This window comes from Brevundimonas sp. NIBR11, assembly GCF_027912535.1.
Classification (GTDB): Bacteria; Pseudomonadota; Alphaproteobacteria; order Caulobacterales; family Caulobacteraceae; genus Brevundimonas.
In genome coordinates, this window is sequence record NZ_CP115465.1 from 1,659,542 (window position 1) to 1,711,076 (window position 51,535).

The following is a 51,535-nucleotide window of genomic DNA, read 5'->3' on the forward strand; positions in this document are numbered from 1 at the left end:
GGCCGGGACGTCGGTCGGCTTGCCGATGACGGGGTTGGGGTCGAGCTTCCAGTCGCCGGTGTGGAAGACCGTGCCCAGGGGCGTGGTGATCTTGATGCCGTTCGGCTCGGCGATCGAGTGGGTCATGGTCACGAAGTCGACCTGGAACGGGCCGAGGTCGACGTGTCCGCCCAGCGGCACCTCGATGATCTTCACGTCCTGCACGCCGTTGTCGCGCAGCTTCTCGCGGATCAGGAAGGCGGTGAAGGGCGTGGCGTAGAGCGGCGCCTTCAGGCGGCTCCACAGCCACGGCAGGGCGCCGATGTGGTCCTCGTGCGCGTGGGTCAGGACGATGCCGCGGATGGTCTCGCCCTCGAGGAAGGCGGGATCGGGCACGATGATGTCCACGCCCGGGGTCGACAGATCGCCGAAGGTCACGCCGACATCGACCAGCATCCACTGGCGGTCCTCTTCCGGCCCGTAGCCGTAGCAGTTCAGGTTCATACCGACCTCGCCCGAGCCGCCCAGCGGCAGGAAGACGAGTTCGTCGCCAGAGTTGGCGTTTGCGTTGTTCTTTTTCATGTATCCGTCAGATGGGTATTGCGGCGCCAGATTTCGAGCAGGCCGCGGATGGTCAGGTCCGGATCGAACCGGTCGATGGCTGGGGTCGCCCCCTCGAACAGGGAGGCGACGCCTCCGGTTCCGACGACGGTCATGGGTGCGCCCCACTCCGCCTTGATGCGCGAGACCATGCCCTCGATAAGGCCGACATAGCCCCAGAAGACGCCCGACTGCATGTTGGACACGGTGTCCTTGCCGATCACCTTGTCCGGCTTCTGGATAGCGATACGCGGCAGCATGGCCGCCGCCTCGTGCAGGGCCTGAAGGCTCAGGTTGATGCCCGGCGCGATGGCCCCGCCCTCGAAGGCGCCGTCGGCGGCCACGATGTCGAAGGTGGTCGCGGTGCCGCTGTCGATGATGATCAGGTCGCCCGGATAGACCAGATGCGCCCCGATGGCGTTGACCAGCCGGTCGGCGCCGGCCTCCGAGGGCTTGGTGATGCGGACGGGGATGCCCAGCTCGACATTGTCGCCGATGACCAGGGGCTCCACAGCCAGATAGCGGCGCGACAGGTTGCGCAGGTTGAAGATCGATTGCGGGACGACGCTGGAGATGATGCAGCCGGTCAGGCTGGCCAGATCGATCTTTCGCATCGACAGAAGCTGGGTCAGCCAGACGGCGTATTCGTCGGCAGTGCGACTGGCCTCAGTGGCCGTGCGCCACTGGGCGATCCAGCTCTCGCCGTCATGGACGGCGAAGAGGGTGTTGGTGTTGCCCTGTTCGATGGCGAGAAGCATCAGGCGGCCCTTCCGTGCGCGTCGGAACCGAAGAAGACGTCGCCCGCCGAGATGAGGCGCAGGGCGCCGTCGGCGGTGCGCAGACGAAGCGCCCCGTCCGGGGCCACGCCCTCGGCCGTTCCCTCGACCGTCTCATGTCCCAGCCGGGCGACGCAGGGGCCGTCGAGGCCATTGGTGCGGGCGGTCCAGGCGTCGAGAATGGGCTGGAAGCCCAGGCTCTCCCACCGGTCCATCCAGACGGCGAAGGCCTCGGCCAGCCCGGTCGCGGCGGCGTCGATGGAGGGCGGATAGGCGATGTCGGAGCGCAGATGGGCGGCGAGGCTGGTCGCCGGACGCTCGGTTCCCTCCGGTGCATGGGCGAGATTCACGCCGATGCCGACGGCCAGCCAGAGCGCCCCGTTCGAATGGACGCCGGACTCGATCAGGATGCCCGAGGCCTTCTCGCCCGCCAGCATCACGTCGTTGGGCCATTTGATGCTGACCGCCCCCGGCGCGGCGAAGGCGGCCAGCAGGTCGGCGACGGCGAGCGCGGCGACGAAGGTCACCTGCGCCGCCTCGACCGGAGATTTTTGGGTCAGATGGAGCAGGGTGGAAAACAGATTTCCCCCTTCACTTTCCCAATTTCGCCCGCGCCGACCGCGCCCTGCGGACTGGCGGCGCGCGACGATCCACTGGCTCGCGACATCGCCGCCCTCGGCCCGGCGACGGGCTTCGGCATTGGTGGAATCGGTCTCGTCGAGAAGGTGGATGGGCGGGACCACCGCCCTACCCCGCTCCGAAACCGGTCGCGGCGATACGGGTCAGGGGCTCCAGCCAGGTCAGGCCGACGATCACCAGCGGGAAGCTGAAGGCCGCGCAGGCCCAGCCGATCCACTGGGCTTCCACCGGCGCCTTGTCGGTCTTGGCCGTGCCTTCGGGCGCGGGATCGAACCACATCAGCTTGATGATGCGCAGGTAGTAGAAGGCGGCCACGACCGAGGCGACCAGACCGGCGGCGCCGACCACCCAGTAGCCCGACGAGGCGGCGGCGCCGAACACATAGTACTTGCCCCAGAAGCCCGAGAACGGCGGCATGCCCAGGACCGACAGAGACAGGATGGTGATCGCCACGGTCGTCAGCGGACGGTCGGTCTTCAGGCCCGCCAGATCGGCGATCGTGCGGATCGGACGACCGTTCCGGCTCAGCGACAGCAGGATGGCGAAGAAGCCGAAGGTGTCGATCATGTACAGGGTCATGAAGGTGATCATGGCCTGCAGGCCCTGCTCGGTGCCGGCGGCGATGCCCAGTAGCGCGTAGCCGATGTTGGCGATCGAGGAGTAGGCCAGCAGGCGCTGGATGTCCTTCTGGGCCAGACCGCCCCAGGCGCCGACCACGAAGCTGGCCAGACAGATCAGGATCAGGACCTGGGCCCACTGGTCGTGGGCGCCGAGGAAGCCTTCCGACAGGGCGCGGGCGAACAGGACCATTGCGGCCATCTTCGGCGCGGTCGCGAACAGGGCCACGACCGGCGTCGGCGCGCCCTCGTAGACGTCGGGCGTCCACATGTGGAACGGCGCGGCCGAGACCTTGAACGCCAGGCCGCAGATCAGGAAGACCAGACCGAAGATCAGGCCTGGACCCGGATTGGCGGTCGCATAGGCGGCGATGTCCTCGAACCGCATGGAGCCGGCGAAGCCGTAGATCAGGCTGGAGCCGTACAGCAGCAGGCCCGACGACAGGGCGCCGAGGACGAAATACTTCAGGCCCGCTTCCGACGCCTTCAGGTCGTCGCGGTGGTAGGCGGCCAGGACGTAGAGGGCCAGCGAGTGCAGCTCGACCCCGACGTAGAGCGAGATCAGGTCGCCCGACGACACCATCATCCCCATGCCGACGGCGGCCAGGACGATCAGGATCGGGAACTCGAAGCGGGCGATATGGGTGCGCTGCATCCAGCCGCCGCCCAGCACCACGGCCACGGCCGAGGCGAGGTAGATGGCGACCTTGGCGTAGATGGCCAGGGGGTCGGCGACGTAGGCGCCGTTGAACGCCTGACCCAGGGGGCCGGTGGCGGCGACGGCGCTCGCGGCGACCAGCAAGGCCACCGACAGGATGGAGATCAGTCGTGCCGACTTCTCGCCGATGAAGGCGCCGAGCAGCAGCAGCACAAGGGCGCCGATCGCGAGCGTCAGCTCCGAGGCGGCGAGGTTCAGGGCGTAGGACAGGTCAGGCATATCTCTCTCACCCGCCGGTCGCGAGCTGCCAGCCGTTGACGACGGCGTCGACGGAGGCGGCGGTGTAGTTCAGGACCAGGTCCGGCTGCACGCCCAGCCAGAGGGTTCCGACGATCAGGGGAACGAACAGGAGCAGCTCGCGCAGGTCGATGTCCTTGATCTTGGCCAGGGCCGGGTTGGTGATCTCGCCGAACATGACGTTGCGGTACAGGGTCAGGGCGTAGACGGCAGACAGGATGACGCCGGTCGCGGCCACGAAGGCGGCCCAGGTCGAGGCCTGGTAGACGCCGGTCATGGTCAGGATTTCGCCGATGAAGCCCGAGGTCCCGGGCAGGCCGACGTTGGCCATGGTGAACATCAGGAAGATGGCGGCGTACCAGGGCATCCGGTTCGTCAGGCCGCCATAGAAGGCGATCTCACGCGTGTGCATCCGGTCGTAGACGACGCCGACGCAGAGGAAGAGCGCGCCCGAGATCAGGCCGTGGCTCAGCATCTGGAAGACGGCGCCCTGCAGGCCCTGGGCGTTGCCGGCGAAGATGCCCATGGTCACGAAGCCCATGTGGGCGACCGACGAATAGGCGATCAGCTTCTTGATGTCCGTCTGACGGAAGGCGACCAGCGAGGTGTAGGCGATGGCGATCACCGACAGGGTGAAGACCAGCGGCTGGTACTGGATCGACGCATCCGGGAACATCGGCACGTTGAACAGGATGAAGCCGTATCCGCCGAGCTTCAGCAGGATGCCGGCCAGGATGACCGAACCCGCCGTGGGCGCCTGGACGTGGGCGTCGGGCAGCCAGGTGTGCACCGGCCACATCGGCATCTTGACCGCGAAGGAGGCGAAGAAGGCCAGCCACAGGATCGACTGGGCCCAAGGACTGAAGGCGTATTGCTTGAGTTCCGGGATCGAGGTCGTGCCCGCGGTGTTGGCCATCCACAGCATGGCCAGCAGCATCAGGACGGAACCGAGCAGGGTGTAGAGGAAGAATTTGTAGGCCGCGTAGATGCGGTTCTGACCGCCCCACACCCCGATGATGATGAACATCGGAACCAGGGTGCCCTCGAAGAAGATGTAGAAGAGGAACAGGTCCAGCGAGGTGAAGACGCCGATGACCAGGGTCTCCAGCACCAGGAAGGCGATCATGTAGTCGCCGACGCGCTCCTCCACCGACTTCCAGCTCGACAGGATGCAGATCGGCATCAGGAAGGCAGTCAGGAGGACGAACAGGATCGAGATCCCGTCGACGCCCAGATGATAGCTCGCGCCCGCGAACCAGACGTAGTTCTCGACGAACTGATAGGCCGGGTTCGAGCTGTCGAACGACAGCACCAGCACCGCCGATACGGCCAGCACGATCAGGGTCGTGATCAGGGCCACCCAGCGGGCGATGCCGTCTTCGTTGGACTTGGCTGTCAGCTTGGCCAGCACGATCAGCAGGGCGCCGACCAGCGGGAGGAAGGTGACGACGCTCAGGATATTGGGGATCGCACCCATCTTATGCGCCCCAGGCGTAGATGGCGAAGGCGAGCAGACCGGCCACGCCGAGCAGCATCACGAACGCATAGTGATAGACATAGCCGGACTGGATCTTGGCCAGTCGCGCGGCGGATTTCAGCGACGCCCAGGCGGCGCCGTTCGGCCCCAGCCCGTCGATGATCTTCACGTCGCCGATCTTCCAGAACAGATCGCCAAGACCCTTGGCGCCACGCACGAAGATGAAATCGTAGATCTCGTCGAAATACCACTTGTTGTAGAGGAAGCTCCACAGCGGCCCTTGCTTGGCCGCCATTCGCTTCGCCAGGCCCTCGCGCAGGACATAGTAGTAGAAGGCGATCGCCGCGCCAAGCAGGGTCACGACCAGCGGCGACCACTTCACCCAGTTGGGCACCTCGTGGCTGGCGTGCAGGACGTGGTTGTCCGCGCCCGAGAAGATGGCGCCGCGCCAGAACTCGGCCTCGTGGTGGCCGATGAAGCTCGGGGCGAAGACGAAACCGGCCGCGACGGCGCCGACCGATAGAAGGATCAGCGGAACCAACATCACCAGCGGGCTCTCGTGCGGATGCAGCGGGCCATGGTGGTGATCGTCGTGGGCGTGGTCGTCGTGCGCGTCAGGCTCGGAGTGGGTCTCGATCTGGGCGTGCGAGGCGTGATCGTCGGCATGGTCGTGCGCGTGCGCGGCCATCGCCTCTTCCGTCCACTGCGGCTTGTTGTGGAAGGTCATGAAGATCAGACGCCACGAGTAGTAGCTGGTCAGGGCCGCCGCGAAGATGCCGACGACGAAGGCGAAATAGCCCGCCGCGGAGTGGCCGGTCGTGGCCGCCGCATAGGCGCTCTCGATGATCGAGTCCTTGGAGTAGAAGCCGGCGAAGCCCCCGATCTCGGGGATGCCCAGGCCGGTGATGGCGATCGTGCCGATCATCATCACGGCGTAGGTGACGGGCAGCAGCCTCCACAGACCGCCCATCTTCCGCATGTCCTGCTCGTGGTGCATGCCGTGGATCACGGAGCCCGCGCCGAGGAACAGCAGCGCCTTGAAGAAGGCGTGGGTGAACAGGTGGAACATGGCCGACTCGTACACACCGACGCCGGCGGCGAAGAACATGTAGCCGAGTTGCGAACAGGTCGAATAGGCGATGACCCGCTTGATGTCGTTCTGCATCAGACCGACCGTCGCGGCGAACAGGGCCGTGACCGCGCCGACAATGGCGATGATCAACGACGCCGTCGGCGCGTACTCGTAGATCGGGCTGAGCAGGCAGACCATGTAGACGCCGGCGGTGACCATAGTCGCCGCGTGGATGAGGGCCGAGACCGGGGTCGGTCCTTCCATCGCGTCCGGAAGCCAGGTGTGCAGGAAGAACTGCGCCGACTTGCCCATGGCGCCGATGAACAAAAGGAAGCCCGCCAGATCCAGCGCCGACCAGGTATGGCCCAGGAACTCCCAGCCCGTGCCCGCCTTGGACGCGATCATCGGGAACAGTTCGGCGAACTGGATCGTGCCGAACATCCAGAAGACGGTGATAATGCCGAGGGCGAAGCCGAAGTCGCCGACGCGGTTGACCACGAAGGCCTTGATGGCGGCGGCCGAGGCGGTCGGCTTCTTGAACCAGAATCCGATCAACAGATAGGAGGCCAGACCCACCCCCTCCCAGCCGAAGAACAGCTGCATGAAGTCGGCGGCGGTCACCAGGGCCAGCATGGCGAAGGTGAAGAGCGACAGATAGGCGAAGAAGCGCGGCCTGGAGTCGTCCTCGGCCATGTAGCCCCAGGAATAGAGGTGCACGAGCGACGAGACGCTGGTGACCACGACCAGCATGGTCGCCGACAGGGCGTCGATGCGGATCGACCAGTTCGACTGGAAATCACCGACGTTGATGAAAGGCGAGACCGTAACCGTGAAGGCCTCCAGGTGACCCCAGGTCCACTGGCTGAACACCGTCCAGGCGACGAAGCACGAGAAGAACAACAGGCCGGTCGTGACCGCCTGCGAAGGGATGTCGCCGATGCGGCTGCCGAAGAAGCCGGCGATCGCGGCGCCGAGGAGAGGGGCGAAGACGCCGAGTGTAACGAGCAGTTCGAGAGACACGATCAGCCCTTCATCACGCTGGCGTCGTCAACCGCGATGTCGCCGCGGTTACGGAAGAAGGTCACCAGAATGGCCAGACCGACGGCGGCCTCGGCGGCGGCCACGGTCAGGACGAACATGGCCATGATCTGCCCCTGAACGTCGTTGAGGTAGGCCGAGAAGGCGACGAAATTGATATTCACGGCCAAAAGGATCAGCTCGACCGACATCAGGATGATGATGATGTTCTTGCGGTTCACGAAGATGCCGAAGACCCCGATGGTGAACAGCATGGCCGCCACCGCGAGATAGTGCTGCAGGGTGACTTCCATCAGCGCAGCTCCTCGCCGGTGACGCCGACGCCGGTGACGACGCCCTTGATCTCGACCGAGGTCTTGCGGTCGCGGTTGGTCTGGGCGCCCGGATCCTGACGACGGACGGAGGTCCGCTTGCGCAGGGTCAGCACGATGGCGCCGATCATGGCGATCAGCAGCACGATGCCGGCCGCCTGGAAGAAGTAGATGTAGTCCGTGTAGAGCACCCGGCCGATGACCTCGACGTTCGAGGCGTCGGCGGTCGCGACGACCGGAGCCACGGCGTCAGCCGCCGCACCGCCCTGGACCACCACGATCGAGATCATGATCATCTCCGCCAGGAGGATGCCCGCCACGATCGCGGCCAGCGGCAGATAGGTCGCATACCCCTCTCGCAGCCGGATGAAGTCGACATCCAGCATCATCACGACGAACAGGAACAGCACCGCGACGGCGCCGACGTAGACGACCACCAGCAGCATCGCCAGGAACTCCGCGCCCAGCAGGACGAACAGACCCGCCGACGAGAAGAAGGCCAGGATCAACCACAGAACCGAGTGCACGGGGTTGCGCGCCGTCACGACCAGAAGGCCGGACAGAACGGCGGTCGTCGCCAGCAGATAGAAGGCTATGCCTTGCAGCATGGGAGGGACGATGCCCCTTTCAGACGGTTGGGCGGCGAACCCGTCGGGATTCGCGCGCTTCGTTTAGCGATAGGGGGCGTCGAGTTCCAGATTCTTCGCGATCTGCCGTTCCCAGCGGTCGCCGTTATCCAGAAGCCGTTGCTTGTCGTAGAGCAGTTCTTCGCGGGTCTCGGTCGTGAAGGTCGAGTTCGGACCCTCGACGATGGCGTCGACCGGGCAGGCCTCCTGGCACAGGCCGCAGTAGATGCATTTGACCATGTCGATGTCGTAACGGGTCGTGCGGCGGCTGCCGTCCGAGCGGGGCTCGGACTCGATCGTGATGGCCTGGGCCGGGCAGATGGCCTCGCAGAGCTTGCAGGCGATGCAGCGTTCCTCGCCGTTCGCATAGCGCCGCAGCGCGTGCTCGCCCCGAAAGCGCGGCGATTGCGGGTTACGCTCGAACGGGAAGTTCACGGTCATCTTGGGCTTGGCCATGTACTTCAACGACAGGCCGATGGCGCCGAACAGGTCCAGCATCATCGCGCCCTTGGCGGCCTGAACGATACGGGTGATCATCGGACGGGGTCTCCCGGACGCGTGCAGTCGCGGCGATAGCGCTCCGTGTCCTTGTTCATGATGGCGCACAGGCGGACACGCTCCGCTTCACGGCGCTCGATGCCGTCCTGGCGACGCTGCCACTGATAGACGGACGCCGGCTCGGCCTCGTAGGGCGGCGGCAGGCAACCGGTCAGGGTTATGGCGGTGATGGCGAGGGCGGTCATGCGGATCACGCTCCCACCGCGAAGACGCGCCAAGCCGAAGTGACGACGACGGCCACAAGAGAGGTCGGCAGGAAGATCTTCCAACCCAGGCGCATCAGCTGGTCATAGCGGTAGCGGGGCACGAAGGCCTTCACGATCGAAATCATGAAGAACCAGAAGACGATCTTGGCGAAGAAGACAAAGAACAACAGCAGGTTGACGATCCACTGCGGCCAGTCGGCGGCGAAGTCGATCGGGAACCCGGGGTTCCAGCCGCCGAAGAACAGGATCGACATCATCGCGCACATGAAGATGATGTTGACGTACTCACCCATCATGAAGAGCAGGTAGGGCGTCGACGAATACTCGACCTGATAGCCGGCGACGAGTTCGGATTCGGCCTCAGGCAGGTCGAACGGCGGACGGTTGGTCTCGGCGAGGGCCGAAACGAAGAACATGATCGACATCGGGACCATGACGACGAACAGCGGCCAGGTGTCGAGGCCGCCGCCGAAGACGTACCAGTTCCAGATCCAGCCTTCCTGGGACGCCACGATGGACGACAGGTTCATCGTTCCCGCCAGCAGGATGACGTTGATGATGATGAGACCGATGGAGACCTCATACGACACCATCTGGGCCGCAGACCGCAGAGAGCCGAGGAACGGGTACTTCGAGTTCGAAGCCCAGCCGCCCATGATGATGCCGTAGACGCCCATCGAGGAGATGGCGAAGACGTAGAGGATGCCGACGTTGAGGTCCGAGATGACCCAGCCCGGGGCAAAGGGAATGACGGCCCAGACGATGAAGGCCGTGATCACGGTGATCACCGGGGCCAGAAGGAAGACGAACTTGTCCGCGCCGGCGGGGACGACGATCTCCTTCAGCACGAACTTGATCATGTCGGCGAAGGACTGAAGCAGGCCGAACGGACCGACGACGTTGGGGCCTTTGCGCATTTGCACGCCCGCCCAGATCTTGCGGTCGGCCAGCAGCAGGAAGGCGACGGCGATCAGGACGCCAACGGTGACCAAGAGCACGGCGCCCGTGGTGGCGAGGGTCCAGCCGAGCGGCGTGGTCCAGAAGTTGGTTTCCATGCGTCTACTCCGCCGCCAGCAGGGCCGGAGCCATGCGCTGGGCGCTGAGCTCGACCATCGTCGCGCTGGCGCGCGCGATCGGGTTGTTCAGATAGGGGTCGACCACGGCCGAGGTGAAACCGGCGTCGACCGGTTCGCCCTTCTGGCCCAGGCTGGCGACATCGAACGAACCGGCCGGCGCCAAGTAGTCGATGCGGCCGAAGGTCGGATGGTCCGACATCAGCTTCGCGCGCAGCTGATCCAGGGTGTCGTACGGCAGTGTGTGGCCGACGCGTTCCGAGAGGGCGCGGATGATGGCCCAGTCTTCCTTGGCCTCGCCCTTGGGGAAGACGGCGCGTTCGCCCATCTGAACTCGACCCTCGGTGTTGACGTAGAGGCCCGACTTCTCGGTCCAGGCGGCGCCCGGCAGGATGACGTCGGCGGTGTGGGCGCCGCGGTCGCCGTGGCTGCCCAGATAGACCTTGAAGGCCTGGGAGGGGCCGGTCTCGATCTCGTCGGCGCCGAGCAGGAACAGAACGTCGAGCGCGCCCGGCTGGACCATCTCGTGGGCCGTCAGGCCGCCCGAGGCCGGCACGAAGCCCATATCCAGACCGCCGACGCGGGCGGCGGCATGGTGCAGGACGTTGAAGCCGTTCCAGCCGTCCTTCACGACCCCGACCTTGGCGGCCAGCTTGCCGAGCTGTTGCAGCACCCTGGCGCCGTCCGAGCCCGACAGGGCGCCGGCGCCGACCACGATAGCGGGACGTTCGGCCTGGGTCAGGGCGTCAACGGCGGCCTTCGGCATCTTGGCCAGGGTCTTCGTCCCGGCGCCGACCACGTCGACGTCATAGGTCAGGTCGGCGGCGTCGCCGATGACGCCCACGCGAGTATTGCCGGCCAGCCAGCTCTTTCTGATCCGCTGGTTCAGCAGCGGCGCCTCAGTGCGCGGGTTGACGCCCACCAGCAGGATGGAGTCCGCGTTTTCAAGGCCTTGCAGGCCGGTGTTGAACAACCAGCCCTCGCGCGGGCCATAGCCGAGGGCCGATCCGTCCTGGCGGCAGTCGGTGTTGGGCGAGCCCAGGGCACGGAACAGGTCCAGCGCCGCCTTCATCGATTCCGCGTCCTGCAGATCGCCGGCGATGACACCGATCTTGTCCGCCGAAGCGGCCTTCAGCTTTGCGGCGACGACGTTCAGCGCCTCTTCCCACGAGGCGGCGCGCAGCTTGCCGTTCTCACGGACGTAGGGACGGTCCAGGCGACGCGCCTGCAGGCCGTCGACGATGTAACGGCTCTTGTCCGACAGCCACTCCTCGTTGATGCCCTCGTGCACGCGCGGGAGGATGCGCATGACCTCGGCGCCCTTGGACTGGACCGAGATGTTGGAGCCCAGGGCGTCCATGACGTCGATGGTCTCGGTCCGCTTCAGCTCCCATGGGCGATAGTGGAACTGCCAGGGCCGGTGGGTCAGGGCGCCCACCGGGCACAGGTCGTTGACATTGCCCGACAGCTCGGAGTTCACCGCCTGTTCGAGGTAGGTGGTGATCTCGGCGTCTTCGCCGCGCGAGATCATGCCGATGTCCGGCACGCCGGCGACCTCCGAGATGAACCTCACGCAACGGGTGCACTGGATGCACCGCGTCATGAAGGTCTTGATGGTGGGACCCATGTATTTTTCTTCGACCGCGCGCTTGTTCTCGGCGTAGCGAGAGCCGTCGCGGCCGTAGCCCATGGCCTGGTCCTGCAGGTCGCACTCGCCGCCCTGGTCGCAGATCGGGCAGTCCAGCGGGTGGTTGATGAGCAGGAACTCCATCACCCCTTCGCGGGCCTTCTTCACCATCGGCGTGTCGGTGAAGATTTCCTGGTTCTCGGCGGCCGGCAGGGCGCACGAGGCCTGGGGCTTCGGCGGTCCAGGCTTCACCTCGACCAGGCACATGCGGCAGTTGCCGGCGATCGAAAGCCGCTCGTGGTAGCAGAAACGCGGGATCTCATGGCCGGCCTTCTCGGCGACCTGCAGCACGGTCATGCCGGGCTCGAACTCGGTTTCGACGCCGTTGACCTTGGCGACGGGCATCAGCGGACCTCTTCTTCAGCGCGGACGACCTCTTTGGCCGTCTGCGTCGTGCCGTCAGGCAACGTCTGGGTGATCTCGATCTCGTCGCCACGGATGGCGTAGCGCACGACCGGATCGCCGGATTCATTCATCCACCGCACGGAGGCGGGGTCGGGCAGGTCGAGCGGCTTCCACGCCACCAGACCGTCGGCGGCACGGCACTGGGCCTTCATCAGGCCGCCGTCGACCGGGGCGCGCCATTGGGCGTTCACGACCTGACCCTCGATCCCGGTCAGCTCGATCGCGCCGACCTCCTGGCCGTGGATGGCGGCGAGGCCGGCCTTGCACACGCGGCGCAGGTCGACGGCCGTTAGTACGGCCGGCGTCTGGGCCACGGCGTCGGACACCGGCGCATCGGCGGCGACGATCTCCGTCGGCGTCGGCTCGGCCTTCTCCGGCGCCTGGCTACAGGCTCCCAGAGCGACGACCGCGACAGTCAGGATGAGCGCAGTCCGCATCCCCTACTCCGCCGCGATGGCGTGGCCGGCGAAGTTCGCGCGGCGGGAACGGTACTGCGAGATGCGATCCTCGATCTCGTGGCGGAAGTGACGGATCAGACCCTGGACCGGCCAGGCGGCGGCGTCGCCTAGGGCGCAGATGGTGTGACCCTCGACCTGACCGGCGACGTCGAGCAGCAGGTCGATCTCGGACGGATCGGCCTCCCCCACGGCCATACGCTCCAGCACGCGCCACATCCAGCCGGTGCCTTCGCGGCACGGCGTGCACTGGCCGCAGCTCTCGTGCTTGTAGAAATAGCTGATGCGGGCGATCGCCTTCACCAGATCGGTCGACTCGTCCATGACGATGACGGCCGCGGTGCCCAGGCCCGACTTCATGTCGCGCAAGGAATCGAAGTCCATCAGGGCGACTTCGGACATCTCGCGCGTGATCAGCGGCACGGACACGCCGCCCGGGATCACGGCCTTCAGGTTGCCCCAGCCGCCGCGCACGCCGCCGCAGTGCTCTTCCAGCAGCTGACGCAGCGGGATCGACATGGCTTCTTCGACATTGCACGGGCGGTTCACGTGGCCCGAGATCGACATCAGCTTGGTGCCGGTGTTGTTGGGACGGCCGAAGCCGGCGAACCATTCGGCCCCGCGACGCAGGATCGTGCCGACGACGGCGATCGACTCCACGTTGTTCACGGTCGTCGGGCAGCCATAGAGGCCGGCGCCGGCCGGGAACGGCGGCTTCAGGCGCGGCTGGCCCTTCTTGCCTTCGAGGCTTTCCAGCAGGGCGGTCTCTTCGCCGCAGATGTAGGCGCCCGCGCCGTGGTGGATGTAGACGTCGAAGTCCCAGCCGTGGACGTTGTTCTTGCCGATCAACCGGGCCTCGTAGGCCTGCTTGACGGCGGCTTCCATCCGCTCGCGCTCGAGCACGTATTCGCCGCGCAGATAGATGTAGCAGGCGTGGGCCTGCATCGCGAAGGAGGCGATCAGGCAGCCTTCGATCAACAGGTGGGGATCATGACGCATGATCTCCCGGTCCTTGCAGGTGCCGGGCTCGGATTCGTCGGCGTTGACGACGAGGTAGTGCGGACGATCCTTCAGTTCCTTCGGCATGAAGGACCACTTCAGGCCCGTCGAGAAGCCGGCGCCGCCGCGCCCGCGCAGGCCGGAGTTCTTGACGTTGGTGATGAGCCAGTCGCGGCCCATGTCCAGCATGTCCTTGGTCGCGTTCCAGCAGCCGCGATTCTTCGCACCCTCCAGACCCCAGTCCTGGAGCCCGTAGAGGTTGGTGAAGATGCGATCCTTGTCTTGCAGCAGTCCGACCATGGCTCAGTTCAACTCCCGCAGACGACGGCGGTGATAGCGGGTTCTCAGGAATATGGCGGCGATCATCAGCGCCCAGCCGCCGCCCAGAGCGACATAGCCGGCCAGTTGGACCGTGGGGCCGAAATCGCCCGCGCGACCGGCCGCCCACACGAGGATGGCGCCCAGCAGCACCAGTCCGAAGCCTGCAAGGCGGGGCGTGCGGCCCACGGCGCGCAGCTCGGCGCGATAGGCCTCGACCTGGGCCGAGGTTGGAGCGTCGGTCCGGGTCATGCCGTCACGGGCTCGGAGTTCGGCAACTTGTTGATCGGCTTGGCGGCCGAGCCGTCATAAAGCCTGGGGTCGGTCAGGGTCAGGGCCCCGCCCTCCGGCGCGGAGTTCACGCGATCGACGCGCGGGCCGCGCTCCGGCGTCTTTCCGGCGGCGAAGTCGTCGATGATCTGGTTCATGTCCGAGGCGGTCAGGTCCTCGAAATAGTAGTCGTTGATCATGGCCATCGGCGCATTGACGCAGGCGCCCAGGCACTCGACCTCTTCCCAGTAGAATTTGCCGTCGGCCGATAGGGTCTGTTTCGGGCCGATCCGGTCCTTGCAGACCTTCATCAGGTCGCCGGCGCCGCGCAGCATGCAGGGCGTCGTGCCGCAGACCTGGATCAGGGCGGCCGAGCCGACCGGCTCCAGCATGAACATGGTGTAGAAGGTCGCGACCTCCAGCACCCGGATGTAGGCCATGTCCAGCTTGTCGGCGATGGCGCGGATGGCGGGTTCGGAAACCCAGCCCTCCTGCTTCTGGACCAGCCACAGCATCGGGATCACCGCCGAGCGGGCGCGGTCCGCCGGGTATTTGGCGATCCACCAGTCGACCTTCTTCATCGTCTCCTTCGAGAAGGCGAACGACGCGGGTTGATCCTTGGCGAGACGACGAACGCTCATGCTCTACCCATCCAACGGTTCAGGCGCGCGCCCCAGACCGCCTTGCCGGCGTTCGAAAGGTCGCGGGAAAGCCAGGACATCGGCGGCAGGAACCGCACAGCCAGCTGGCTGAGGAAGATGAAGCCGCTCATCCAGACAATCGAGCGCAGGTTGGCCTCGAGGAAGCCCCTGCCCTCGGCCAGATAGCCGGCGCGATACGCCCCGCGCACCAGGGTCACCCCGGCGAAGCCCGGGGTCGAAACGACCGCCGTGGCCAGGGCGAACTTCGCCACGCCCATCAGCTCGCGCCGACGCGGCGAGAAGGCGACCTGGGCGATGACGCCGAAGGCCATCAGGCTCGCGAAGGCGATGACCTGCAACTGGTTGAAGACGGGATCGACGATGAAGGCGCTCATTGCGGCGGATACCGATGAGCGGTGGTCAGGCGTGCACGCGCCCGGCGTTGAGCCGGCGCGAAGGACCAGACCAGGATACCGACTAGGACGGCGCCCCACATCCAGAGCCATGCCGCGCCGTTGTCCAGCGTCGTCAGCTCGCCGAGAGCCAGCATGGTCAGCGGGGCGATCATCGGGGCGATCAGAAGTAGATTGTCCTTCACCAGACCCATGCGACCCTGAGGGTGGCGCACGGCCTTGGCATCCGTCGAGAAGCCGACGACCAGCAGGGTCAGCAGCATCAAGCCGCCGCCCATGGCGCACAGCCCGACCAGGATGGCGGTGAAGATCTGGTCTGTCACCGGTCGACCTCGCCGAAGACGATGTCGAGCGAGCCCAGGATGGCGGAAACGTCGGCCAGCATGTGGCCGCGGTTCATCCAGTCCATCGCCTGCAGGTGACGGAAACCGGGGGCCGAAATCTTCACGCGGTACGGCTTGTTGGTGCCGTCGGACACGAGATAGATGCCGAACTCGCCCTTGGGCGCCTCGACGGCGGCGTAGACCTCGCCGGCCGGGGTGTGGAAGCCTTCGGTGTAGAGCTTGAAGTGATGGATCAGGGCTTCCATCGACCGCTTCATCTCGCCGCGCTTGGGCGGGACGATCTTGTTGTCCTCGACCATGACCGAGTCGCCGGGGCAGTTCCGGAGCTTGTGGATGCACTGCTCCATGATGTGCACCGACTGCTTCATCTCCTCGATGCGAACGAGGTAGCGGTCCCAGCAGTCGCCGTTCTTGCCGACGACGATATCGAACTCCAGCTCGGCGTAGCACTCGTAGGGCTGCGACTTGCGCAGGTCCCAGGCGATGTCGGAGCCGCGCAGCATGACGCCGGTGAAGCCCCACTGCAGGGCCTGTTCCTTGGACACGATGCCGATGTCGACGTTGCGCTGCTTGTAGATACGGTTCTCGGTGACGAGGCTTTCGATGTCCTTCAGCGCCGCCGGGAACTCGGCGCACCAGCGGCCAATGTCGTCGATCAGCGCCATCGGCAGGTCCTGATGGACGCCGCCGGGACGGAAGTAGTTGGCGTGCAGGCGCGCGCCGCAGGCCCGCTCATAGAAGACCATGAGCTTCTCGCGCTCCTCGAAGCCCCACAGCGGGGGCGTCAGGGCGCCGACGTCCAGAGCCTGGGTCGTCACGTTCAGCATGTGCGACAGGATGCGGCCGATTTCCGAGTACAGGACCCGGATCAGCTGCGCGCGATACGGCACCTCGATGCCCAGCAGGCGTTCGATGGCCAGGCAGAAGGCGTGCTCCTGGTTCATCGGGGCGACGTAGTCGAGCCGGTCCAGATAGGGCACGTTCTGGAGGTAGGTGCGGGCCTCCATCAGCTTTTCGGTGCCGCGGTGCAGCAAGCCGATGTGCGGATCGACGCGTTCGACCACCTCGCCGTCCAGTTCCAGCACCAGACGCAGCACGCCGTGCGCGGCCGGGTGTTGCGGGCCGAAGTTGATGGTGAACTTGCGGTCGTCCATCTCCTTCGCATGTTCGGTGCGATGGTCGTCGAAGGCGATGTGGCCCAGGTCGTCGGCGACGACGTCGAGGTCGGCGCGGTCCGGCGAAGCGTTCGCGATGGGGTGTCCGTCAGCCATCAGGCCTTGCCTCCCGAAGGCGCGACGCCGGCGACAGCGGCGGCCTGAGCGGCCTTCTCGTCGCCCGGCAGGACGGGAGCCGGATATTCGGCGCCCTCCCACGGAGACAGGAAGTCGAAGTTGCGGAATTCCTGGGTCAGCTTGACGGGCTCGTAGACCACCCGCTTCTGTTCCTCGTCGTAGCGGACTTCGACATAGCCCGTCATCGGGAAGTCCTTGCGCAGCGGATGCCCCTGGAAGCCGTAGTCGGTCAGGAGGCGGCGCAGGTCCGGGTGGTTCGAGAACAGCATGCCGTACATGTCGAACGCCTCGCGCTCGAACCAGCCGGCCGAAGGATAGACCTCGATCACGCTGGGGACGGGCTGGACCTCGTCGGTCGTGACCTTGACCCGCAGGCGGGCGTTCCGCGTCAGGCTGAGCAGGTGATAGACGACGTCGAACCGCTCGGCGCGGTCCGGATAATCCACGCCGCAGACGTCCAGCAGTTGCTGGAAGCCGAAGCGGTCGCGCAGGCTGGTCAGGACTGCGACGATACGGTCGCGATGGCAGGCGATCGTCAGTTCGCCATAGGCCACGGCCGCATCGACCTGCAGCTCGGCGACCATTTCCTGACCCAGCGGGGTCAGGGTTTCGGTGTTGCGCGCGACTGTCGCGAGGTGACCGTTCATCGTTCGATCGTCCCGGTGCGACGGATCTTCTTTTGCAACTGCAGCAGGCCGTAGACCAGCGCCTCCGCCGTCGGCGGGCAGCCCGGAACGTAAGCATCGACAGGTACAACGCGGTCGCAACCGCGAACGACACTGTAGCTGTAGTGGTAATAGCCGCCGCCGTTGGCGCAGGAACCCATCGACAACACGTAACGCGGATCCGGCATCTGGTCGTAGACCTTGCGGAGCGCCGGAGCCATCTTGTTGGTCAGGGTGCCGGCGACGATCATCAGGTCCGACTGACGCGGGCTGGCGCGCGGGGCCATGCCGAAGCGTTCGAGGTCATAGCGCGGCATCGAGGCCTGGATCATCTCCACGGCGCAGCAGGCCAGGCCGAAGGTCATCCACATAAGCGACCCCGTGCGGGCCCAGTTGATGACGTCGTCCAGCGAGGCTGTCAGAAAGCCCTGCTCGGTGACCTCGGCGTTGACCGCCTCGAAGAATTTGTCGTGCAGCTTGGGGTCGTAGCCTTCGACCGTCGAACGCGCGCCCTGGCCATACGCCGTGGGCAGGGTCGAGGTCGCGCCGATCAGGCCGCCAGCCGGGGGAGAGATCACTGCCACTCGAGCGCGCCCTTCTTCCATTCGTAGATGAATCCGACCGTCAGAACGCCCAGGAAAGCCATCATCGACCAGAAGGCGAAGACCATGCCGCCCTTGGACAGGTCGAAGATCGACACGGCCCAGGGGAAGAGGAAGGCCACTTCCAGGTCGAAGATGATGAAGAGGATCGACACGAGGTAGAACCGCACGTCGAACTTCATCCGTGCATCGTCGAAGGCGTTGAAGCCGCACTCATAGGCGGACAGCTTTTCCGCGTCGGGGTTGCTCGGGGCCATGGCCCACGAGGCGACCATAAAGCCGACGCCGATCACGAGGGCGATGCCTACGAAGATCACCACCGGCAGATACTGAAGGAGAAATGCGTTCATAGAATTGGGTCCAGGCCGCGTGGGAGGGCGGCGGATTCGGCGCTTTCTAGACCCAACCTCCGCCGGGTTCAAACCCAAGCGGTGAAAGGATTTTTCTTGCGAACGGTTCGCAGGAATTGGCCGTTTTCGCGCGTTCACGGACGGGATTTGGGGCAACGCGAAAATCTGTCGAAATCGTCGGAATGGTCGTTGACACGGAACAGCCCCCCCGCCTAAACGACGCCCCTCGCCGCAGCGCACAGCGCTTCGGAGGGGAAACGCGGGTGTAGCTCAGTTGGTTAGAGTGCCGGCCTGTCACGCCGGAGGTCGCGGGTTCGAGCCCCGTCACTCGCGCCACTTTCTGTGATTGCAGAAAGTGGCGCGTCCGCCCTCTTAAACTTCAGATATTCGCAGCCAATGCGGTACGGCTCCGATGCGGACATCCGCTCGGCACGACTGCAATCTCATTCAGTCTTGAACTGCGAATGCGGCAAAGCAGTTCGCCTAAGTCCGCAGAGCCGGCCATCAGCCTTCAGTGAACCGCCAGCGCCTCACCGGGCGTCACGAATTCCGCCTTCCCGCTGACCTCGCCGTAGGTCATGCACAGGTCTTCGAAGACCCGGTTCCACGCGAAGGTTTCGACCGTGTGGACGCGGGCGGCCGCGCCGATGGCCTCGATGTCGCGTTCGAACAGGGCCTCGATGGCCGCAGCATAGTCCGATGGGTCGGCGCTCTTCGAGAGCTGGCCCACGCTGTCGTTGACGGTCTCGGCCACCCCGCCGGCGTTGACGCCGACGACCGGGCGGCCACAGGCCATGGCCTCCAGCACGATCAGGCCGAACGGCTCCTTGTCGTTGGCGTGTACGAAGGCGTCGCAGCTGGCGATGATCCGGGCCACGGCCTTGGGATCGCGCTCGTACGGCAGGGCGATCACACGATCCTCGGCGGGCATCCCCTGCCCCGCCCCGACCAGAACCAGATGATAGGGGGCGCCCAGTTTCTGGACCGCCTCGATCAGGACGTCGATGTTCTTCTCGCGCGCCGGACGACCGGCGAAGCACAACAGACGCGCGCTGGCGGGCAGGCCCAGCTTCTTAAGAAGCCAGCTCCGGTCGCCCCGATCCGGGCGGAAGGTGTCGATCTCGACCCCCAGGGGGCGGATGACGATGTCCTTGATGCCGGCCTCTTCCAGGCGCCGCGCGATAAAGCGGCTGGGAGAGATGACGCGGTCGAACTGGCCGAAGAGCCGGGCCCAGCGCTTCTCGACCGGCTTCTTGGCCCATTCGCCGAAGTGGAGCGCGGCCAGACCCGCCGGATCGGAGTGGCAGAAGCCGACGACCGGGCAGCCGGCGCGCTGACCGGCCTCCAGGGCGCCCTGCCCCGGCGTATAGGGATCGCCCGCTTCGATCAGGTCGGGCTTCATCGACGCGACCCAGGCGGCCCAGCGGCGCACCGACGACGGCCACCGATAGCCGTCGCCGAACGGCAGCTTGGTGGCGTGGAGCTGGATGATCCCGTCAGGTCCGGCCTGGTGCTTGGCGCCCGGCACGACGAGGGAGTGAGCCACGCCGGGACGGTTCTCTTCCAGCCAGGCCTTCTTGGACAGAAGGTAGCGCTTCACCCCGCCCGAGCGCGGCGCGTAGAGCATCGTGGTGTCGACCATACGCGGGCGCGGATCGTTGGCCGAAGCTTTCAGCACCCTCAGAGTCTCGGCGACCTCTTCGTCCCAGCCCGGAATGAGCCGCAGCTCACCTTCGTGAACGTCGAGATCGGACAGGCTCATGGGGTCTTGCTCCGCAGCGGTCTTCGCCCCAACGCGCTTCCGTTTCGATTGGATGCGTGCGGACGATTTGGACCGGACCATGAAGCGCCCCTACGCCTGAGAAAGGCGAAGCTCAAGCGTCATCGTCACTGTCGCCCGGCGGGGGGATGACGACCCCCCGCCGCGTCAGGGATTCCCGCAGAAGAATCTCCAGCTGGGCGTTGACGGAGCGCAACTCCGCCGCCGCCAGCCGCTCGACCGCCGTCATCACCCCGGCTGAGGCGCGCATAAGGAAGGGCTTGCGGACCTTGGCCACGCCTAGCCGTAGAGGGTGCCGGTGTTGACCACGGGCTGGGCCTCGCGGTCGGCGCACAGGACGACCAGCAGGTTGGAGACCATGGCGGCCTTGCGGTCCTCGTCCAGCTCGACGACCTCGCGCTCGCCCAGGTCCTTCAGCGCGCTTTCGACCATTCCCACGGCGCCGCGCACGATCAGGCGACGGGCCGAGAGGATGGCTTCGGCCTGCTGGCGACGCAGCATGGCTCCGGCGATCTCGGGCGCATAGGCCAGGTGAGCCAGACGGGCCTCGTCGATGGCCACGCCCGCGACCTTGACCCGGTTGGCCAGTTCGTCACGCAGACGAGCGGCCACGTCCTCGGCGTCGGCGCGCAGGGTCAGTTCCCGCTTCTCGTGATCCTCCTCCTCGCCGTGGTCGTAGGCGTAGTGCGAGGCGATATCGCGCAGGCCCGTGTCGATCTGGATGTTCACGAAGGCCAGATAATCGTCGACGTCGAACAGGGCCTGGGCCGAATCCTCGACGCGCCAGACGACATTGGCGGCGATCTCCACCGGACTGCCGCGCTTGTCGTTCACCTTCAACTTGTCGGACGTGACATTGCGGGCGCGCAGCGAAATCTTCTTGCGTGTGTACCAGGGCAGGATCCAGCGCAGGCCGGTCGTGCGGTCGGTGCCGCGATACGACCCGAACAGCAAAATCGCCGCGCCTTCGTTCGGTTGCAGCGCATACAGCCCGCACAGCAGAAACAGTCCGATCACGGCCAGGACGATGCCGCAGAGGACATAGAGCGCCGTCTCGGGCCCCTGGGTCACGATCACGGGGCCGAGGATGATGAGCGCCATTCCGACGAGCATCATCAAAATGCCGTTGGCCGTCCGAGCGGGTCGCTCCTGAGAGATTGTCCTTTGGTCGTTCATGTCGCCCTCCAAATCGATATGAAAATGATATCACTTCCAAAGCCGTGCCGTAAAGCTTTCAGCGACCTGCGCTCGTCCGGATCGATGCTTTCGGCCTTGCATTCGCCTCAAATTCGCGAAACTTGAGACAGGTCGCGAAGCCTTTGTTAGAAGGCGCGCGGCGCCCGTGCGCGTGTCCACTTGGGGTATTTTTCCGAATGCGTAGACTGTTTGCGACCGCGGTGGCGCTTGCCCCTCTGATGGCGGCCGCAGGAGCGCATGCAGAGGTCGTGATTTCGACCGCCCGCACGACGCCCATCGTCACTTCGCTGGCGACCGGCACGGCCCGCGACGACATTCGTATCGGCACGGGCGGTTCGATCGCCGTGAACACCGGCGCAGCCATCACGGTCGATACGAACAACAACGTCACCGTCGACGCCGGCACCAACATCACGATGTCCAACTCGGCCGACGGATCGACCGCGATCCTGGTCGCCGGGACCACGACGGCCGCCAACATCACCATCAACGGGACCATCACGGTCACCGACAACATCGACACCTATACGGACACGGACAACGACGGCGACCTGGACGGTCCGATCGCGGCCGGCGCCAACCGCTATGGCGTGCGCCTCGTCGGCGGCACGCCCCTGACCGGCAATCTCTCGATCGGAGCGTCCGGCACCATCCTGGCCGAGGGCGCCAACTCGCGTGCGGTCTCGATCGAGCGCGGCCTGACCGGAAACTTCACCTCCTTCGGTTCGATGCGGGCGGTCGGCGACAACGCCATCGCCTATTCCCAGACCGGCAACGTGTCCGGTTCGGTCCGCCTGGGCGGTCCCGTCACCGCTCAAGGCCAAGGCGCCAGTGCGGTCAACATTCAGGGCGACGTCGGGGGACGCGTGACGCTGCAGGGCGATATCGCCGCCACCGGCTACCGCTACACCCAGCGCCCAGGCGACACGGCCCTGGCCCTGCTGGACGCCGACGACCTGTTGCAGGGCGGCGCGGCCGTCGTGATCGGCGGCAACGTCGGCGGCGGGCTCGTGATCGACACCCAGCCCAGCAACCTGATCCCGGATGTCGCCACCGACCCGACCACGACAGACGAGGACGGCGACGGCGTCCCCGACGCGACCGAGGGCAACGCGGTCATCAACAGCTTCGGCGCGGGCGCGGCCCTGACCGTCGGATCGGCGACGCGCGGCGTCACCCTGGGCGTCGCCGGAACCACGGCGACGACCAACTACGGCCTGATCAACCGCGGCGAGATCGTCGGCGACGGCGTCTACGACAACGTCAACGGACTGGGTCTCCAGCTGGGCGTCGCGGGCGGCCAGACGGTGACCGTCGCCGGAGGCGTGCGCAATGAGGGCGCCATCAGCGCCATCGGACGCAACGGCGGCGCCACAGCGGTCCAGATCAACGCCGGGGTCACCACCCCGCGCTTCGACAACACCGGCGCAATCACCGCTGGCGTCTCCAGCGTCAACGCCAGCTCCAGCACGACGGGGATCGACATCGCGGCCGGCGCCAACCTCCCGGTCCTTTTCAACAACGGTGCGATCCTGGCCTCGGCCGGCGGCGGCGTGTCCACCGTCAACGCCATCCGCGACCTGTCGGGCACCCTGACGACGATCAACAACGCCGGCAGCATACGGGCCTCGCTGATCGCCAACGAGAAGAACGACCCCATCACGGGCACCGCCACGGCCATCGACGTCTCGGCCAACACCACCGGGGTTACCTATCGACAGTACGGCGAGGCCAGCGCGCCCACGGCGACCGACCCGGATACCGACGGCGATGGCGTCACCGATTCCAACGAGCCCGCCCTGGTCGGTGCGATCCGCTTCGGCTCGGGCGCGGATTTGCTGAGCCTGGAGAACGGCACCCTTACCGGCGATGTGTCGTTCGGCGCCGGCGCGGACCGCCTGAACATCACGGGCGGCGCAGTCCTGACCGGCGCGATCACCGACAGCGACGGCCGTCTGGACATCAACGTCGCCAACGGCGTCTTGGACGCGCGCCAGTTGAACCGCACCTCGGTCACCAGCCTCAACGTCGGCGCGGCGGGCGACCTGATCGTCACCCTCGACCCGGCCAGCACCACGAACGCGGGCTTCCGGGTCAATGGCGCGGCGAACCTGGCGACCGGCGCAGGTCTGGGCGTGCGGTTCAACTCCCTTCTGCTCAGCCCTCAGCGCTTCACCATCATCGACGCCAACACGCTGACGATCGGGACGATCGACCAGACGGCGCTGCAGACGAACTCACCGTATCTCTATGTCGTCACCGCCGGAGCGGATGTGGCGGCGGCCGACGTCTATATCGATGCGCGTCGACGCACGGCGGCCGAAGCGAATCTGAACGCAGTCGAATCGCAGATGTTCGATTCGTTCTACGGTTCGCTGAGCTCCAGTTCGGTGCTGCGCGACGCCTTCCTGTCCCAGACCGGGCGCGACGGCTTCATCAACCTGTACGAACAACTGCTGCCGGACCACTCGGGCGGCCCATTGCTGTCGCTGGCTTCGGGCGTCGACGCGGTGACCCGCGCCCTGACCGGCCGTAACGCCACGGTCGAGCCGGGCGACACCTCGGCCTGGCTGCAGGAAATCAACTTCTACGCCGACAAGGACAAGACCGACACCTACGGCTTCCGCTCGGAAGGCTTCGGCGTCGCCGGCGGCATCGAGCGCGGCACGGGCCTCGGCGCCGTGGGCGTGTCGGTCGCCTTCACCTCGTCGGACATCGAGGATCCCGAGGCCGAGGCCGAGGAAATCCTGTCGGCCAACCTGGTCGAACTGGGCCTTTACTGGCGGGCCCAGGGCCAGGCCTGGAGCACCTGGGCGCGGGTCGCCGGCGGCTACGCCACCTTCGATTCGACCCGCCAGCTGGTGACCGAGAACATCAATCTCATCAATACCTCCAGCTGGAACGGCTACACCCTGTCGGCAGGCGGCGGCGCGTCCTACGAGAAGAATTTCGGCCGACTGAGCATCCGCCCGGAAGCCTATGCCGAGTACTTCTCGCTGAACGAGGACGGTCACACCGAGGAAGGTCTGGAGCCCGGCTTCAACCTCAACATCGAAGACCGCAACGGCCACATGTTCACGGGCACAGCCGCGGTGAACATCGGCTATGGCTTCGGTGAGAACGGCTGGATCCGCCCCGAGGTCCGCCTCGGCTGGCGTCAGAACTTCTCCGTGGATCCGGGCGAGACCATCGCCCGCTTCGCCTCGGGCGGTTCGGTCTTCACCCTCTCGCCCGACACGATCGAAGGCGGCGGTCCGATCGCCGGCTTCCACCTCAGCGTCGGCAACGATCTGGGCAAGATCTCCATCAGCGCCGATGCCGAGATGATCGAAGACTACGTCCGCTACTCCCTGCTGCTGCGGGCCAGCTTCCGGTTCTGATCGGACGGACAAGACAAGGAAAAGGCCGCCGGAGCGATCCGGCGGCCTTTTGCTTTGGGGTGGTAGGCGGCGACGGGTTCGAACCGCCGACCCTCTCGGTGTAAACGAGATGCTCTGACCAGCTGAGCTAGCCGCCCTCACCACGGAGGCGTGGTTGTGCCCTCCTCCGCCTGCCGGTTCAACAAAGAAAAACCTCCCCGCCTGTGCGGCAGGGAGGCTGTTCAGGTCAGTGGCTGACGACGGCGGCGCCGTCACCGGCCGCCGGCGGAGCGGCGGGCGTCAGCGGCTCTGCGACCTCGTCCCACTCCACCGGAGTGAGGGTGCCCACGAGGGCCCATTTCAGAGCCTCGTCGGCCGTCGAGATCGGGACAATCTCCAGCGCGCCCTTCACATTGTCGGGCACGTCGGCGAGGTCCTTCTCGTTCTCCTGCGGGATAAGCACGGTCTTCACGCCGGAGCGCAGGGCCGCGAGCAGCTTCTCCTTCAGGCCGCCGATGGCCGTCACGCGACCGCGCAAGGTGATCTCGCCCGTCATGGCGATGTCCTTGCGGATCGGGATGCCCGTCAGGACCGAGACCATGGCCACCGTCATGGCGACGCCGGCGGACGGACCGTCCTTGGGCGTGGCGCCGTCCGGCACGTGGACGTGGATGTCGGTCTTCTCGAACACAGGCGGCTTGACGCCGAAGGCAAGCGCCCGAGACCGCACGTAGGACGCGGCGGCCGAGATCGACTCCTTCATCACGTCCTTCAGATTGCCGGTGATGGTCATGCGACCCCGGCCGGGCATCTTGATGGCCTCGATGGTCAGGATGTCGCCGCCGAACTCGGTCCAGGCCAGACCGGTAACGATGCCGACCTGGTCTTCCTCGTCCGTCTCGCCGTAGCGGAACTTCTTCACGCCCGCGTATTCGGCCAGTTTGGCGTCGTCGATGGTGATCGACAGAAGGTTGTGTTTGGCCATCTCGCGCACCGCCTTGCGGGCCAGACCGCCCAGAGCCCGCTCCAACGACCGCACGCCGGCTTCGCGCGTGTAGTAGCGGATCAGATTGCGAATCTGATCGTCGGGCACGATGAACTCGGCCGGCGTCAGGCCATTGTCCTTGGTGACCTTGGGCAGGACGTGACGCTTGGCGATCTCGACCTTCTCATCCTCGGTGTAGCCGCTGACCCGGATGATCTCCATCCGGTCCATCAGGGGCTGGGGCATGTTCAGGCTGTTGGCCGTGGTGACGAACATGATGTTCGACAGGTCGTAGTCGACCTCAAGATAGTGGTCGCCGAACGCGTTGTTCTGAGCGGGATCCAGCACCTCCAGCAGGGCCGAGGACGGGTCCCCGCGCCAGTCGGCGCCCAGCTTGTCGATCTCGTCCAGCAGGATGAAGGCGTTGGTGGTCTTCACCTTCTTCATCGACTGGATGATCTTGCCCGGCATCGACCCGATGTAGGTGCGGCGGTGACCGCGGATCTCGGCCTCGTCGCGCATGCCGCCCAGCGACATGCGGACGTATTCACGACCGGTCGCCTTGGCGATGGACTTGGCCAGGGAGGTCTTGCCGACGCCCGGAGGACCGACGAGGCACAGGATCGGGCCCTTGAGGCTGTTGGTGCGCGCCTGCACCGCCAGATACTCGATGATCCGCTCCTTCACCTTCTCCAGGCCGTAGTGATCCTCCTCGAGGATGTCCTCAGCCTTGTTGAGATCGATCGGCTTCTGCTTGGTCTTGCCCCACGGGATCGACAGCAGCCAGTCGAGGTAGTTCCGGACGACGGTCGACTCGGCCGACATCGGGCTCATGTTGCGCAGCTTCTTGACCTCGGCCTCGGCCTTGGTGCGCGCTTCCTTGGACAGCTTGGTCTTCCGGATGCGTTTTTCGAGCTCCATGATCTCGTCGCGCGCGTCGTCGGTCTCGCCCAGCTCGCGCTGGATCGCCTTCATCTGCTCGTTCAGATAATATTCGCGCTGGGTCTTCTCCATCTGGCGCTTCACGCGCGAGCGGATCTTCTTCTCGACCTGCAGGACAGAGATCTCGCCCTCCATCAGGCCGTAGACCTTCTCCAGCCGCTGCGGCACGGCGATGGTTTCCAGCAGGGCCTGCTTGTCGGCGATCTTGACCGAAAGGTGCGCGGCGACGCTGTCGGCCAGCTTCGACGCATCGGTGATCTGCGGGATGGAAGACAGGGCCTCGGGCGGGACCTTCTTGTTCAGCTTCACATAGGATTCGAACTGCTCGATCACGGCGCGCAGCAGAGCCTCGGTCTGGGAGGGTTCGCCCAGATCATCCTCGATCTCTACGGCCTCGGCCTCGAAATACTCCTCGCGATCGGTAAAGCGGGTCAGGCGGGCGCGGCCTTTGCCCTCAACCAGAACCTTCACGGTCCCGTCGGGCAGTTTCAGCAGCTGCAGGACGGTGGCGAGCACGCCGACCGGATAGATGGCGTCCGGCGACGGATCGTCGTCGACGCTGTTCTTCTGGGTGGCCAGCAGGATCTGCTTTTCACCCTTCATAATCTCGTCGAGGGCCCGCACGGATTTCTCGCGCCCTACGAAGAGCGGCACGACCATGTGGGGGAAGACGACGATGTCCCGCAGCGGCAGGACGGGGAGGATTTTACTCTCGGACATTATGCGCTCCTGGGCCTTTGATCATCTCCGGCCCGCCGGCCCCGACGCCCCGCGATATGCAGCGACACCCTGGACAGGCCCGTCGATTCCGACGGCGTTCGAGTGAGTATGTGGCCCCTCCCCCGTCGTGTTCAAGCGGTGCGGGTAGACGATACACAGCGGCAGGGAAGTGCGGCCAAGCTGCACGGACCGTCCCCTGGGACCTGCTGGACCGGGACGAACCGTTCGCAGACGAACCTTGGCCTTGGATCAGGTGTGGATGACGACCTGTGGCCGCCGCGCCGCAAGACCACACGTATCCGGCAACCGAAACCAACCGTGGCCGTTGCGATCGCAAGATAACAACGATTGGGAGGCTATCTTGAACAGAATAATCACCCTGGCGGCGGCTGCGTCCGTCCTGGCGCTGACTGCCTGCAACCGCGACGCCGAGACCGCCCCGGCCATGGACGACGCGACGGCGGCGACCAGCGCGGAGGCGGCCTCGGCCGGTGACGCTGGTTTCGACGCCTCGACCCGCGCCTCGACCTCCAACGGCGCCATGGCGGCGGGCGAGCCGGCCTCCGCCTCCGAAACGATGGATCCCGCCGGGTCGAGCAAGACGTCGCCTACGGGGGCGAGCGCCAGCGGGGTCAGCCAGTCCACGCGCGACAACGCCCAGGCCAATGCCGAGGCCACGAACCTGCACCCCAATCCGCCGCAGTAAGCCGGCAGACGGCGCGCAGAAGAAAGGGGCGGGACCGCGATGGTCCCGCCCCTGTCCGTTTCTGCTTTCAGGTCCGCTTAGGCGGCGCCGTCGGCGGCCTTTTTCTTCTCGGCGTAGATCAGCAGGGGCTGGGCCTTGCCGTCGATGACCTCGGCGTTGACGACGACTTCCTCGACGCCCTCGAAGGTGGGCAGTTCGAACATCGTCTCCAGCAGAATGCCTTCCAGGATCGACCGCAGGCCGCGAGCGCCGGTCTTGCGGGTGATGGCCTTCTTGGCGACGGCCATCAGGGCGTCGTCGGTGAAGGTCAGGTTGACGTTCTCCATCTCGAACAGGCGCTTGTACTGCTTGACCAGGGCGTTCTTGGGCTCGGTCAGGATGGTGACCAAGGCCGCTTCGTCCAGGTCCTCCAGCGTCGCCAGAACCGGCAGACGGCCGATGAATTCGGGGATCAGGCCGAAACGCATCAGGTCGTCCGGCTCAACGCCTTTCAGGATATCGCCCGTGCGGCGTTCGTCGATTGCCTTGACCTTGGCGCCGAACCCGATCGAGGCCCCGGCTCCACGCGCCGAGATCACCTTTTCAAGGCCGGCGAAGGCGCCGCCGACGATGAACAGGATGTTGGCGGTGTCGACCTGCAGGAACTCCTGCTGCGGATGCTTGCGGCCGCCCTGCGGAGGCACGGAGGCGACGGTGCCTTCCATGATCTTCAGCAGGGCCTGCTGCACGCCCTCGCCGGAGACGTCGCGGGTGATCGAGGGGTTGTCCGATTTGCGCGAAATCTTGTCGATCTCGTCGATGTAGACGATGCCGCGCTGGGCCCGCTCGACGTTGTAGTCGGACGCCTGCAGCAGCTTCAGGATGATGTTCTCGACGTCCTCACCCACATAACCGGCTTCGGTCAGGGTCGTGGCGTCGGCCATGGTGAAGGGCACGTCGATGATGCGCGCCAGCGTCTGGGCCAGCAGCGTCTTGCCGGAGCCCGTGGGACCGATCAGCATGATGTTCGACTTGGCCAGTTCGACGTCGTTGTTCTTCGTCGCGTGGTTCAGGCGCTTGTAGTGGTTGTGGACCGCGACCGAGAGAACCTTCTTGGCGTGGTTCTGGCCGATGACGTAGTCGTCCAGGACCTCACGGATCTCCTTCGGGGTCGGGACGCCGTCCTTCGACTTCACGAAGCCGATCTTGTGCTCTTCGCGGATGATATCCATGCAGAGCTCGACGCATTCATCGCAGATGAACACGGTCGGTCCGGCGATGAGCTTGCGCACCTCGTGCTGGCTCTTGCCGCAGAAGGAGCAATACAGGGTGCTCTTGGCGTCGGTGCCGGCTGCTTTGGTCATAGACCCTTCTCACTCTCGCGCCGTTCTGGGAGACGGACGCGCTTTTCCCGCGTTGATTCCACCACTATGGACGCGAAGATATTCAAAAAATGACAATCAACCATCCGAACGCTCGCCACAACCCCGCCGAAAGCCGGCAACGCATGGCTGACGTGGACTGTTAAGGCTGGATGGAGATCATGACGAATGACTGAGATGGGCGCCGGGCAGGTATTTCGCCAGCCCACCGATCCCTCGCGGCCGATCGTCGCGTTCGATTTCGACGGCACCCTGACGGTCCGCGACAGCTTCACCCAGTTCCTGCGCTGGCGGGCCGGCCCGGGCGGCTGGGCTCTGGGCCTGGTCAAGATGTCCAAGGCCATGGCGGCCTATGCGCGGGACCGCGATAGGGGGGCGATCAAGGCCGCCTCGGTGAAGGTGTTCCTCAAGGGGGTGAGACGCGCCGAACTGGACGCCGACGCCGCCCGGTTCGCCGATCACGCCTGGGACAAATTCATGCGACCAGACGCGCTGAAGGTCTGGGAAGACTGGGGCCGCAAGGGCGCTCATCGCGTGATCGTGACCGCCTCGCCGGAGATCACGGTGGCCCCGTTCGCCCGAAGACTGGGCGCGGAGGGTCTTCTGGGCACTCATCTGACCTTCGACGCCGATGACAGGATCACCGGTGCCTTTTCCAGCCCCAACTGTCGTGGCGAGGAGAAGGTGCGTCGTCTGTACGAGGCCTTCGGACCGGACCTGAAGGTGGCGGCGGCCTACGGCGACACCTCGGGCGACACCGAGATGCTGGCCATCGCCGAACAGCCGGGCTTCCGCGTCTTCCGAGAGCGGCCCTAGGCCTCAGGGAATGCGCAGATAGGGCTGCTGGCCGGCGGGCAGGACGTCGAACATGACCACCCGGTCCGGTTGGATCACGCCGTCGATGAAATAATCCTGGCGCAGTTGGTCGGCTTCGAGCCGGAACCGCCAGCACTGACTGTCGCCGACCGCCTCGCCGGCCAGATCTTCGCGCAGCTGGGTCCGGAAGGCGGTCAGGGCCGAGGACGACACCGGCACCAGAGGTTCGCCCTCGTAGATGCCGAACACCAGCGTCCGGGCCGCCCCACCCGCCCGCGCGTCGCGGTTGATGCAAAGTCCCTGTCGCGTCACCACGTAGTCGACGAGGTCGAACCGGGCCACGCCGTCCGGACGTTTGCGGTCATGCTCGGCGAAATCGTCGGCGACGATCAGGTCCAGCGGTTCATAGGCGGGATGAGGCAGGCGGGTGAAGAAAGTTTCCCGCAGGCGAACCGCGCGGGGTCCCCGCTGCTCCACCCCGGCGGTGACGATGCAGGAGCCGTCGGCGTCCTTCTGGTAGCAAAGCAGATGCGCCGACTGCCAGTCGACGTAGGCCGGGCCGCTCATGTAGCCGTCGATCTGGGCCGGGAGGTCGTCGAGGCTTTCCTCGGCCGCCGTGGACACCAAGGCCGCCGGTTCGGCGTTGGCCTTGTCCTCCGACCGCATCCCGCTCCAGACGGTCACACCCGTGCCGACGAGGCCGATGACGGCCGTCGCCAGACCAATCACGCCCGCCACATTGGTCAGCCGCTTCGGGCTCGAATCCGGTTCCGTCACGCCCACCCCTCTTATTGGAGCGGAGGCTAACCCATAGGACGGGCAGCTCGCAAACCCCGGATAGGCCTCGGGCCTCGCGAAGCCTGACGATCTTAGTGACCGTCCGCGTCCACATCGAAGACGACCGCCTTGCCGCGTGAGGTCGGGTCCCATCCGGCGGCGATGGACGAGGCGACAGCGTTCTTCACCGCGTCGACACTGATCCGCTGACGCTCGAAGTTCGGCGTACCGTTGGCCCGCATGGCCATCGGAAACAGGACGATGGCCTCGCGTTGACCCGTGACGAGCTTCAGGGCGATGCCGATGCCGTCCCAGTTGTTGCCGGTTGTCCGCTGCGGCTGGCGGCGGACCTCCCATTCGTAGTCGTCGCCGTCGACCTGGACGACGCCCTTGAGATCACGCGTGTGTTGCATGGTCGGCTGATAGCACAAACGAACGGGGCGCGCCGACGTAGCGCGCCCCTTCCCTGTTCAGTTCGCCGAGTAGATCAGACGGTCTTGATGCCGTCGGCTTCGGCTTCGGTGCGCTTGTCGTAGACGTGGTCCACGATGCCCCAGGCCTTGGCCTCTTCGGCCGTCATGAAGTGGTCGCGGTCCAGGGTGCGCTCGACCTCTTCATAGGTCCGGCCCGTGTGGTGGACATAGATCTCGTTCAGGCGACGCTTGGTGGCGATGATGTCCTCGGCGTGCCGCTCGATGTCCGAGGCCGTGCCGCGGAAGCCGCCCGAGGGCTGGTGCACCATGACACGAGCGTTCGGCAGGGCGATGCGCTGGCCCGCCTCGCCGGCCGTGAGGATCAGGGAGCCGGCCGAGGCCGCCATGCCCATGACCACCGTCGAGACCGGCGACTTGATGTATTGCATGGTGTCGTAGATCGCGAGCGCCGAGGTCACCTGACCGCCGGGGCTGTTGATGTACATGCTGATTTCCTTCTTCGGGTTCTCCGATTCCAGGAACAGCAGCTGGGCGCAGATCAGGCTGGCCATACCGTCCTCGAACGGTCCGGTCAGGAAGATGATGCGCTCGCGCAGCAGGCGCGAGAAGATGTCGAACGCCCGTTCGCCGCGGCTGGACTGCTCCACCACCATGGGAACGAGGTTGTTGGAGATGTAGTCGATGGGATCGCGCATGGAGGCCTTCTCGTGGGATGCAGAGAACGCGACTCGGTCGGCCGCGCTCAGGTCACAGATATCGCGTTCGACCGGCCCATGCGCAAGGCGCAGGGGCAGGTCCGTCTATTCGTCGCCGGCCTGGCGCCGACGCTCGGCGTTCGCCATGCCCCGCTCGACATCGCCCATGCGGGCGTTGCTGCTGACCGTATCGAGCCGAGCGTTATAGAGCGCGCCCAGATAGGCCATGTCCCACGACGTCAGGCCCGAGACGCCCGCGGGGTCGTTGAACAGGTTCAGCACGGTGTCGGAGCCCGCCGGATTCGCCTGGTCGTCGATCTGGGCCAAGGAGACCAGGGCCACGTAGTCGGCGAGCTGGGCGAAGGTGACGTCTCCCAGCTGATCGACATCGACGATGATCATGATGCGGGTGAGGTTGTCGCGAAGCGCGCTGGCCAGACGCGAAGCCACGAACTTGTTGATCGCGATCGACGACGACGGATCGTCGCCCGGCAGACGCACGGCCCGCTGGCCCGTGTCGGCGTCGACCGGCAGGCTGACCTGCCACCAGCGCACGGCGCGGTCGCCGGTGCGGAACCGCATCAGGGCGGCCTCGCCCCGGTCCATCCCCTCGCCGCCAGCACGGAACCACCGCCCGTTGCGATCGACCATGGCGGCGGCGGTCGCGGCGCCATCGTTGGTGGCCACGATCATGACCTGGGCGGCGCATCCGGGCTCGCCGGGCTGCACGCCCAGGTCCAGGGCGACCTGAGACACCCGGTCGACGATCAGTTGGGCGGCGGCGGGCTGAAAATTGACCGACCCGATGCAGACCCGCCGATGCCAGCGGGCCGGGCCGTAGTCGCCAATGGGCGCCGCCACGGCGTTGACGAAGGCGTCGACCCGCTCATTCAGCGTCGGGGCGGCGCGATCGCCGAGAACCTCGATGTCGTCTACGGCGTCGCCATCCTGGGGCGCAGGCTGGGTCTGGGCGAAGGCCGGCAGCGCGATCGCCGCACCCAGCACGGCCGCCGCCGCGAAAACACCGAACCTCATACGCAAACTCCCCGCCGCACTGCGCAACGGGGAGTCTGTAGCCTCAGAATTCAGGCGACTGCGAGGCGAATCAGCCTTCGTCTTCGTCCTTGAGCAGCTCTTCCTTGCTGATCTTGCTGTCGGTCACCGTGGCCTGATCGAAGATCAGGTCGACGACCTTTTCTTCATAGATCGGAGCGCGCATCTGGGCGGCGGCATTGGGGTTCTGGCGATAGAAGTCCAGCACCGCACGCTCCTGGCCCGGATAGTTGCGGGCTTCGGCCATGATGGCGTTGTTCAGTTCCTGATCGGTCACGCCGACGTTGTTGGCGCGGCCGATCTCGGCCAGCACCAGACCCAGGCGCACGCGGCGCTCGGCGATCTTCTTGTACTCGGCCTTCAGCTCGTCGTCCGACTTCTTGGCGTCGTCTTCGGGCAGGTTGCCGGCGGCCTTGTCTGCCTCGACCTGTTGCCAGATGCCGTTAAACTCGGCCTCGACCATCTTCGGCGGCAGGTCGAAGGAATGGGCGCTGTCCAGCTGGTCCAGCAGGGCGCGTTTCAGCTTGAAGCGAGCGGCGCCGGCGTATTGTTGGTTCAGGTTCTGGCGCAACAGGTCCTTCAGCTTGTCCAGCGACTCCAGGCCGATGCGTTTGGCGAACTCGTCGTCGACCTTGGCTTCGGCCTCGCCCTTGATGGCCTTCACCTTGATGTCGAAGGTGGCCAGCTTACCGGCCAGGTTGGCGGCCTGATACTGTTCGGGGAAGGTCACCTCGATGGTCTTCTCGTCGCCGACCTTGGCGCCCTTCAGCTGCTCTTCGAACCCGGGGATGAAGCGGCCCGAACCGATCACCAGGTCGGCGTCTTCGGCGGCTCCGCCCTCGAAGGGCTCGCCGTCCAGCTTGCCGAGGTAGTCGATGGTGACCTGGTCGCCGTCGGCGGCCTTCACGGTCTTGCCCTTCTTGTCCTCGTAGGACTTGGCCTGGCCGGCCAGTTCCTTCAGCGCCTCGTCCAGGTCCTCGTCGGAGGCTTCGTAGACCGGGCGGTCCAGCTTCAGGGTCTTGGGGTCGACCGGGGTGAAGTCGGGCATGACTTCCAGCGACATTTCGTAGGCCAGGTCGTCCGAGCCGGCCAGGACCTTTTCCATGTCCGAGGTCAGCTTCATGTCGGCCGGAGCGGCCGGGCGGACGTTGACCTGATCCAGGGCGGCCTGGCTGGTTTCGTTGATCGTGTCGTTGACGATCTCGCCCATCATGTCGCGGCCGAAGGTCTTCTTGACGTGAGAGACCGGCACCTTGCCGGGGCGGAAGCCCTTCAGCTTCATCTTCGGCGCCATCTCGGTCAGGCGGGCGTCCAGCTTGGCGTTCAGTTCGGCGACCGGGACGGTCACGGTGATGACGCGGCTCAGGCCTTCGGTGGTGTTTTGGACGACTTGCATGGGACGGTTCTGACGCTCTGGGGCGGCGTCGGGGCCCCGACGCACGCGAAGATGGTGAAAGCAGAAAGGGCCGCCCCATCCGGAGCGGCGCCTCGAAGCCCGCCCTTATGATGAGATGGACCCAAAAGGTCAACGCGGAGCGGTTTCAACCGGGCCGCGGGCTCGCTATGTCGGAGCCATGAGCCAGAACCCCTCCCCCGTCGGCGTCTTCGTGACCCCGGTCACGCCGCTGCAGCAGAACTGCACCACGGTCTGGTGCACGGCCACCAACAAGGCGGCGGTGATCGATCCGGGGGGCTCGGTCGACCAGATCATCGCCGAGGTGAAGCGGCGCGGGCTGGAACTGGAGCAGATCTGGATCACCCACGGCCACCTCGACCACGCGGCGGGCGCGGCGGAGATGCAGGAGAAGTCGGGCGCGCCGATCATCGGGCCGCAACCGGAGGATCAGTTCTGGATCGCCGACCTGCCCGAGCACGGCCAGCGCTGGGGCATCCCTGACGCCCGGACCTTCGTCCCGACCCGGTGGCTGGAGGACGGGGACAGCGTCACCCTCGGCGAGACGACGTGGGAAGTGGCGCATTGCCCGGGGCATACGCCGGGGCATGTGATCTTCTTCAACCGCGCCGCCCGGTTCGCCCAGGTCGGGGACGTCCTGTTCAAGGGCTCGGTTGGGCGCACTGACTTCCCGAGGAGCGATCCCGAGGCCCTGATCCGGTCGGTGGTCACCAAGCTGTGGCCGCTGGGCGACGACGTCACCTTCGTACCGGGGCACGGCGGCATCTCGACGTTCGGGGAGGAGCGACGAACCAACCCGTTCGTCTCTGACGCGGCGGTGGCCCGCACACCGCTGGTGCGCGAGCCTACCGGGCCGGCTTAACGGCGAAGAAGAAGGCCGATCAGAACGCCGACGCCCAGGGCGTAGACGGTGGCCTTCAGCGGCTTCTCTTCGATACGGGCACGGGCCAGCACGGCGCGCTCGCGGGCCCAGTCGCGGCCGGTTTCGATATCCGAGCGGAGGGCCTGACGCAGACCCTGGTCGCGGGCGAAGCTGCGACCTTCGGCATCGGCCATCCAGAGATCGCCGGCGCGGTCCAGGCGTGCGCGACGCTCGTCAGCGTCGTCAAGGATGTCTTCGGCGCTCAGGTCGGTCGGGTTGATGTCGGTCATGCGGGGCTCCTGCCGGGCTTGTGATCAGGTCGGTTGAACCCGAACCGCGCGCGACGGTTCCGGTCTGCGACACCCGTTCTCACCCAAAGGATCGTCCGATGACCGACCCCGCACCACAGCCCGAAATCACCCCGCCGATGACGCCCTCGCCACAACCGGAAATCGATCCAGCCGGGACGCCCGACGAAGTGCCGCCGCAGCCCGGCGAAAACGACGGAGAGGTCGAAAGACCAGGCGCTGACTGATTCGCAGCCCGTTGAAATCGCGGGCGTTCGGAACCGCCGCCCGCCTTCGGGGTTCTGTTCTGCAACCGCCGCCATATAATCGAAAGGGAGCCTCGCATGGCCCAAGGTCAGCCCAACCGTCCCTCCGGAGTCTCCAAACGGGGCTTCGCTTCGATGGACCCCGAACGACAGCGCGAGATCGCTCGCAAGGGCGGCGCCAGCGTGCCTTCCGAGAAGCGCAGCTTCTCCCAAGACCGCAGCCTGGCCGCCCAGGCCGGACGCAAGGGCGGTGAAGCCTCTCACGGCTCCCGCCGGCCCGGCGATCTGACCGATGTCGAGGGTCAGGCCGAATAGGCTCGAAACTAATACGACAGAGAAAGGGCGATCGGTGCGAACCGGTCGCCCTTTTTCGTGGCCGGCCGCTTGGCTCGTCCGTCTGGTCCGGACATATCCGCCACGACGAAACGGACGAAATCGCCGGGGCTCGCTCTCCGCAAATTGATCCAGAAGTCTAAAGCCGCATCCGATCAGCGCGCGATCAAACTGCGCGGGCGCGCCACCGCTGCCCCGATCGGCCTTTGAGTGTCGAACAGAAATATTTGTTCGACCCGGATCGCGTCTTTTCCCGACGTGCTTCTTTGGTCCGTCCGTGCGCCTGTCGACGGCTGGCGTCTAGATCACGGCTCCCAACATCCGGGCTGTCGCACGGGTCCGCCCGACGTCGCTATCGCCCTTGCGGTCTGCATCCCAGCATTGGCTGGGGCGTACGGGTGGGGATGCGTCAGGCCGCGAGCAGCACCAAGGCGACCGATGGATCCGGGCTTTGCTTGAATGAAACCACCCGCCACCCAGCTGCCTCGGCCATGGCCGTGACGGTCGCCTGGGTGAACTTCCGCGAGCTTTCGGTGTGGATCGTTTCTCCCCGGGCGAAGGCGATCGTTGCGCTGCCGATATGAACCTGCATGTCCCGCGTGGCGCGAAGGTGCATCTCCATCCGCGACTTCCCCGCGTTCCAGACGGCGACGTGTTCAAAGGCGTCGAGGTCGAAATCGGCGCCGAGTTCGCGATTGGCGCGTACCAACAGGTTCTTGTTGAACGCCGCCGTCACGCCCTGAGCATCGTCATAGGCGGCGACCAGGACGGCCGGGTCCTTCACCAGATCGACGCCGAGGATGAACAGGGACGAGGACCCCAGCCTGTCCCGCGCATTGGCCAGGAAGGCCACGGCCTGGTCCGGCTCGAGGTTGCCGATAGTGGAGCCTGGGAAGAAGCCGACGCGACGACCGCGGCCCAGCTCCGGCAGAGGCGCAAGGTTGAGGAAGTCGCCGACCATCGGCGCGACCTCCAGGTGCGGATAGGCCTCGGCTATGCTGGCGGCGGCGGCGTTCAGGGCGTCGGGGCTGATGTCTATGGGGACATAGGCCCGAAGCGTCGGCGCCGAGTCCAGCAGGATGCGGGTCTTCTCACTGGCGCCGGAACCGAACTCGACCAGAACGGCGTTGTCGCCGAAATGCTCGGTCAGGCCGGGAGCCATGGTCCGCAGCAGACCGGCCTCCTGACGCGTCGGATAGTATTCCGGCAAGCGGGTGATGTCCTCGAAGAGGTCCGAGCCAGCGGCGTCGTAGAACCATTTGGGCGATACCGACTTTTCCGGCCGCGACAGGCCGGCGACCAGTTCGGCGCGGAAGCGGGCCGTCTCCAGATCCTCGATTCGGGCGCGTTCGCCGGCCGGGGCGTCTGACGCCAGTCGCAGTCCCATGAAGGCCCACCTTTGATGCGGATAGAAGAAGTTGCGGTAGGTCGGGCGGGTGTGGCCAGCAGGCGTACCGTAGGAGCCGCCGCGCAGAGCTCGCTGATTGGCCATGAATTTGCCGTTGTACTCCGAGGCCGTGCCCTCGGTGGGCTGGAAGCCGGGATAGGGGGAATAGGCGCTCGACGTGTGCTGCCAGACCTCGTTGAACAGGTTGGTGAAGACGTCGGGAGCGGTGGCGACGGCGCTCTCCCACTCCGCCTCGGTCGGCAGGCGTTTGCCGGCCCAGTGGGCGTAGGCATCGGCCTCATAGGCGCTGATGTGGCGCACCGGAGCGTCCGGGTCGACCGGGGCCCGACCGGCGAGACCCAGAACGGTCCACTCATCCCCGTCCTGACGCCAGTAGAGAGGCGCCTCCCAACCTTCGGTCTTCACCACGGCCCAGCCGTCGGCCAGCCAGAGTTCGGGCTTGCGGTAGCCGTCGTCCTCCATGAAGGCCAGCCACTGGCCGTTGGTGACCAGGTCATGATCCAGCAGGAAGGGCTCCAGCCACTCGCGATGACGCGGTCCTTCGTTGTCGAAGGCGAAGCCGTGACCATCGTGGCCGATATCGACGAGACCGCCCTCGAACCGGGTCTGACCGCCGCGCGCGGTCCGCAACGGCCCGCCCGGACGCGGCTCTGCGGCATAGGCGGCAGGATCGAGCGGCGACTTCGACATCAGGTGCAAGAGGTCCATCAGGAAGAGCTCCTGATGCTGCTGGTCGTGATTGAGGCCGAGGACGAACAGGTAATCGTCCAGCCCCTTGAACCCTTGTCCGATCCGCTCGGCCATCCGGCGGTCGATTTCGGTCCGATAAGCCAGGACCTCGTCCAGCGATGGCCGGGTCTGAAGGCCGCGCTCCGGACGTTCGACGCGGCGGCCGAGGCTCTCGTAGTAGGAGTTGAACAGCTGCTGGAAGCGCGGATCCACGGGTTCGTACCCCGGCTCGGTCGCCAGGATCATGGCCTCGAAGAACCAGCTGGTGTGAGCCAGATGCCATTTGCCGGGGCTGGCGTCGGGCATGGATTGGGCGCCCAGATCCTCGGCCGACAGCCCTGTCGCCAGGGCCGGCATGGCCGCGCGGATCGTGCGGTAGCGGCCCAGGTCATCTGCCTCATGCGAAGCAGCGCGTGCAGGGGATGTCATGGGGCAGGCTCCAGAAACGCGGTGCAGCCCCCTTTTGGTCGCCCGCGTCGGGCTAACACATCTGTTCCGCTTTCGTTGCCTTCAAGAGCGGTTCTGTCCAACTGCTGACACCGGGCGTCAGCAGCGTGGCGTCAACCCGCGGTCTGGGCCTCGGCGGTCCACATGGCCAGTTCCGATCTGAAGTCGGGGTCGCCCTCGCGCGTGATGTTGTCGATCCGCCAGCCGGCCGCCTCGCGCACGAGGTTAAGCACCATGGAGGTCTGAGCCTCCCCTTGGGTTATGGTGACGGCGGCGTCGGCGCTGGCGGCGCCGGTCGGGGTGACGGACAGATCGCTGATCGCCAGACCCATCGGATCCTGGCAATTGCACAGGGGATCGGAGTTGTAGCCTTCGGGCGCGGCCGCCTCGTAGGTCTTCATCGCCTGCCAGGTCGCGGCGGACCACAGCGCCTGCTCGCCCAGCGGCGCGGGGCCGTCGGCGGCCATCGAGGCATAGACGCCACGTACGAAGGCTTCGGCGTCGGCGGCGGCGGCCGGGGCGGCGGCGGCGGGCGTCTCCGATGTTTCCGGAGACTTGGTCTCGGCCGGCTGGCAGGCGGTCAGGGTCGCAGCCATGGCGGCCAGAATGAATACGCGCATCGACGATCTCCCCAGCCACAAGCGGCGCAGAAAGACCGTCGTAAGTTTCGCCAGCCGAGTCAACGACTTCGACGCGGCGGGGGTCGTCAGTGCACCGGCTTGCCGCCGTGCTTGGCGTATTCCAGGCGGGCGATGGTGCGGTTGTGCACCTCGTCCGGGCCGTCGGCGAGACGCAGGGTCCTCACCGTGGCGTACATCTCGGCGAGCGGCGTATCGGCCGAGACGCCGGCGCCGCCGAAGGCCTGGATGGCGTCGTCGATGATCTGCAGCGCCATGCGGGGCGCCGCGACCTTGATCTGGGCGATTTCGGACTTGGCGTTCTTGGCCCCGGCCTGATCGATCATCCAGGCGGCCTTCAGCACCATCAGGCGGCACATCTCGATATTGGTGCGCGCCTCGCCGACGCGCTGTTCCCAGACCGAATGCTCGGCCAGTTGCTTGCGGAAGGCGGTGCGGTTCAGCAGACGCTCGCACATCAACTCCAGCGCCCGCTCCGCCGCGCCGATCACGCGCATGCAGTGGTGGATACGGCCCGGCCCGAGGCGGCCTTGCGCGATCTCGAAGCCCCGGCCCTCGCCCGCGATGAGATTCTCGACGGGGACGCGGACATTGTCGAGGACGACCTCGGCGTGGCCGATCGGTCGCTCGTCATAGCCGAACACCGTCAGCATCCGCTCGATGCGGAAACCGGGGGTGTCCGTAGGGACTAGGATCTGGGACTGCTGCTGGTGGGTCGCGGCGCCCGTGTCGGTCTTGCCCATGACGATGGAGATGCCGACGTTCGGATGGCCCATGTTGGTCGACCACCATTTGCGGCCGTTGATGACGTAGTCGTCGCCCTCGCGCACGATCGAGGTCTGGATATTGGTCGCGTCCGACGAGGCCACGGCCGGCTCGGTCATCAGGAAGGCCGAGCGCAGGGTCCCGGCCATCAGGGGCTTCAGCCAGCGCTCCTGTTGGTCCGCGTTCCCGTACATATGAAGCACTTCCATATTGCCGGTGTCAGGGGCGTTGCAGTTGAACACCTCCGGAGTCCACAGGCCGGCGCGGCCCATGGCCTCCGCGAGCGGCGCGTATTCGAGGTTGGTCAGGCCCGCGCCGTGGTCGCCCGGCAAAAACATGTTCCACAGGCCAGCGTCGCGCGCCTCGGCCTTCAGGGCTTCCATGGTCGGGGACTGGACCGTGTGGTCGCGATGGATGTCTGCCCAGTAGTCGGCGGCGCGCGGCGCGACCTTGTCGGCCAGGAAGCGATTGACCCGCTCCTGCCAATGCAGGGCCTTGTCCGAGTGCTTGAAGTCCATGGTCGTTTTCCTTCCCCGATAGACGGACGGCGCGATCCGCAGGGACCGCGCCGTCGTGACGTATAGCTTTTATAAGCGGACCACTAGCGCTTCAGCAGCGGGGCCAGCTTCTGGGCGATCATCATGTCGCCGGCGATTTTCAGCTTGCCCTGCATGAAGGCCATCATCGGATCCAGGGCGCCCGACGACAGGGCCATGAAGTCGTCCCAGCCGATCGAGACGGTGGCGTCGGCGGGCTTGTCGTCGTTTGTGACGGTGTTCGGCACGGACGCGCCGTCGATGAAGATCTTGCCGACATCGCCCAGGTCGATCTTCACGGTCTTGCCCAGACCGGAGTTGTCGCCGACGGCGCCGCGGATGTGTTCGGTGACTTGAGCCAGATCGGCCATGGAGCGTCTCCCTGAGAAGGTTGAAGCGAATGCCTATCCCTCCCCGCGCCGCCTCACAAGATCACGTCGGGGAAACCGGGCGCGGGGCCGCAGGACACGATCCGCAAACATTGCATCGCGGCGCATTGCGCCGGGTCGCGGGCTCCGCTATCGAGCCTGCCTGCCGGAGACGTGGCCGAGTGGCTGAAGGCAACGGTTTGCTAAATCGTCATACCCTGTAAGGGGTATCGAGGGTTCGAATCCCTCCGTCTCCGCCAGAACTTTCCACCACCACAGGGTTTGAGCGGCGAGATTTGGTCCCGCCCTAAGCTGCGCCCTAAGCCGCGTCTGGCTCTTGGGTCAGGATCGCCTCCAGAGATGATCTGGGGATAAGCGTCCGGCGCCCCACCTTGACCCTCCGCAGCCGGCCTTCAGCCATCATCGCATAGATGGTCGAGAGCCCCAGGCTCATCGCCTCGGCGGCCTCCTCTGGCGAGTAGGCGATCTTGAAGCCGTTGTCGTTAGCCGCGCTCATTGCCACACCCCCACACGATCGCGCTGGGCAATGTTCTCTTCCGCCCGATATCTGTCTCCGAATCCTCGCTCGCTGATCGCCAGGCCCTCGCGAACGAGGATGGCGCCCAGATCCCGGCCGTTTACGGTGCAGCGGACGACGAGGCGGTCATAGGACCGCTCCCCGGTGTCGATACACCGGGCGCCGTTGGCCACGAGTTGGCGAACGCGGGCCCGAGCGATCGGTCCGTAGCGACGAGCGACCGGTGAGCACGCCCAGACCTGAGGCCGGGTCCGGCAGCGGGTGTTGCTCGTCTCGCCGGCGTCGACGCCCTGGAGGCGGAAACGCTGGCCGCACGCCCGGCCACTGTCCCCATCATGGAAGGCCAGCGTGGCGCAAAGGACTGCGACCTGGATCATGCCCCCTCCCCCTCTGACAGCAGGGAACGGGCTTGGCGAAGGTGGGCGACCGTCAGCTTGGTCTTGTGTGAAGGGTTGTGCCGGATGGCTAGGCAGATCGTGTCCGGTGCTGGATACTCGACCGCATCGCCGTCAAACGAGATTGCCCACGCTGCGAACGGCTTCAGCCCCGCCTCCAGCTCCGCAATCCTAGCGGCTTGGGACTGGATGAGACCGGCCGCCATGACGGCTAGGTTTTCGGCATGGATGCGGCGCTCGCCTACCGTGACGACAGTGTCGGATTCGATGGTAAGGAGCGCAACGGCTAGCAGATGCGCGGGGATGGGTGCGCGGCTCAATGCGCTTGTCGGCTCCACCAGCGCCACGGGGTCGGGGGCGGTCATTGAGGCACCGACTGCGTTTCGCGGAAGAAGTCGAAGTCCTCCTGCATCTGTGCCGTAGCATCGGAGGCAATCGCCCGAATGATCTCCTCAGCCCCGCTCCGGGTTCCTGCGCAGACGCTTGCTTGGCCAGCGATCAGGGTTGAAAGCGCAGCGAATCCGACATTGGCCTGCACACCGACCATCGCAAGAGCGAGCCGTTCAAACAGGGCCTCCACGGCCTTTCCATCAACGTCAGCCATTCACCCCTCCTCCGATACGACAGGCGGGGAAGGGAGCGCGGCGAGGAGACGTTCCAGGGTCAGCGCGTCGGAATAAAGCGGGCGAGACCAGTGGCCGTGTCCGGCGTTCTGAACCTCGCAAGAGATGGCGCGAAGATCGTCCGCGACGGCCTCGAGGCTATCCCGCCACCCCTTTGTCTCTTGGGGTAGAGCGGCGAGGATGGCTCCCTCGGCCTCGATTGCCTCTCGGCAGCGCCCCGACCCGCCAGTGGCGAAGCCGTTGATCGCGTCCAGAAACGCGCGAGGATACGGCGCACGGTTGAGCGGGACGATCACGGACGCCACCCCTCCCGGAGCGGCGGTCGCTGGCGGGGAGGCGGACAGACCAACGGACCGTGCGGCCGCAGGGCCTAGAAGCAGGGCGAAATGTTCTGCGCAGACGTAGGCGGTCAGGTTGTGGCGGATGGGTGCCGGATCATCCGGCATGATCTCCTCACCGATCTTACGGATGGCGGGTCGCCCACAGATGCAGCGCTCGCCTTTGCAACAAGCGCTGACAAACACGTCATCGACAGGCACAGTCACCGTCTGGTGGGTCATGGGCGGTCCTCTTGAGTATCGCGGACCCATTTGATTGCGGTCTCGCTCAGGTCATAGGCATCAGGTGCGCTGATCGTGACGCCAGGCTTGGCAGTCTCGCGAACCATTTGACCGATGGCGTCCTCTCGGCTTGTCGCGCGAGTGACGTAGGTTGTGATGTTGAGGTTTCGGCCCGACTGAGCGCCGCATGACGCGAGCCAGAGACCCAGGCGCTCACCGGCCATGGTCGCCCCCTTCTGTGGTGGGGGATGGGCGCGCGCTAATCTGACCGAACCAGAACGCGGTGCAGAGCGCCGTTCCGATCAGACCGCCCCAAGGGGTCTGGCAAGTGATGATCGGCCACACCGCGCAATGTATCAGGCCGCCGACGATGAACCACTTCATTCCCCTTCCCTCCCGCTACGCGTGGCCGGGTCGGTGGGGTGGAGGGCGATTACCTCGCGGATGTCGAACCATTCGGGTTTCAGACCGTCTTCCAGCACCGGCTTGTTCGGGGTGAAGCGCCAGTCTGAAGGCTGGTTGAGGCCGATGGGATGCGTCTCGTTGATCCGCTTGACCCAGCCGATGCGCTCTCCAGCGGAGCGGGTCGAGGATAGGGCGGCTTCTGGCGGGTGAAGTCGACCGGGATACGGTTGCTCGCCTTCGCAGTATGGACAGAGGTTGTTCGCGTCTGTGCTGCCATGTTCGCACAGCACGGGACGGCCATCGATAAACTCTCCGACCCTGTAAAATGCGGGGTTATGCCGAAGTCGTTCGTTGATCGACTTGATGTCCGCCCCCTCCTCCCCGGCTTCCGGGGCTGGAGACAGGGCGGCGCGGCGGTTCCAGGCGGCGACGGCGGTCTCGATGTCGTCGCCGATTGCGTGACCGGAGCCGCAGCCTGTTCGCGCGTTGCAGCCGACGTGAACGGGATAGACCCATTGTCCGCCGCTGCCCCGCTCATCGGGTTGCACATAAATGTCCTTCGATCCGCAGAAAGGACAAGGCTCCAGTGCGTCGTGCTCCAGATCAGCCGACATGGCGCTCTCCAACGGTGCGGATAGGGGCGCGACGGTTCCAGGCTGCTGCCGCTTTCTCCGAGGCGTTAGGCTGAAAACGGATCATCGAAGCGCCACACCGGCAGACGATCTTGCGGCCGTCTCGGGTGAAGATATCGGTCACGCTGTCGCGGTCACCACAGAACGGGCATGGCTCCAGATCAATCGACATGGCGGTCTCCAAGGGTGCGGTACTGGGAAAGGGCGGTGCGGGCGGCGTGATAGAGGTGAGCCGGATAGTTGCAGTACTTGCTGCGCATCACTGGCTTTCCGGCCTTGCCGACGTATGAGTTGCGGTAAATGTCCTCCAGCGCCTTAGCCATCCCCTCGGCCGCTTGGGATTGAGAGGATAGGGCGTCTAGGATCAGGCGGAGGTCGGCCTGGTCTCTCCCCGTGAGACAACCCATCGTGTCGAACTCGACGCGACGATCCCCGCGCGCCAGCCTTCCAATCCGCCCCACAGCCGCATCCAGATCAGACGCGGGGGCTTTGGGTTCGGGGGTCACGAGGCTTGCTCCTTCGCGCGGAGGATGGCGGCGCAGAGGGCGAGCGGGAGCGTTTCAGCAAACTCCGCGTCGCAGCAGTTGTCCTCGTCGAATGGAACAGGGTAGGCCTGAACCCAAGGCGGGCCGTCAGTGCCGACGCCGGTCGCCATCGAGAAGTTCCACCCCGGCAGCACCCGCTCAGCCAGAGACAGGGCTGCGTCTAGGGAGGTGGTGATTTCCGGCAAATCAGCGCGCTTGAGGCCATCCAAGCGGTCGCGAGAAAGGTTCAACGCGACATGAACATCATGGTCCAGACCAAAATCTCCTCGCGGAGCCGACTCCAGCCTCTCGATCAGTTTCCCCACCTCACCCATTGGAAGGGCCTTGGGCTTTGGCGAGGGCTTCGCCTGCATCCGTCAGGACCGCCACACCGCCCGTTCCAGCGGTAGGCCACCTCGCCAGACCCAGCGACATGAGCTTGCCGACGACCGTCGGAGAGGCCCCGAACGTGCGCCAAGCCGCCGTCCCGCAGTTGACCTGAGAGACCTTGCCGTCGCGGATCAGGCCCAGCGTTTCAGACTGGAGCGGCGTCAAAGGTTTAGCCGTATGCCCCGCCTTCACGCCTTCGGTTTGGGTGGTCATGCGGCGAGCCTTTGCTGGTGGACCGCGACCGGACTGGCGAGGATGCCTAGACCCGCTTCAGCGGCGTTGGTGAGAGCGCGAACGCCAAGTGCTCCTGAAGCCCAGAGCGCGGTCCCGTTGGCCGGCGACTTGCCCTCGGTGCCGTCCGGACGGAGGAAGCGGATCTTGGGCGTGAACATCACCGCGTCGGCGCGTTCCCAGGCCGAGCCGAACCAGGGCGCCGACGTGCGGTCAGGCGTCAGGGCGACGCCGTTGTCGTGGTCGAAGAACTTCGCCAGCCACGGCTCCAGCCCGTTCCGGCCGCCAAAAGGCGGGTTCATCCAGACGAAGCCGCTCCAGCCCTGAGCGAGACTGTCTGCCCACAGAACGCGAGCGGCAGGGACATGCGTCGTCAGGCCGTTCGGATGCGCCACGTCCAGATCGAACCGGACACCCATCGCCGCGAACACATGCGGCGGCGTGAACCATTCGTCAGACGCGCCCGGTGTTTCCCACTGGCTCACGCTGCTGTCCTTTCAAGGGAGGGGGTGGAGGCGGACCTGGCGCTCAGGATGGCGCGGCCGAGGATTTCCGGGATCTGCGGGACGACCGCGTTGCCGAGGCCATGCAGGCGGTCCACTCGAGCGGGAACCCCATGAGCCACTCGACCCACGTCGGGTTCAGAGAGCCACCAACGGCCGTCTGAAGGTTCTCGCCACCCTGTAGGTTCGGTCCCCTTCCCGCTCCCGTCGCGCCGTTCGCCCTGGGTGTCGGCCACAGCGATCGATTGACGGCGCGGCCCAGCTCGTTCCCGCTCGGTCCGTTGCTCCGACCGTCCGCGCTGAAGCCATGGGGCGTTGGCCAAATCGGCCTCAAGAAGTCCCGCGGCGATCTCCCGCCGGAGCGCATCGCCGTAGCCTTGGTGTTCGACGCCTCCGGGGTAGGCAACAAGCCAGAGCCGGTCGCGCCGGTGAGGGGCGCCAACGGCGGCAGCTGGTATGCAGTCCCACCACGCATCGTACCCGAGCGCGGCCAGGTCTCCGAGAACGTCTCCAAGTCCTCGACCAAGGAGCGCTGCGACGTTTTCCACGATGACGTAGCGGGGTCGTAGCTCGCGAACCAGTCGTGCATAGTGCCTCCAGAGGCCCGATCGCTCGCCCTCGATGCCCGCGCCCTTCCCGGCGAAGCTGATGTCCTGGCAGGGGAAGCCGCCACAGATGACGTCCACGGGTCCGACTTGTTCGCCGGTCAGGGTGGTCACGTCGGGGAAGCACGGCACGTCAGGCCAGTGCGTCGCCAGCAGGTGTCGGGGAGCTTCCGCGATCTCACAGAAAGCCACGGTCTCGAACCCAGCCCGCTCCAGACCCAGCGCGAACCCGCCAATCCCGCTGAACAGGTCCAGCACCCGCATTTCCCTCTCTGGGTTGGGGGAGGAAATCATGTGTTCACTCCGCCTTCGGCTCCGTACCTGTCGTCGCGGTCATCCAGAGCGGTGACACCCTGGAGCCGCTTCTTGCTCGGCAGCTTCACCGATCCCTTTGGAGGCCAGCCGCCTCCGGGACGGCCCTTGATGCTGGAGCCGCCTCGCTTCTGCCGGCGGGCGTATTGACCCGTCTCGCCGCCTTGGGCCTTGGCCTTGGCGATCGTCGCGAGGTCCGCCTTTGTCTTCTCCAGGGCGCAGGGCCAGCGGTAGAAGGCGCGGTTATCGATGATGTCGCGCTCGCCCTCGCAACCTTGCTCGGTCAACTTTCGCGGCAGGACGTGTTCATCGACCACGCGCTCGTTCACTGGGTCCAAGGCGACACCGCAGCCGCATCCGCAGAGGATCGGGGCTTCGGTTTGGCGCTGGCACAGGGTGATGATCTGCGTGCGGGTGAGGGCTTTGCGGTCGGTCATCCGAACGCATCCAGTGCATCCTGCATGGCCCTCTCGACCTCGGCGGCCTTCTCCGGCTGGGTCACCTTCAGCATCGCGACGAAGCCGCGGTACTTCCCGCTCGCTTGGATGGTCAGCAGTTCGGCCTTGGACTCGAACGCCAGGTCGGCGATCAGCTTGTCCGCTATGGCGCGGTTGGGATCGGCGGCCGGGTCCGTGTCTTGGGCTTCTGCCTGTTCGGAGCCGGCCGCCTCCCCTTCGCCGACCGCATCCGAGAGAGGGAGATTATCATCGGACGCGGTCGGCTCATCCGACACCGGGGGAGCGGCGTCGAAAGCGGGAATGTCATCGTCGCCCAGCACTTCGGCATGGACGGTGTTGAAGCCTTCGGAGGGGCCGTCGACGGGGGCAGCGAGACGGGCCTTCAGGTTCGGCCCTTCGCGCGGGGTCACGTCGCGGACGGCCATCTGACGCTCGTATTCGTCGGGGTCCACGATGCCGGAGAAACCGAAGGCGTACCGGGCGCACTGGATCATCGCCTTGTGGCGGAGCATCCGACGCGGCCAGGTCCGCCAGACCTCAGTCGCCTTCTTGCACTCCGACATGTACTCGGTCGCCTCGATGGAGCGGCCGCGGTCCTTGCGGTGCATCCGGCAGGTGATGGCGATTAGGTCGTCGCCATCGCGAACGTCCTCAAAGTCCATGCCGTCAAACATCGGATGGTCGTTGATGATGCGAGACCATCCGTCGATCGACACGATGGGCTGGATGCCACCACCCTTCGCTGGGAAGGCGTAGAGCTCCTTCGTCATCGGGTTCAAGCCATACTCCTTCGCGACCAGCAGGAAGGCGGCGAACTCCTCGCGGCTGACGTTGCCCTTGCAGACGGTGGCGCGGAGGGTGGCCTCGAAGGCTGCGGGCTCCATCCCGTAGCGGCCGGACATATCGACCAGGACCGAGCGCGGTTGGCGCTCGACAACGGTCAGTTGGGTGGCGGCTTCGGTCACTACGCGGCCTCGTCGGTCAGGTGGTTGTCGTTATCCGGCGTCTCGGCCGCGATCAGCTCGAGCTCGGTGTCGATCCGCTTGGCGGCCCAGGTCGGGAGGGCAAGGTATTCGGCGTCCTGACGGTCGCCGCCGGGGCCCGGCCAACGGCCAGACGACAGGCAGTCGGCGAAGGTGCGAAGCGCAGCGCGGACCTGATGCTGGCCCCGCTCGATATCGGCACCGGTCAAAGTCGTGATCCGGACGCACCAGGGCGCTTCCTTCTCGACCCAGACGAGGGCGAACTCCTCCATCTCGATCCCGAGGGTGGCGCGGAGGCCCATGCCGACGAGCGCGGCCTGAACGTGGTAGCCGAACGCGCCAAGGGACTTCTCCAGCGCGTCGGTGCGGACGCTCGTCGTGGTCTTGAGGTCAGCGACCAGACCCGAGGCGTTCGGGATGACGTCGGGCCGGGCCTTGAGCCAGACGCCGGTCTCCTCATCCTTCCAGATCAGGGAGCGCTCGACCTTGCCGTCCAGAATGCCCGCCCTGACGAGGGGGTGACGTCCGAGGCTGTCCGCCATGCCGGTGACGTCGGCGAGGTCGTCCTCGGTGACGACCGTTTTGCCGGCCAGCAGCTGCTCGTCGCGCCACGCGCGTGCGGCCTTCGTCCGGTAGTCGTCCCATTCGTCGGGCCGGATGGAGAAGTCCTTCTCCAGCCCTTCCCTGCCCTCGATCAGCAGCTTGTGGGCCAGTCGACCGACGTTGAAGGCCTCGTTCTCCTTCGGCGGGACGCGGTTCGGGTTCAGGCTGGAGTGAGCCCAGAAGTGCGCCGGGCTCTCGGTCCAGATGGTGCGCAGGCCGGACGATGAGATCGACGGGCCCTCGCAGGGCTGGCCGTGGTAGGCCTCCATCGACATGCCGATGTAGGAGCCGGGAGCCTGGATGATCTTGCCGGTATAGGCGGTCTCAGCAGTCATAGTAGTCTTCCGGGTCATGGGGTGCGGTGAAGACGCGGTGAACCTTGGCGGCCACCAGGGCGACGAAGGCAGCGGCGGCGATCCAGAGGGCGATCATCCGAAGCACTCCCCGATCCAGATGCGGATGCGGTCGATCAGGGGCGGCTTCTGGCGGACGATCCGGCGCTTGCGATCGGCGACGCGGAGGGCGGCTTGGCGACGCTCGACGCCCTCCCACTCGGAGTGCCAGACCACGCCCAGCGGATGCTCGCGGGCCATCACGCCGCCACCGCCATGGGCTCGGTCGGCGGGGTCTTGTCGGTGCCCTCGGCCGCCCGGATGGCGCGAACCAAATGCGCGACGTGGATCAGGTCGATGTCGACGAGGTCCGACTGCGGCACGGTCAGCGCGTCTTGGAGGTAATGGCCGAGCGCGCGGCGGGCCTGTTCCGTCGTCTGGCGCCGTCCCGAGGACAGCGTGATGATCATCCCGTCCTGCACGCCATAGCGAGGCTCGAACGAAGTCAGGGTCGCGAACACGTCACCGACGACGGTCGGCAGGATCGACGATAGAGGGCGGAAGCCCGCGTCTTCGTTTGCCGGGCGGAGGATCGGTTCAGCGGGGCGTCCAGCCGGCGACGGGAAGGTGAAGGCGTTCATGCCGCCACCCGCAGGTCTTGAGCAGCCGCCGGGCGGATGCTCTCGGCCTTCAGGTCGATGCTCGCCCCGGCCAGACCGTTGACGATGGAAACCTCCCACTTCCCGCCGACGTAGGCCGGGCGAAGGATCGTCCCTCGAAGGAAGCCCTGGGCCCCCTCCCCGTCAGCGCAGTCGACGTCGATGCGCGACCAGCTGTCCTCAATGCGAGCCGAGCCCCAGCCGTGGCCGTGGTCGAAGTAGCGGACCGGGATTTCCACCGCGTCGCCGACGGCAAAAGCCGGGGGCACGGTCGGGGTCTGGAGGTGGTGAAGCGACATGCGTTGGTCTCCGTGTGTGAGGAGACTAAATACGATGTTTCGTATCCGCGCAACCGTAAAATACGATTGTTCGTATTGGCGTGGTGCGTCAGAAACGGACGCCGCCGCTTAGGGCGGGACTCGACTCCTTTCGCAGACTGGAGATTCGTTAACAGCGAAGGGAGAGACGTAGATGGCCAGAAAGACGATCTACTGCGCCCAGCCGTTTTGGTGCCGACAAGGGCTGCTGCAGGCCGGGCTCGTGCACGAGTTTCATACGGAGGATCGCGCGCGGACCGGCGGCGAGATACTCGCGGGCGCGGCGGACGGCGTTGCGGTGTTCAGTCTGACAGGCGAGCCCGACATCGACCTATGGGGCGAGCCGGTTATGATCTCGACCATTGGCCAGGTGCCGGGTGCGGAGCCCTGCTCCGATCCTTGGGATTGCGAAGCCGCCTAGACTCGCTTCCCGATTGTCGGCTAGCGTCACGGTTCCTCGCAGAGTCGCGAGAGTGTTCAAAGCCGAGGGGGCTTCTCAATGACTATCCGCAACACCGTGGCGCTCTGCGCCGCGTCCGCAATGCTGTTTGCAACGACTGCTTGCACCACGACCGAGAAGGTCAACGTGATGCAGCCAGGCGATCAGGCCATGACCTGCACTCAACTCCGCGCCGAATTCGCCAAGCTGGACGAGATCAAGGCCGATGGTCAGAGCGACCAGGGCGTCAACGGCGCTAACGTCGCGGCCGTTCTGTTCTTCTGGCCCGCCGCAGTCGGCAACTACATGTCGGCTCGCGATGCCCTGGCTGTCGCCGAGCGCCGCCATACGCACCTCATGTCGATCTACAACAGCAAGAGCTGCGACAACCCGGCCAATGCCAACCTGACGGTGATGGTCCCGTCGAGCCTGCTGGGTCCGATCGAGCGCAGCGCCGCCGGCATGCACTAATCTTCGACACACCGCTGAAACGACAAACGCCGGCTCCTCACGGGGCCGGCGTTCTGATGTCTGATCCTTGGGAGGTAGATGCGGCTTAGCGAGGTGGCGCGGACTGGACGACTGGATCGTTCGCCCAAGGCTCAGAGGAGTTGGCGGGCCGATCCAGCCATGCAAGACCGCCGATGATGCCGCCGATAGTGATGGCCACTACCGCAAGACCAATCGTCACGATCGCAACGAGATTGTTCGTGAGGTCCCGCTTAGTAGGCAGATCGTCGAGCTTTTTGAGGGACGTCTTGATGTCATCAAGATCCCTCC

At 65.9% G+C, this 51,535-nt stretch carries 63 protein-coding genes, 3 tRNA genes and 1 pseudogene (2 of these 67 cut by a window edge); 10 read left to right on the top strand and 57 right to left on the bottom strand.

The features are described from left to right. The 22 genes from O5O43_RS08305 to O5O43_RS08410 form a co-directional block, all read right to left on the bottom strand. Window positions 1-561, bottom strand: the beginning of a protein-coding gene (locus tag O5O43_RS08305) for a ribonuclease J (RefSeq protein WP_271083418.1). The gene continues 1,128 nt to the left of window position 1, outside the view; only the first 561 of its 1,689 coding nucleotides appear in the window; the start codon lies at window positions 559-561; its stop codon lies beyond the left edge, outside the window. Beyond that, the gene (locus O5O43_RS08310; RefSeq protein ID WP_271086412.1) at window positions 558-1,340 is read right to left on the bottom strand and encodes a type III pantothenate kinase; all 783 of its coding nucleotides are present in this window, start codon (window positions 1,338-1,340) and stop codon (window positions 558-560) included. The genes O5O43_RS08305 and O5O43_RS08310 overlap by 4 nt, the downstream gene beginning before the upstream one ends. Beyond that, window positions 1,337-2,098 (bottom strand): biotin--[acetyl-CoA-carboxylase] ligase, encoded by a 762-nt coding sequence (locus O5O43_RS08315; protein WP_271083419.1) that lies wholly within the window; start codon window positions 2,096-2,098, stop codon window positions 1,337-1,339. The genes O5O43_RS08310 and O5O43_RS08315 overlap by 4 nt, the downstream gene beginning before the upstream one ends. Window positions 2,099-2,102: 4 nt before the next feature. Beyond that, the gene (nuoN, locus tag O5O43_RS08320) at window positions 2,103-3,548 is read right to left on the bottom strand and encodes an NADH-quinone oxidoreductase subunit NuoN (protein ID WP_271083420.1); all 1,446 of its coding nucleotides are present in this window, start codon (window positions 3,546-3,548) and stop codon (window positions 2,103-2,105) included. A 7-nt stretch (window positions 3,549-3,555) separates the two neighbouring features. Then, window positions 3,556-5,043, bottom strand: coding sequence for an NADH-quinone oxidoreductase subunit M (locus O5O43_RS08325; RefSeq protein WP_271083421.1), 1,488 nt, complete (start codon window positions 5,041-5,043; stop codon window positions 3,556-3,558). A gap of 1 nt (window position 5,044) precedes the next feature. Then, complete coding sequence (nuoL, locus tag O5O43_RS08330) at window positions 5,045-7,135, bottom strand: NADH-quinone oxidoreductase subunit L (RefSeq protein WP_271083422.1); 2,091 nt, start codon at window positions 7,133-7,135, stop codon at window positions 5,045-5,047. 2 nt (window positions 7,136-7,137) lie between these two features. Continuing rightward, a complete protein-coding gene (nuoK, locus tag O5O43_RS08335) occupies window positions 7,138-7,446 on the bottom strand; it encodes an NADH-quinone oxidoreductase subunit NuoK (RefSeq protein ID WP_271083423.1) in 309 nt (102 codons plus the stop codon). Continuing rightward, entirely contained in the window at window positions 7,446-8,072 is a 627-nt protein-coding gene (locus O5O43_RS08340; RefSeq protein WP_271083424.1) for an NADH-quinone oxidoreductase subunit J, read from the bottom strand. Before O5O43_RS08340 ends, nuoK begins: the two co-directional genes overlap by 1 nt. Window positions 8,073-8,135: 63 nt before the next feature. Next, window positions 8,136-8,627 (bottom strand): NADH-quinone oxidoreductase subunit NuoI, encoded by a 492-nt coding sequence (nuoI, locus tag O5O43_RS08345; RefSeq protein ID WP_271083425.1) that lies wholly within the window; start codon window positions 8,625-8,627, stop codon window positions 8,136-8,138. After that, a complete protein-coding gene (locus tag O5O43_RS08350) occupies window positions 8,624-8,833 on the bottom strand; it encodes a hypothetical protein (RefSeq protein WP_271083426.1) in 210 nt (69 codons plus the stop codon). Before O5O43_RS08350 ends, nuoI begins: the two co-directional genes overlap by 4 nt. 5 nt (window positions 8,834-8,838) lie before the next feature. Beyond that, window positions 8,839-9,909, bottom strand: a complete 1,071-nt coding sequence (gene nuoH / locus O5O43_RS08355; protein WP_271083427.1) for an NADH-quinone oxidoreductase subunit NuoH — start codon at window positions 9,907-9,909, stop codon at window positions 8,839-8,841. A 4-nt stretch (window positions 9,910-9,913) separates the two neighbouring features. Next, on the bottom strand, window positions 9,914-11,959 hold the full coding sequence (nuoG, locus tag O5O43_RS08360) for an NADH-quinone oxidoreductase subunit NuoG (RefSeq protein ID WP_271083428.1): 2,046 nt from the start codon (window positions 11,957-11,959) through the stop codon (window positions 9,914-9,916). Beyond that, a complete protein-coding gene (locus O5O43_RS08365; protein WP_271083429.1) occupies window positions 11,959-12,456 on the bottom strand; it encodes a hypothetical protein in 498 nt (165 codons plus the stop codon). Before O5O43_RS08365 ends, nuoG begins: the two co-directional genes overlap by 1 nt. A gap of 3 nt (window positions 12,457-12,459) precedes the next feature. Continuing rightward, window positions 12,460-13,773: an NADH-quinone oxidoreductase subunit NuoF gene (nuoF, locus tag O5O43_RS08370; RefSeq protein ID WP_271083430.1), complete on the bottom strand. Its 1,314-nt coding sequence runs from the start codon at window positions 13,771-13,773 to the stop codon at window positions 12,460-12,462. A gap of 3 nt (window positions 13,774-13,776) precedes the next feature. Continuing rightward, window positions 13,777-14,043 (bottom strand): hypothetical protein, encoded by a 267-nt coding sequence (locus tag O5O43_RS08375; protein ID WP_271083431.1) that lies wholly within the window; start codon window positions 14,041-14,043, stop codon window positions 13,777-13,779. After that, window positions 14,040-14,702 (bottom strand): NADH-quinone oxidoreductase subunit NuoE, encoded by a 663-nt coding sequence (nuoE, locus tag O5O43_RS08380; protein WP_271083432.1) that lies wholly within the window; start codon window positions 14,700-14,702, stop codon window positions 14,040-14,042. The genes O5O43_RS08375 and nuoE overlap by 4 nt, the downstream gene beginning before the upstream one ends. Beyond that, the gene (locus O5O43_RS08385; RefSeq protein WP_271083433.1) at window positions 14,699-15,097 is read right to left on the bottom strand and encodes a hypothetical protein; all 399 of its coding nucleotides are present in this window, start codon (window positions 15,095-15,097) and stop codon (window positions 14,699-14,701) included. The genes nuoE and O5O43_RS08385 overlap by 4 nt, the downstream gene beginning before the upstream one ends. Then, entirely contained in the window at window positions 15,094-15,438 is a 345-nt protein-coding gene (locus O5O43_RS08390) for a hypothetical protein (RefSeq protein WP_271083434.1), read from the bottom strand. Before O5O43_RS08390 ends, O5O43_RS08385 begins: the two co-directional genes overlap by 4 nt. After that, a complete protein-coding gene (locus O5O43_RS08395) occupies window positions 15,435-16,613 on the bottom strand; it encodes an NADH-quinone oxidoreductase subunit D (RefSeq protein ID WP_271086413.1) in 1,179 nt (392 codons plus the stop codon). Before O5O43_RS08395 ends, O5O43_RS08390 begins: the two co-directional genes overlap by 4 nt. A 116-nt stretch (window positions 16,614-16,729) precedes the next feature. After that, window positions 16,730-17,398, bottom strand: coding sequence for an NADH-quinone oxidoreductase subunit C (locus O5O43_RS08400; RefSeq protein WP_271083435.1), 669 nt, complete (start codon window positions 17,396-17,398; stop codon window positions 16,730-16,732). Continuing rightward, the gene (locus O5O43_RS08405) at window positions 17,395-18,021 is read right to left on the bottom strand and encodes an NADH-quinone oxidoreductase subunit B (protein ID WP_271083436.1); all 627 of its coding nucleotides are present in this window, start codon (window positions 18,019-18,021) and stop codon (window positions 17,395-17,397) included. The genes O5O43_RS08400 and O5O43_RS08405 overlap by 4 nt, the downstream gene beginning before the upstream one ends. After that, on the bottom strand, window positions 17,991-18,368 hold the full coding sequence (locus O5O43_RS08410; protein WP_271083437.1) for an NADH-quinone oxidoreductase subunit A: 378 nt from the start codon (window positions 18,366-18,368) through the stop codon (window positions 17,991-17,993). The genes O5O43_RS08405 and O5O43_RS08410 overlap by 31 nt, the downstream gene beginning before the upstream one ends. A gap of 259 nt (window positions 18,369-18,627) precedes the next feature. On the opposite strand from O5O43_RS08410, the gene O5O43_RS08415 reads away from it, so the two are divergent. Then, a tRNA-Asp gene (locus O5O43_RS08415) sits at window positions 18,628-18,704 on the top strand. A 175-nt stretch (window positions 18,705-18,879) separates the two neighbouring features. On the opposite strand, the gene O5O43_RS08420 is transcribed toward O5O43_RS08415, so the two are convergent. From O5O43_RS08420 to O5O43_RS08430, 3 genes are all read right to left on the bottom strand, one after another. Next, entirely contained in the window at window positions 18,880-20,130 is a 1,251-nt protein-coding gene (locus O5O43_RS08420) for a glycosyltransferase (RefSeq protein ID WP_271083438.1), read from the bottom strand. A 112-nt stretch (window positions 20,131-20,242) separates the two neighbouring features. Beyond that, entirely contained in the window at window positions 20,243-20,425 is a 183-nt protein-coding gene (locus O5O43_RS08425) for a hypothetical protein (protein WP_271083439.1), read from the bottom strand. A 2-nt stretch (window positions 20,426-20,427) separates the two neighbouring features. Then, window positions 20,428-21,324, bottom strand: a complete 897-nt coding sequence (locus O5O43_RS08430; RefSeq protein ID WP_271083440.1) for an SPFH domain-containing protein — start codon at window positions 21,322-21,324, stop codon at window positions 20,428-20,430. Between the two features lie 197 nt (window positions 21,325-21,521). On the opposite strand from O5O43_RS08430, the gene O5O43_RS08435 reads away from it, so the two are divergent. Then, on the top strand, window positions 21,522-24,725 hold the full coding sequence (locus O5O43_RS08435) for an autotransporter outer membrane beta-barrel domain-containing protein (RefSeq protein ID WP_271083441.1): 3,204 nt from the start codon (window positions 21,522-21,524) through the stop codon (window positions 24,723-24,725). A 60-nt stretch (window positions 24,726-24,785) separates the two neighbouring features. Here O5O43_RS08435 and O5O43_RS08440 read toward each other — a convergent pair. Further along, a tRNA-Val gene (locus O5O43_RS08440) sits at window positions 24,786-24,862 on the bottom strand. 89 nt (window positions 24,863-24,951) lie between these two features. Then, window positions 24,952-27,351 carry an endopeptidase La gene (lon, locus tag O5O43_RS08445; RefSeq protein ID WP_271083442.1) on the bottom strand — a complete coding sequence of 800 codons (2,400 nt, stop codon included), beginning with the start codon at window positions 27,349-27,351 and terminating at the stop codon, window positions 24,952-24,954. A 361-nt stretch (window positions 27,352-27,712) separates the two neighbouring features. Here lon and O5O43_RS08450 point away from each other — a divergent pair, with 361 nt between their 5' ends. Beyond that, window positions 27,713-28,057 (top strand): hypothetical protein, encoded by a 345-nt coding sequence (locus tag O5O43_RS08450; RefSeq protein WP_271083443.1) that lies wholly within the window; start codon window positions 27,713-27,715, stop codon window positions 28,055-28,057. A 77-nt stretch (window positions 28,058-28,134) separates the two neighbouring features. On the opposite strand, the gene clpX is transcribed toward O5O43_RS08450, so the two are convergent. Continuing rightward, complete coding sequence (gene clpX / locus O5O43_RS08455; protein WP_271083444.1) at window positions 28,135-29,400, bottom strand: ATP-dependent Clp protease ATP-binding subunit ClpX; 1,266 nt, start codon at window positions 29,398-29,400, stop codon at window positions 28,135-28,137. A gap of 186 nt (window positions 29,401-29,586) precedes the next feature. Here clpX and O5O43_RS08460 point away from each other — a divergent pair, with 186 nt between their 5' ends. Then, entirely contained in the window at window positions 29,587-30,234 is a 648-nt protein-coding gene (locus O5O43_RS08460; RefSeq protein ID WP_271083445.1) for an HAD-IB family hydrolase, read from the top strand. A 3-nt stretch (window positions 30,235-30,237) separates the two neighbouring features. Here O5O43_RS08460 and O5O43_RS08465 read toward each other — a convergent pair whose 3' ends face one another. The 5 genes from O5O43_RS08465 to tig form a co-directional block, all read right to left on the bottom strand. Further along, entirely contained in the window at window positions 30,238-31,011 is a 774-nt protein-coding gene (locus O5O43_RS08465; RefSeq protein WP_271083446.1) for a hypothetical protein, read from the bottom strand. 92 nt (window positions 31,012-31,103) lie between these two features. Further along, window positions 31,104-31,424, bottom strand: coding sequence for a hypothetical protein (locus O5O43_RS08470; protein ID WP_271083447.1), 321 nt, complete (start codon window positions 31,422-31,424; stop codon window positions 31,104-31,106). A gap of 74 nt (window positions 31,425-31,498) precedes the next feature. Next, window positions 31,499-32,140 carry an ATP-dependent Clp protease proteolytic subunit gene (locus O5O43_RS08475; RefSeq protein WP_271083448.1) on the bottom strand — a complete coding sequence of 214 codons (642 nt, stop codon included), beginning with the start codon at window positions 32,138-32,140 and terminating at the stop codon, window positions 31,499-31,501. 105 nt (window positions 32,141-32,245) lie between these two features. Next, on the bottom strand, window positions 32,246-33,175 hold the full coding sequence (locus O5O43_RS08480; protein ID WP_271083449.1) for a hypothetical protein: 930 nt from the start codon (window positions 33,173-33,175) through the stop codon (window positions 32,246-32,248). A 70-nt stretch (window positions 33,176-33,245) separates the two neighbouring features. Further along, complete coding sequence (gene tig / locus O5O43_RS08485; RefSeq protein WP_271083450.1) at window positions 33,246-34,589, bottom strand: trigger factor; 1,344 nt, start codon at window positions 34,587-34,589, stop codon at window positions 33,246-33,248. Between the two features lie 178 nt (window positions 34,590-34,767). On the opposite strand from tig, the gene O5O43_RS08490 reads away from it, so the two are divergent. After that, entirely contained in the window at window positions 34,768-35,469 is a 702-nt protein-coding gene (locus O5O43_RS08490) for an MBL fold metallo-hydrolase (protein WP_271083451.1), read from the top strand. On the opposite strand, the gene O5O43_RS08495 is transcribed toward O5O43_RS08490, so the two are convergent. Then, window positions 35,466-35,759: a hypothetical protein gene (locus O5O43_RS08495; RefSeq protein ID WP_271083452.1), complete on the bottom strand. Its 294-nt coding sequence runs from the start codon at window positions 35,757-35,759 to the stop codon at window positions 35,466-35,468. The genes O5O43_RS08490 and O5O43_RS08495 overlap by 4 nt on opposite strands. A gap of 98 nt (window positions 35,760-35,857) precedes the next feature. Between O5O43_RS08495 and O5O43_RS08500 the strand changes: the two genes are divergently transcribed. Together O5O43_RS08500 and O5O43_RS08505 are read left to right on the top strand one after the other, a co-directional pair. Further along, window positions 35,858-36,004, top strand: a complete 147-nt coding sequence (locus O5O43_RS08500) for a hypothetical protein (protein ID WP_271083453.1) — start codon at window positions 35,858-35,860, stop codon at window positions 36,002-36,004. 96 nt (window positions 36,005-36,100) lie between these two features. Continuing rightward, the gene (locus O5O43_RS08505; RefSeq protein ID WP_271083454.1) at window positions 36,101-36,337 is read left to right on the top strand and encodes a general stress protein; all 237 of its coding nucleotides are present in this window, start codon (window positions 36,101-36,103) and stop codon (window positions 36,335-36,337) included. A 427-nt stretch (window positions 36,338-36,764) separates the two neighbouring features. Here the strand turns inward: O5O43_RS08505 and egtB are convergent, their stop codons facing one another. The 4 genes from egtB to O5O43_RS08525 form a co-directional block, all read right to left on the bottom strand. Continuing rightward, window positions 36,765-38,921: an ergothioneine biosynthesis protein EgtB gene (gene egtB, locus O5O43_RS08510; protein WP_271083455.1), complete on the bottom strand. Its 2,157-nt coding sequence runs from the start codon at window positions 38,919-38,921 to the stop codon at window positions 36,765-36,767. A gap of 131 nt (window positions 38,922-39,052) precedes the next feature. After that, window positions 39,053-39,559: a DUF3828 domain-containing protein gene (locus tag O5O43_RS08515; RefSeq protein WP_271083456.1), complete on the bottom strand. Its 507-nt coding sequence runs from the start codon at window positions 39,557-39,559 to the stop codon at window positions 39,053-39,055. Between the two features lie 86 nt (window positions 39,560-39,645). Next, entirely contained in the window at window positions 39,646-40,860 is a 1,215-nt protein-coding gene (locus tag O5O43_RS08520; protein WP_271083457.1) for an acyl-CoA dehydrogenase family protein, read from the bottom strand. Between the two features lie 83 nt (window positions 40,861-40,943). Further along, window positions 40,944-41,249: an SCP2 sterol-binding domain-containing protein gene (locus O5O43_RS08525; RefSeq protein WP_271083458.1), complete on the bottom strand. Its 306-nt coding sequence runs from the start codon at window positions 41,247-41,249 to the stop codon at window positions 40,944-40,946. Window positions 41,250-41,414: 165 nt separating this feature from the next. On the opposite strand from O5O43_RS08525, the gene O5O43_RS08530 reads away from it, so the two are divergent. Further along, window positions 41,415-41,506: transfer RNA gene (locus tag O5O43_RS08530), tRNA-Ser, on the top strand. Between the two features lie 59 nt (window positions 41,507-41,565). Here the strand turns inward: O5O43_RS08530 and O5O43_RS08535 are convergent. The 18 genes and pseudogenes from O5O43_RS08535 to O5O43_RS08620 form a co-directional block, all read right to left on the bottom strand. After that, window positions 41,566-41,763 carry a helix-turn-helix domain-containing protein gene (locus tag O5O43_RS08535; protein ID WP_271083459.1) on the bottom strand — a complete coding sequence of 66 codons (198 nt, stop codon included), beginning with the start codon at window positions 41,761-41,763 and terminating at the stop codon, window positions 41,566-41,568. Then, window positions 41,760-42,161 (bottom strand): thermonuclease family protein, encoded by a 402-nt coding sequence (locus O5O43_RS08540; RefSeq protein WP_271083460.1) that lies wholly within the window; start codon window positions 42,159-42,161, stop codon window positions 41,760-41,762. Before O5O43_RS08540 ends, O5O43_RS08535 begins: the two co-directional genes overlap by 4 nt. After that, on the bottom strand, window positions 42,158-42,544 hold the full coding sequence (locus O5O43_RS08545) for a hypothetical protein (RefSeq protein WP_271083461.1): 387 nt from the start codon (window positions 42,542-42,544) through the stop codon (window positions 42,158-42,160). The genes O5O43_RS08540 and O5O43_RS08545 overlap by 4 nt, the downstream gene beginning before the upstream one ends. Further along, on the bottom strand, window positions 42,541-42,783 hold the full coding sequence (locus O5O43_RS08550; protein ID WP_271083462.1) for a hypothetical protein: 243 nt from the start codon (window positions 42,781-42,783) through the stop codon (window positions 42,541-42,543). The genes O5O43_RS08545 and O5O43_RS08550 overlap by 4 nt, the downstream gene beginning before the upstream one ends. After that, window positions 42,784-43,362, bottom strand: coding sequence for a hypothetical protein (locus O5O43_RS08555; protein ID WP_271083463.1), 579 nt, complete (start codon window positions 43,360-43,362; stop codon window positions 42,784-42,786). 380 nt (window positions 43,363-43,742) lie between these two features. Continuing rightward, on the bottom strand, window positions 43,743-44,381 hold the full coding sequence (locus tag O5O43_RS08560; RefSeq protein ID WP_271083464.1) for a Lar family restriction alleviation protein: 639 nt from the start codon (window positions 44,379-44,381) through the stop codon (window positions 43,743-43,745). Further along, window positions 44,371-44,571 carry a Lar family restriction alleviation protein gene (locus O5O43_RS08565; protein WP_271083465.1) on the bottom strand — a complete coding sequence of 67 codons (201 nt, stop codon included), beginning with the start codon at window positions 44,569-44,571 and terminating at the stop codon, window positions 44,371-44,373. The genes O5O43_RS08560 and O5O43_RS08565 overlap by 11 nt, the downstream gene beginning before the upstream one ends. Continuing rightward, window positions 44,561-44,905 (bottom strand): hypothetical protein, encoded by a 345-nt coding sequence (locus O5O43_RS08570; RefSeq protein ID WP_271083466.1) that lies wholly within the window; start codon window positions 44,903-44,905, stop codon window positions 44,561-44,563. The genes O5O43_RS08565 and O5O43_RS08570 overlap by 11 nt, the downstream gene beginning before the upstream one ends. Then, complete coding sequence (locus O5O43_RS08575) at window positions 44,902-45,258, bottom strand: hypothetical protein (RefSeq protein WP_271083467.1); 357 nt, start codon at window positions 45,256-45,258, stop codon at window positions 44,902-44,904. The genes O5O43_RS08570 and O5O43_RS08575 overlap by 4 nt, the downstream gene beginning before the upstream one ends. Then, entirely contained in the window at window positions 45,251-45,526 is a 276-nt protein-coding gene (locus O5O43_RS08580) for a hypothetical protein (RefSeq protein ID WP_271083468.1), read from the bottom strand. The genes O5O43_RS08575 and O5O43_RS08580 overlap by 8 nt, the downstream gene beginning before the upstream one ends. After that, window positions 45,523-46,029, bottom strand: a complete 507-nt coding sequence (locus O5O43_RS08585) for a DNA N-6-adenine-methyltransferase (protein WP_271083469.1) — start codon at window positions 46,027-46,029, stop codon at window positions 45,523-45,525. The genes O5O43_RS08580 and O5O43_RS08585 overlap by 4 nt, the downstream gene beginning before the upstream one ends. After that, window positions 46,026-46,946: a DNA cytosine methyltransferase gene (locus O5O43_RS08590; protein WP_271083470.1), complete on the bottom strand. Its 921-nt coding sequence runs from the start codon at window positions 46,944-46,946 to the stop codon at window positions 46,026-46,028. Before O5O43_RS08590 ends, O5O43_RS08585 begins: the two co-directional genes overlap by 4 nt. Next, window positions 46,943-47,401, bottom strand: coding sequence for a hypothetical protein (locus tag O5O43_RS08595; protein WP_271083471.1), 459 nt, complete (start codon window positions 47,399-47,401; stop codon window positions 46,943-46,945). Before O5O43_RS08595 ends, O5O43_RS08590 begins: the two co-directional genes overlap by 4 nt. Further along, window positions 47,398-48,282, bottom strand: a pseudogene (locus O5O43_RS08600) (RecT family recombinase); the annotation flags it as partial. The pseudogene O5O43_RS08600 and the gene O5O43_RS08595, both read right to left, overlap by 4 nt. A 104-nt stretch (window positions 48,283-48,386) precedes the next feature. After that, window positions 48,387-49,343: a PD-(D/E)XK nuclease-like domain-containing protein gene (locus O5O43_RS08605; protein ID WP_271083473.1), complete on the bottom strand. Its 957-nt coding sequence runs from the start codon at window positions 49,341-49,343 to the stop codon at window positions 48,387-48,389. 93 nt (window positions 49,344-49,436) lie between these two features. After that, a complete protein-coding gene (locus O5O43_RS08610; RefSeq protein WP_271083474.1) occupies window positions 49,437-49,604 on the bottom strand; it encodes a hypothetical protein in 168 nt (55 codons plus the stop codon). Beyond that, window positions 49,601-49,981 carry a hypothetical protein gene (locus tag O5O43_RS08615; RefSeq protein ID WP_271083475.1) on the bottom strand — a complete coding sequence of 127 codons (381 nt, stop codon included), beginning with the start codon at window positions 49,979-49,981 and terminating at the stop codon, window positions 49,601-49,603. Before O5O43_RS08615 ends, O5O43_RS08610 begins: the two co-directional genes overlap by 4 nt. Further along, the gene (locus O5O43_RS08620; protein WP_271083476.1) at window positions 49,978-50,298 is read right to left on the bottom strand and encodes a hypothetical protein; all 321 of its coding nucleotides are present in this window, start codon (window positions 50,296-50,298) and stop codon (window positions 49,978-49,980) included. The genes O5O43_RS08615 and O5O43_RS08620 overlap by 4 nt, the downstream gene beginning before the upstream one ends. Window positions 50,299-50,470: 172 nt before the next feature. On the opposite strand from O5O43_RS08620, the gene O5O43_RS08625 reads away from it, so the two are divergent. Both O5O43_RS08625 and O5O43_RS08630 read left to right on the top strand, forming a co-directional pair. Next, window positions 50,471-50,737 (top strand): hypothetical protein, encoded by a 267-nt coding sequence (locus O5O43_RS08625; protein ID WP_271083477.1) that lies wholly within the window; start codon window positions 50,471-50,473, stop codon window positions 50,735-50,737. A gap of 78 nt (window positions 50,738-50,815) precedes the next feature. Further along, a complete protein-coding gene (locus O5O43_RS08630; RefSeq protein WP_271083478.1) occupies window positions 50,816-51,226 on the top strand; it encodes a hypothetical protein in 411 nt (136 codons plus the stop codon). Between the two features lie 85 nt (window positions 51,227-51,311). On the opposite strand, the gene O5O43_RS08635 is transcribed toward O5O43_RS08630, so the two are convergent. After that, window positions 51,312-51,535, bottom strand: partial view of a hypothetical protein gene (locus tag O5O43_RS08635; protein WP_271083479.1) — the 3' portion only. The gene runs 145 nt beyond the window's last position; only the last 224 of its 369 coding nucleotides appear in the window; its start codon lies off the right edge, out of view; the stop codon is at window positions 51,312-51,314.

What these genes read in the sequence shown, in the direction of transcription:
- O5O43_RS08590 (WP_271083470.1), bottom strand. Translation starts at nt 46,946, where the DNA reads ATGATTTCCTCCCCCAACCCAGAGAGGGAAATGCGGGTGCTGGACCTG.
- O5O43_RS08615 (WP_271083475.1), bottom strand. Translation starts at nt 49,981, where the DNA reads ATGAACGCCTTCACCTTCCCGTCGCCGGCTGGACGCCCCGCTGAACCG.
- tig (WP_271083450.1), bottom strand. Translation starts at nt 34,589, where the DNA reads ATGCAAGTCGTCCAAAACACCACCGAAGGCCTGAGCCGCGTCATCACC.
- O5O43_RS08470 (WP_271083447.1), bottom strand. Translation starts at nt 31,424, where the DNA reads ATGCAACACACGCGTGATCTCAAGGGCGTCGTCCAGGTCGACGGCGAC.
- nuoI (WP_271083425.1), bottom strand. Translation starts at nt 8,627, where the DNA reads ATGATCACCCGTATCGTTCAGGCCGCCAAGGGCGCGATGATGCTGGAC.
- O5O43_RS08430 (WP_271083440.1), bottom strand. Translation starts at nt 21,324, where the DNA reads ATGAACGACCAAAGGACAATCTCTCAGGAGCGACCCGCTCGGACGGCC.
- O5O43_RS08575 (WP_271083467.1), bottom strand. Translation starts at nt 45,258, where the DNA reads ATGGGTGAGGTGGGGAAACTGATCGAGAGGCTGGAGTCGGCTCCGCGA.
- O5O43_RS08520 (WP_271083457.1), bottom strand. Translation starts at nt 40,860, where the DNA reads ATGGACTTCAAGCACTCGGACAAGGCCCTGCATTGGCAGGAGCGGGTC.
- O5O43_RS08560 (WP_271083464.1), bottom strand. Translation starts at nt 44,381, where the DNA reads ATGTCGGCTGATCTGGAGCACGACGCACTGGAGCCTTGTCCTTTCTGC.
- O5O43_RS08400 (WP_271083435.1), bottom strand. Translation starts at nt 17,398, where the DNA reads ATGAACGGTCACCTCGCGACAGTCGCGCGCAACACCGAAACCCTGACC.
- O5O43_RS08325 (WP_271083421.1), bottom strand. Translation starts at nt 5,043, where the DNA reads ATGGGTGCGATCCCCAATATCCTGAGCGTCGTCACCTTCCTCCCGCTG.
- O5O43_RS08385 (WP_271083433.1), bottom strand. Translation starts at nt 15,097, where the DNA reads ATGAGCGCCTTCATCGTCGATCCCGTCTTCAACCAGTTGCAGGTCATC.
- O5O43_RS08545 (WP_271083461.1), bottom strand. Translation starts at nt 42,544, where the DNA reads ATGACCGCCCCCGACCCCGTGGCGCTGGTGGAGCCGACAAGCGCATTG.
- O5O43_RS08555 (WP_271083463.1), bottom strand. Translation starts at nt 43,362, where the DNA reads ATGACCCACCAGACGGTGACTGTGCCTGTCGATGACGTGTTTGTCAGC.
- O5O43_RS08495 (WP_271083452.1), bottom strand. Translation starts at nt 35,759, where the DNA reads ATGACCGACATCAACCCGACCGACCTGAGCGCCGAAGACATCCTTGAC.
- O5O43_RS08410 (WP_271083437.1), bottom strand. Translation starts at nt 18,368, where the DNA reads ATGAACGCATTTCTCCTTCAGTATCTGCCGGTGGTGATCTTCGTAGGC.
- O5O43_RS08540 (WP_271083460.1), bottom strand. Translation starts at nt 42,161, where the DNA reads ATGATCCAGGTCGCAGTCCTTTGCGCCACGCTGGCCTTCCATGATGGG.
- O5O43_RS08620 (WP_271083476.1), bottom strand. Translation starts at nt 50,298, where the DNA reads ATGTCGCTTCACCACCTCCAGACCCCGACCGTGCCCCCGGCTTTTGCC.
- O5O43_RS08625 (WP_271083477.1), top strand. Translation starts at nt 50,471, where the DNA reads ATGGCCAGAAAGACGATCTACTGCGCCCAGCCGTTTTGGTGCCGACAA.
- nuoN (WP_271083420.1), bottom strand. Translation starts at nt 3,548, where the DNA reads ATGCCTGACCTGTCCTACGCCCTGAACCTCGCCGCCTCGGAGCTGACG.
- O5O43_RS08435 (WP_271083441.1), top strand. Translation starts at nt 21,522, where the DNA reads ATGCGTAGACTGTTTGCGACCGCGGTGGCGCTTGCCCCTCTGATGGCG.
- O5O43_RS08490 (WP_271083451.1), top strand. Translation starts at nt 34,768, where the DNA reads ATGAGCCAGAACCCCTCCCCCGTCGGCGTCTTCGTGACCCCGGTCACG.
- O5O43_RS08550 (WP_271083462.1), bottom strand. Translation starts at nt 42,783, where the DNA reads ATGGCTGACGTTGATGGAAAGGCCGTGGAGGCCCTGTTTGAACGGCTC.
- nuoH (WP_271083427.1), bottom strand. Translation starts at nt 9,909, where the DNA reads ATGGAAACCAACTTCTGGACCACGCCGCTCGGCTGGACCCTCGCCACC.
- O5O43_RS08515 (WP_271083456.1), bottom strand. Translation starts at nt 39,559, where the DNA reads ATGCGCGTATTCATTCTGGCCGCCATGGCTGCGACCCTGACCGCCTGC.
- O5O43_RS08350 (WP_271083426.1), bottom strand. Translation starts at nt 8,833, where the DNA reads ATGACCGCCCTCGCCATCACCGCCATAACCCTGACCGGTTGCCTGCCG.
- lon (WP_271083442.1), bottom strand. Translation starts at nt 27,351, where the DNA reads ATGTCCGAGAGTAAAATCCTCCCCGTCCTGCCGCTGCGGGACATCGTC.
- O5O43_RS08475 (WP_271083448.1), bottom strand. Translation starts at nt 32,140, where the DNA reads ATGCGCGATCCCATCGACTACATCTCCAACAACCTCGTTCCCATGGTG.
- O5O43_RS08595 (WP_271083471.1), bottom strand. Translation starts at nt 47,401, where the DNA reads ATGACCGACCGCAAAGCCCTCACCCGCACGCAGATCATCACCCTGTGC.
- O5O43_RS08395 (WP_271086413.1), bottom strand. Translation starts at nt 16,613, where the DNA reads ATGGACGACCGCAAGTTCACCATCAACTTCGGCCCGCAACACCCGGCC.
- O5O43_RS08480 (WP_271083449.1), bottom strand. Translation starts at nt 33,175, where the DNA reads ATGAGGTTCGGTGTTTTCGCGGCGGCGGCCGTGCTGGGTGCGGCGATC.
- O5O43_RS08505 (WP_271083454.1), top strand. Translation starts at nt 36,101, where the DNA reads ATGGCCCAAGGTCAGCCCAACCGTCCCTCCGGAGTCTCCAAACGGGGC.
- O5O43_RS08405 (WP_271083436.1), bottom strand. Translation starts at nt 18,021, where the DNA reads ATGGAAGAAGGGCGCGCTCGAGTGGCAGTGATCTCTCCCCCGGCTGGC.
- O5O43_RS08630 (WP_271083478.1), top strand. Translation starts at nt 50,816, where the DNA reads ATGACTATCCGCAACACCGTGGCGCTCTGCGCCGCGTCCGCAATGCTG.
- nuoK (WP_271083423.1), bottom strand. Translation starts at nt 7,446, where the DNA reads ATGGAAGTCACCCTGCAGCACTATCTCGCGGTGGCGGCCATGCTGTTC.
- O5O43_RS08525 (WP_271083458.1), bottom strand. Translation starts at nt 41,249, where the DNA reads ATGGCCGATCTGGCTCAAGTCACCGAACACATCCGCGGCGCCGTCGGC.
- O5O43_RS08375 (WP_271083431.1), bottom strand. Translation starts at nt 14,043, where the DNA reads ATGACCCGGACCGACGCTCCAACCTCGGCCCAGGTCGAGGCCTATCGC.
- O5O43_RS08340 (WP_271083424.1), bottom strand. Translation starts at nt 8,072, where the DNA reads ATGCTGCAAGGCATAGCCTTCTATCTGCTGGCGACGACCGCCGTTCTG.
- nuoF (WP_271083430.1), bottom strand. Translation starts at nt 13,773, where the DNA reads ATGGTCGGACTGCTGCAAGACAAGGATCGCATCTTCACCAACCTCTAC.
- nuoE (WP_271083432.1), bottom strand. Translation starts at nt 14,702, where the DNA reads ATGAGCGTTCGTCGTCTCGCCAAGGATCAACCCGCGTCGTTCGCCTTC.
- egtB (WP_271083455.1), bottom strand. Translation starts at nt 38,921, where the DNA reads ATGACATCCCCTGCACGCGCTGCTTCGCATGAGGCAGATGACCTGGGC.
- O5O43_RS08500 (WP_271083453.1), top strand. Translation starts at nt 35,858, where the DNA reads ATGACCGACCCCGCACCACAGCCCGAAATCACCCCGCCGATGACGCCC.
- clpX (WP_271083444.1), bottom strand. Translation starts at nt 29,400, where the DNA reads ATGACCAAAGCAGCCGGCACCGACGCCAAGAGCACCCTGTATTGCTCC.
- O5O43_RS08605 (WP_271083473.1), bottom strand. Translation starts at nt 49,343, where the DNA reads ATGACTGCTGAGACCGCCTATACCGGCAAGATCATCCAGGCTCCCGGC.
- O5O43_RS08535 (WP_271083459.1), bottom strand. Translation starts at nt 41,763, where the DNA reads ATGAGCGCGGCTAACGACAACGGCTTCAAGATCGCCTACTCGCCAGAG.
- O5O43_RS08565 (WP_271083465.1), bottom strand. Translation starts at nt 44,571, where the DNA reads ATGTCGATTGATCTGGAGCCATGCCCGTTCTGTGGTGACCGCGACAGC.
- O5O43_RS08420 (WP_271083438.1), bottom strand. Translation starts at nt 20,130, where the DNA reads ATGAGCCTGTCCGATCTCGACGTTCACGAAGGTGAGCTGCGGCTCATT.
- nuoG (WP_271083428.1), bottom strand. Translation starts at nt 11,959, where the DNA reads ATGCCCGTCGCCAAGGTCAACGGCGTCGAAACCGAGTTCGAGCCCGGC.
- O5O43_RS08580 (WP_271083468.1), bottom strand. Translation starts at nt 45,526, where the DNA reads ATGACCACCCAAACCGAAGGCGTGAAGGCGGGGCATACGGCTAAACCT.
- O5O43_RS08460 (WP_271083445.1), top strand. Translation starts at nt 29,587, where the DNA reads ATGACTGAGATGGGCGCCGGGCAGGTATTTCGCCAGCCCACCGATCCC.
- O5O43_RS08365 (WP_271083429.1), bottom strand. Translation starts at nt 12,456, where the DNA reads ATGCGGACTGCGCTCATCCTGACTGTCGCGGTCGTCGCTCTGGGAGCC.